Origin of the sequence: Stagnihabitans tardus, assembly GCF_009925085.1 — a bacterium.
GTDB lineage: Bacteria > Pseudomonadota > Alphaproteobacteria > Rhodobacterales > Rhodobacteraceae > Stagnihabitans > Stagnihabitans tardus.
Map to the genome: position 1 here is coordinate 1 of NZ_JAABNR010000024.1, position 46,395 is coordinate 46,395.

Below are 46,395 nucleotides of genomic sequence, written 5' to 3' on the forward strand. Positions count from 1 at the left end.
GGAGGGCGCTGCCCTCCCCCCGGACCCCCCTACCCGCAAGGGAGGGCCGCTGGCCCTCCCTTGACCCACCCGGGAATATTTGGGCCAAGGTGAAAGGGGGGGGGGCTGGCAAGTTGCGTTGTCTTGTGGGCGCTGAGGTCGTGCGGGTGGGCTCCAGCACGCGGCGGCGCGGGAGAGTGATGCCTTGGGGGGGGGGGCTGCTTCCGGTCCAGGGGATTGCGGTCTTGGCGCGTCATGTGCTCCGCAGGCTTGGGGCGTCTGAGCTCTTCATGGGCAGGCCTCGTGCAGGAAGCCTGCAGCGCTGGCCACTTGCAGGACGCCCGCAGCGCGTGCCGCGTCAAGGGATATGCCGCTTGCGGGCGCCGTGCCGCGCCAATGTCAGCCCTCGGCCGGACAGTTCAGGACCTCTGCGCTTTTCAGGGCTTCTCCGCATGCAGGCCCAGTGACGCCCGCGCTGGCCTCGGGGTCGGCGGGGCAGGGGGGAGGCATTGAATGCGACGGCGCAGTCGGCAGATCCCCCGCTGGCAGCGGGCCCCTAGCGGAGGCCGAATTCGGCCATGGCCTCGGCCAGGCCCGGGGGCAGGGCCTCCTCCCTTGGCCTCGCGCGGGCCAGGTCGCGGGGGGCTTCGTCGGGCGAGAGATAGCGCCAGCCCTGGAAGGGGCGGCGGGCGGCGGGCTCTGTCCGGTGTATCTTGGTCTCCAGCACCAGGGCGCAGCGTTCGATCCCATCCGCCCCCATCCGCCGGTCGAGGTCCAGGATCTTCTGCCGCGCCAGGATCACGCCCTTGATGACCCAGTAAAGCGAGCCCTCCAGCACCTCGGCCTCGCGCTTGGGCCACATGCGGGTGATGTGCTCGGCCGTCCCGGGCCGCCACTGGGGCGCCATCTGGGTCTGCCACTGGGCCAGGTCTTCGACGCTTTCCGCGCCGACGCAGAGTTTCAGGATGTGAATCATGGGGCTGAGCATAGGGCGGGGGGCGACGGCGGCAAGGGGGGCAGTTCCGCCAGCAAGGGAGATTTGCCTTGAAAAGCGCCCCGCGCCGGGCAAAGGTTTTTTATTATCTCTCGAGACCGCGCCGGGCTGGACCGCGGCGCCCTCGGGCCCTATGTAGCGTCTCTCCGACAGATACCCACAAGACCTGCGACAGGAACCCCGCGATGTCCCGTTTCCATGCTCCCATTGCCGAACAGATCTGGGATATGAAATACCGCCTGAAAGAGGCCGATGGCACCCCCGTCGATGGCACGGTCGAGGACACCTGGCGGCGGATCGCGCGGGCCTTGGCCTCGGTCGAACAGGACCAGGCCCTGTGGGAAGACCGCTTCTATGCCGCGCTGGAGGATTTCAAGTTCCTCCCCGCAGGTCGCATCACCGCAGGCGCGGGCACCGGCCGCGCCGTCACTCTGTTCAACTGCTTCGTCATGGGGACCATCCCCGACACGATGGGCGGCATTTTCGACGCGCTGAAAGAGGCGGCGCTGACCATGCAGCAGGGGGGCGGCATCGGCTATGACTTCTCGACCATCCGGCCGCGGGGCGCGGAAGTGAAGGGCGTCGCCGCCGACGCCTCTGGCCCGCTGTCCTTCATGGATGTCTGGGACGCCATGTGCCGCACGATCATGTCGGCGGGCTCGCGCCGGGGCGCCATGATGGCGACCATGCGCTGCGACCACCCCGATATCGAGGCCTTCATCGAGGCCAAGAAGGACCCCGCAAGGCTGCGGATGTTCAACCTCTCGGTCCTGGTCACCGATCCCTTCATGGCCGCCGTCAAGGCCGATGGGCCTTGGGAGCTGGCCTTCGGCGGCCGCGTCTACAAGACCGTCCAGGCGCGCGACCTCTGGAACCGGATCATGCGCAACACCTATGACTTCGCCGAGCCCGGGGTCATCTTCATCGACCGGATCAACACGGCCAACAACCTTGGCTATGTCGAGACCATCGCCGCCACCAATCCCTGTGGCGAGCAGCCCCTGCCGCCCTATGGCGCCTGCCTTCTGGGCTCGGTCAACCTCGCGGCCCTGGTGACCGATCCCTTCACCCCCCACGCCCGGATCGACGAGGCCAAACTGGCCGACCTGGTCGCCATGGCCGTCCGCATGATGGACAATACCGTCGACGCCAGCCGCTTCCCCTTGCCCGCGCAAGAGGCCGAGGCCCGGGCCAAGCGCCGCATCGGCCTTGGCGTCACGGGGCTCGCCGATGCGCTCTTGATGGTCGGCCTGCGCTATGGCTCGGATGAGGCCGTGGCCCAGACCAGCGCCTGGATGAAGGCGATTGCGCGGGCCTCTTACCTCGCCTCGGTGGGGCTGGCGAAAGAGAAGGGCGCCTTCCCGCTCTTCGACGCCAAGGCCTTCCTGGCCTCGGGCAACATGATGGGCATGGACGAGGATGTCCGCGCCGAGATCGCCACCCATGGCATCCGCAACGCGCTTCTGACCTCGGTCGCGCCCACCGGCACGATCAGCCTCTTTGCGGGCAATGTGTCGTCAGGGATCGAGCCGGTCTTCGCCTATGCCTATACGCGGAAAGTCCTGCAAAAGGACGGGTCCCGCACCGAGGAAGAGGTGGTCGACTACGCCGTCCGCCTCTGGCGCGAGCTGAAGGGCGACGCGCCCCTGCCGGATTACTTCGTCAATGCCCAGACCCTGGCCCCCCTGGACCATGTCAAGATGCAGGCCGCCGCCCAGCGTTGGGTGGACAGCTCGATCTCCAAGACCATCAACTGCCCCGAGGACATCTCCTTCGAGGACTTCCAGGAGGTCTATCTCTCCGCCTGGGACCAGGGCTGCAAGGGCTGCACGACCTATCGCCCCAATGCGGTGACGGGCTCGGTCCTGACCGTCTCGGAAAAGGAGCCCAAGCCCGAGGCCCAGCCCCAGACCGGCGGCGAGGTCGTCTACCTGTCCGAACCGCTCGATCGCCCCGCGGCGCTGGAGGGCCAGACTTACAAGCTGAAATGGCCGGGCAGCGAGCACGCGCTTTACATCACGATCAACGACATCCTGATCGCGGGCCACCGCCGCCCCTTCGAGGTCTTCATCAACTCCAAGAACATGGAGCACTACGCCTGGACCGTGGCCCTGACGCGGATGATCTCGGCGGTCTTCCGGCGCGGCGGGGATATCTCTTTCGTCGTCGAAGAGCTGAAGGCGGTCTTCGATCCGCGCGGCGGGGCCTGGATGGAGGGGCGCTATGTGCCCTCGATCCTGGCGGCCATCGGCGGGGTGATCGAGCGCCACCTGATCGCCATCGGCTTCATCGCGGGCGAGGGCTTGGGGCTGAAGTCCGACCCCAAGGCCGAGATCGTCACCAGCCTGGCGAAGGCCGAAGGAGCGCCGAAAAGCGTTTGCCCCTCTTGCGGGTCGCATGCGGTGCAGATGAAAGAGGGCTGCATGAGCTGCAACGACTGCGGCCATTCGAAATGTGGCTGATGCGGGGGGATTGCGGTTTTCTGTCGGACCCACGATAAAATGTCCATTTCCCGGATGATTTGACCATTCCGGCACAGGATTAGTGACCTCCGGCTGCGACGCAGTCGGTGGTTTCCTACTTAATTCAATGGCTTGCGGGTCTTGAGGGTTTGCGGATTTTTCGTCATGCTGTCCGGGGGGCTTCTCGTGGTCCGGATTGTGAGCCGCTGCGGCAAGTGATCTGCGGTGTGATGCCAGCAACACGAATGTCGGTCATTGCTTCGGCGCCTCTGAACGCTGCCAACCGGTTCTGTTCTCGGCAATACTGTGGGGCGCCTTGAGCTTTGACGTTGAGGCGTCGCAAAGGGCGGAGACCGGACTTTCGCCGCGGTCGCGCAGACGCCGCCGATTTTCGGCGGAAGCGGACACTGGACTTCACATAGCCCTGCCCAACGTTTAGTCTCGGGGCAGAATTCCGACGAAAGGCAGTGCGGCGTGGCAGCCATATGTCTGGCGATTGTGATCTCTCGATCGCCTCGCAGCACGGACGAATTGAAATCGACGCGAACGACGGGAAGTGTCGTTTTTTTGCGGGCGTACTAACGGTATTCTCGAGCGCAAACACGTGGGAGACATGCGCGTGGAAGACAAAGCAGAGACGGCAGATACGCCGGAAATATTTCTTATTGCACTAGGAGAAAGTCTTAAGGGAAAGGAGGGCGTCGATGTCGGTATGGCGGACATCCTTAGCACTCACATCCTGAAAGCGGCGCCCGCGCAGAACGCCGTAAGTCAGGCCAAGGATGCGATGCTAAAACTTGCAAGCGAACGTGCTACTCCTCCCAAACCTGAGGTGACGAATGACTGATCCTTACCTCCTTCAGTCTTTGAGCCTTTCCGGATTTCGCGCCTATCTCGAACCGAAAACGTTTGATTTCAGCAGGAAGCGTTGCCTAGCGATCTTTGCGCCGAACGGGCGCGGCAAATCCAGCGCCATCGATGCGCTGGAATTCATGTTCTCCAAGGACGGAACGCTCGAAAGGCTTGGGCAGCGCGCAATCAACAACCAGGCTGGACCCATGGCATTGGCCCACAATCTGGCTGAGGAGAGGAAGATTCTGGCGGCGGTTACGATCGGCGTGGTCTCGGGCAAGAATTCCACCAACGGCAGCCGAGCGGCGACGGGGGCGAAGCGACCGATACCGGCGGTGGCCGCGACTTTGAACGACTGTTTTGCGGTGTCGCCGATCATCCGCGGGCATGCGCTGCGCACGTTCGTTGAAATCCATACGCCTGAACAGCGATACACGGATGTCGCCAAGTGGCTGCAGCTCGGCCCGCTGGTTGAAGTACAGAAGAACATTCGCGCGCTGCGCACGCAGGTGAAGGCCGCCGCCGAGGACGAGACGGCGCTGCAGCGCGTGGACACCCAGCTTGCCAGGGAGACGGCCCAGGCGGTGAAAACCTGGGATGCGTCGGCAGTGCTCTCCCACGCCAACACGCTGGTCCTGGCGCCACTCGATCCGTCGCTAGTGCTGGCGGCGCTGGCGGCCGACGATATGATCTATCTCGAACTGGAATCGCGCGCCAAGGCTGAGGAAAACAAGATCGGGCTTGCAGGACTGCGCCAGATCCGCAGCGCGGCTGCCGCTTTGTGGGCGGAGACGACGGACACGGAGGGCGGCGAGGCTGTCGTCAGAGGTGCGATTCCGACCTTTGATGCGGCTGTCGCGGTGCTGTCGGCGGCTGAGAGTAAAGAAACGGAAGAGCGCGGCAAGGCGGCGAGTAGCGTGTTTCAGGCTTTGTGGAAAGCCGCGGCACCGCTTTTTGCCGAAGGGATAGCGGCACCTGACATTTGCCCTGTCTGCGCGACACCTGTCGCGGACACGGCGGCTGGCAGCGCTGAGACGATCCGGGAACACATCTCCAAGCACCTGGAGGAGTTGGCGGACTACGCTGACGCCAAGAAGGCGCTCGACGAGGCCAAGACTGCGGCAACCAAGGCCCATACCCAGTTGGTAGCGGTTCTGCCGGGGTTGATTGGACATCTTGGCGACAGCGAGGCGGAACTGAAAGCTGATCTTACCGCTTATCAAGGAGCCATTGCCGGCTGGCCTCAGACCGCCATTCCGGGCTCGACCGATATTGTCGCGGCAATTGCCAAGCTACTTTTCACGCTCGATCAGGCCATAGCGGACATCGAATCGAAGCAAGGCGACCTTACCTACATCAAGGCCAAGGCGAAGATCGATCGTTTTCTAGAGCTGCAGACCGAGCGGGACCTTGCGCTGCGGACGCGAGATGAACTGGGGAAACTCTCAGACGCTTTGACGGCGCAGGCGACGATTGTCTCGGCCGAGATCCGCAAGAAGGTGCAGGCCTTGCTCGACAAGCTTCAGACGCCGATGAACGATATTTACAAGCTGATCCAGGGCGCTGGCGCCACACCAATCCGGCTGGAGCTGCCGGCGGAAGACGACACGAACCAACAGCGGCTCAACCTCCTGATCGACTTCGCCAAGAACCGCACGGGCGTGCAGCCGGGCGGCTACTTGAGCGACTCACAGATCCATTCGGTTGCGCTCGCGCTGCGCATGGCGGCGATCAAGCAATTTAATACAGGCGCACCCATCATTGCGCTCGACGACATCGTGACCTCCTATGATGCGGATCATAGGCGCACTATCGCAGGGCTCATCGCCACCATGTTCGGCGACTGCCAGATCCTGATCACGACTCACGACGAGCGATTCTTCAATTATCTGAAGGATCAGCTTGAAGCGAAGACGTGGCACTTCACCCGGATCATTGGTCTCGACCCGGCCTACGGGCCGCGTTTCGCTGATCATAAGGTCAGCGATGAGATGATTGCGGCACGTTGGGCGGCGGGCCAGTCGGCAGCCAATGAGATGCGGCAGGCCGAGAAGGAATGGCTTCTCGGCATCTGCCGAGATTTCGGGGTCAGCGTCCGCATCCGGCCGCTAGATAGGGCCTACTCCTACGAACGCAGCGAGTTGGCTTCGGCGCTTGCCGGCCTGCTCAAGGATGCCAAGCTGGTGCCGGCGCTGGTGCCGGGCGTCAACAACCGGTTCCTGGACAGTTTGGTGAAGGGCGAGGTCGAGAACTTTGGCAGTCACTTCCAAGACGGGCCCTATGGCGACGGTTCTATGGGTGACGAGAAAGCGCGCTGGGAGGAATTCAAGAATTTCCGCAGTCAGTTTGCATGCAAGAAGTGTAGCCGAATGAAATTCCAGCGGCCCTTCACTCTGAAAAAGCCGGTCTGCGCTCATGAAGGCTGTGAGGCTCAGTTCGAGTTCGCGGTGGCACCGGCGCAGTGAGATTGCTCTTCCGATATTGGCATGCCGGATCATGCTGCAAGATGTCACCGATGGCCGGTTTTAGGAAGCTGGACAGCAGAGAGAACCGACCCGACGAGAGGCAGGTCAGGGCCGGGTGTGTCGATGATACCAGGATCGTCGCAGGGGGCGGAAAGCGGTCGTTCTAGCCTGCAAGTCTTGCTTCGCCGTTCAACCCATCCTGCGCAAAGCCAGGGACATCGCGATTTGGCCAACGGCCAGGGCCAGAATGCTTCCGACCAAGACGGGTGCAGTTGATGAGACAACTGGTGCAGCGGCTGCAATCAAAGCGACAAGAACGTAGGGCCAACCCGAGGACAGCGGAAGGCCGTGGGTGGCCAGGGACACAAGGGTGACCCCGGTCATGGCGCAGGCCGCCCCCAGGGCAAACACCCATGGCGCGGGCCCGGCCAGGTCGATGTGATGGGCAAGATAGACCGTCCCGGCCCCCAGGCTTGCGATCCCCAGGTAGAGCGGAATGTGGCCATAGGCCCAGAGCCGCAGGCTCCGCCCGGCCGCGGCATCTGCGATGTGCCGTTCGGCATTGCCGCGGGCGCGGCGGAAGTAGCCTATCCAGTAAAGAAAGCCTAAGCCCGCCCCCATCAGCGCCACGGCAAGCGTATCGCCGTGCAACTCGGGCCCATGGTCCAGCGCATGGACCGCGGCGGCGGCCGTCTCGCCCAGAAGGATGATGGTAAAGAGACCAAACCTTTCGGGCAAATGCTCCGGGTGTGGCGGTGCGTGATGGGTCTCACGCGCCACAAGGAAGGGCGTCGCGACGTCGAGCAAAAGGGCCAGCGCCCAAAGCGTCTGGCGCAGCGTCGGCTCGACCCCGATCGACCCGGCCCAGAGCGCGGCCTGCACGGCGTAAATCGCCCCATAGATCGTGCAAAGACGGGAAAGCCCGGGCCTGCGGATCTCACGCAGGTAACCCAGCATCAGCAGGGCCTTGAACCCGGCCACGCCCCCGGCAAAGGCCCAGGCGCGGGCACCCGAGGCATCGCTGGCGCCGTAGGCGATGAAGACGACGGCAAGGATCTGGGCAAAGCCGATCGCCCATTGGTCCGGGCGGTCCTCGTCAAAGCGGCTGGCGTGGAACGTGTGCCCCAGCCAGAGCCACCAGAGGACAAGGAACAGAAACCCGAACTCTGCCAGGCCCGCCCAGTCGTAGTGATGCGACAGCGCACCGCCAAGTGCTGCCACCGCGACCACGAAGACCAGGTCGAAGAACAGTTCGAACCAGCTGGCCTTTCGGCCTTCGGCATGGGTCAGGACAGCAGTCTGAGGGGGATGGTTCATGATGGCTCCCAAGGATGTGGAGAGGCCGGGCCGGGCGCCCTTGACCCGGCCCGGTGCGTTCAACGGCCCAGCGTCTGGACGACCAGTTCAGCCGCCGCCCCGCCCGAGAACTGCTGCTGGCCGGTGATCAAGTTGCCATCGCGCAGCGCAAAGGCCTTGAACATCGAATTCACCACGAAGTTGGTGCCTTCGAGCTTCTTCGCCTCTTCCTCGATCCAGAAGGGCTGGATCTTCTGGCCCACCCAGGCGTCGGCGAAGGCCTCTTCGCTGTTGGCGAAACCGGTCCAGGTCTTGCCCTTGACCAGCAGGTCGCCGTTCGACAGGCGGGTCTTCAGCAGGATGCAGGTGCCGTGGCAGACGATCGAGACGATCTTGCCCGCCTCGTAGGCGCGGGCCACGAAGGCATGCAGCGCGGTGTCGTCGATCATCGTGACCATGGGCGACTGACCCCCGGCCAAGAAGACCACGTCGTAGGCCGTCGGGTCCACCTCGGCGATGGATTTCGTACCTTTCAGGAGGGCCGCATGGGTGGCGGATTTTTTGAAACCGAGGGAGATCAGGTCATGGGCGGAATAGCCCGACGCATCCTCGGGGTCCGAAAACCCGTCGGCCACCAGATCGCCGCCCTTGGGGCTGACGATCTCGATCTCGTAGCCGGCTTCCGAGAAGGTCCAGTAGGGATGGGTCAACTCTGCCCACCAGAAGCCCACGGGCCAGCCGGTGGTGGAAGAGGTGCCGGGGTTGGCGGCGATCATCAGGACTTTCTTTTTGGTATGCACGTCGATGGAGGCAGACATTGTCTCGTCCTTTCAGAGGGTTTTCGATTTCGGATAGATGAAGCGGGCGATCAGCGGCGTCAGGCGGGGCATGATGACGTAAGTCATCAGCCCGACCTGGATGCAGACCGTCACAAGCACCCGAAGCGGCAGCGGCCAGGCGATCATCAGCGGCCCCAGGATCAGGTTCAGTGCCAGCACCAGCGTGAAGACCACCGCGATCAGAACCAGCGCCATTCGGTGCAGGCTCGGTTGCGGGACCTTCGTGCCGGGGGGAGGGTCGAACCAGAACTCGAGGCCGGTCAGCCGCTCCCATGCCGCATCGGCGGCAAAGAGCGGCGCGGCCTCGGCCAGCATCGCGGCCCGGAAGTCCGACCGCTCGAAAGCGTCAAGATGGTCCATGCTATCAAAGCGAAAGACGCTGCGATAGGCGCCACCGGGGCTGGCGGGGCGGTGGAATTCGGCCCCCAGATAGCCAGGGAACTGTGAGGTCGCGCCCCGCGACAGGCGTTCAAGCCAGGCCTCATAGTCGGTCTCGCGCCCGGACCTGACCCTGCGGCGAACGACGATGGTGACCGGACCCGTCATGACGCCACCTTGGGCAGGTCGTACCAGTCAGGCTTCGACGGCTCCCACAGGTTCTTGATGATCCGTCGGCCCGTCGGCCCATCGATCAGCCCGGCCGAGACCAGCCAGCGCCCGGCGGCGGTGATCTCTTTGACCACCCGCGCGCCGCAGGTCCCGCAAAAGGCCCGGCGCGAGGCTGCACTGGACTGATACCAGACCAACGCCTCCTCTTCTTTCACAGTCATGTCGGCACGGGAGGCGGCGACGAAGGCGTTAAAATTGCCGTGCATCTTCTGGCAGTCGCCGCAATGGCAGGCCAGAACCCCGGCCGCGCCGGCGGGCATCGTGATGTGAACCTTGCCGCAATGGCAGGAGGCGGTCAGGATGTCGGTCATTGCTCAGCCCTCCACGGCCGAAAAGGCCCAGTTGCGGCCCTTGGCCCGGAACAGGGCCTGGTTGATCCAGACCATCGCGAAGGGTTCCAGCAGGCGCGCCTTGGTCAGATCGCCCGCGTCCTGCGCGGCAAAGCCGAGGTCGGTCAGAAGCTCTGCCACCTGCGCCTTTGCGCCCGCATCGTTTCAGGCCATGAACATGACCGGGCGCAGCGGAAAGTGGTCATTCCGGGCCATGATCTCGGCCCCCACCTGGTTCAGGGTCTTGACCACATGCGCCTGGGGAAGCCAGCCCTGCACGATCTCGCCGCCCGAGGTCTTGTGCCCGACCGTCAGGCCCAAGGCGCCGTCGATCATCCCCAGCGGATTCATGCAGTCGATGACGGTCTTTCCGGTCAGCGACCCCAAGGCCCGGACGGCGCCTTCGGCCGCATCCCAGGGCAGGGCCAGGATGATGACATCGGCAGCCTCGGCGGCGTCAGCCGGCAGCATCGGCATGGCATCGGTCTCGGAGGCCAGCGCGACGACCTCGGCCGCCTGCGGATCGCGCGCACCAAGGCCTATGGCATGGCCACGGCCCCTCAGTCCCCTGGCGATGGCAGAGCCGACCTTACCGGTGCCGATGATCGCGACGCGCATCCCACTTTCCCCTTGCTTCATTCGCTGCATCAGAGATATGCGGTGAACGAAAGAATTGGTAATGAATAATCATCATGTCTGAGTTAAGCACATCAGAACTCCGCCGCCTGGACCTGACCTTGCTCCTGGTCTTTCTGGGGCTGGTGCGGCACCGCAAGGCGCTGGATGTGGCGGCCGAGCTTGGCCTCACCCAGTCGGCCATCAGCCAGTCGCTGAAGCGGCTCCGAGACATATTCGGGGATGAACTTTTCCTGCGTCGTCCGCATGGGATGGAGCCCACGGCCACCGCACTTGCCCTTGAGGCGCCAGTTGCCGCAGCCGTCGATGCCCTGCGGGGCGCGCTGGGGGCCGCGCGAGACTTCGACGCCGCCACCGCGACGGGCCTGGTCCGCATTGCCGCGCTCGATGCCGAACAGGCCGTCCTGATCCCGCCCCTTGCAGCGCGGCTGCGCCAGCTTGCCCCCGGACTGACCCTGTCGGTCCTGCCGCTGGGGCGTGGAGCCGCCATGGACGCCTTGTCAGAAGGCCGGGCCGACCTGGTGCTGGGCTTCGTCTGGGATCTGCCTGAAATGGTTTCCGGCAAGACGATCTACGAGGAATCCTTCCTGGTCGCGGGACGACCTGAAGCCCTGCCACAGGCGCCGGACATCAGCATCGATGCCTACTGCGCCGCCGACCATGTGCTGATTTCACCCGGAGGCGACCTGCGAGGGGTGGTGGACGACCAGCTGGAGGCCATGGGCCGCAGCCGTCGCGTGATCCTGGGCCTGCCGGCCTTTTTGCCCGCGCTGGCCGCCGCAGCCGAGTCTGCCGCCCTCGTCACCCTGCCAGCCCGCGTCGCGCGCGCCTTTGCCGCGGGCTTCGGCCTCGTCACAGCTGAGCCGCCCATTCCCGTGCGGAGGTTCCCAGTATCGGTCTTCTGGCACCGGCGGAACGAGACCGACCCGAGAACGACCTGGATCCGACAACAGATCCTCGGGGTTTCGATCACTCATTGAGAGCCGTTCGGATATGATCCCTCTGGAACCCCCATTGAATGGTAATGAGCGAATGTCGATGTGACTTTGGTTCGTCGCAAGGGGCCGACCTCGTTGATGACGGTCTGGATCGTCACAAGGGGCGGAAAGCCGTCACTCGACAGTCGCGCGGTTTGCCGCAGCTTGTGCCACAACGGCCGTTCAGCGGACATCGGCAGGGTCATCTGGGAAAGGCAAGACCTCGTCGCTAACCAGAGGGAGGGTCGTGCGATCACCGAAAGGCGGAGGTTTGCCATGTCAGAGACCTGACGTCCTCGGCATCGGGAGCGTCTCTGGACGCTCTGTCGCAAAGACGGTCAGGTTTCCTGTCTTGAAGGGCCGGCACATCGCATTGCGCAAATCGCACGATCCAGCATTCGGTTCAAGCGATGTACCAAACCACTCCAAGCCCGACAAGCGAACCATTGTCGGAGGCCTCCCATGGAAGCCACGGACCCTGCGCATCTGTCGTCATGGCCCCGCAAGGGCATTGCCCTTCACGAACCGGGTTGCACTGTTGACCGAAAATGCGCGGCCCGGATCCTGATTTTGGCGCAACGCAATTCTGATTGGCGGTTTCGCCCGCGCAGGCGGTAGTTAAGAGACCCAATCCCTGCGGCCCTCGCATGATGTGCCCGATTGGCCACCGACCCAAAGCCCTTCGCTTGGGCACTTCGGGATGCCGCCCCGGTTGTCTTTGCCCGGGCTTTGCGGCAGGATACTGGCGAGATGAAAGCACTGGTCGATCTTCTGTCGCGCCTTGCCCTGGTGGGTCTGCTTGCCCTGTCCCTGGGGACGGGCGATTTGTCTCATGCCGCGCCCAGCCTGCAAGAGGCGCAGATCGACAGCTATCTCGCAGCCGGGGGCTCCTTGGCGGACCTTTGCGCCGAAAAGGGCCCGTCCCGGGCGCACCAAGCGGATTGCCCGGCCTGCCATCTGCCGGGGGCCATCCTGCCCCCCGAGACCAGTCGGGATCTGCGCGCGGCTGATCTTGCCTTCGTGGCCCGCATCGTGGCGCCCCGTGAAAGCCGGGCTGCGCGGGCCGTGCTGGACATAGCCCACGGATTGCGCGCTCCGCCCCTGGCCTGAACCCAAACCTGGGCTTTCTGCCCCAGGCTGCGACCTGACCCTTTCCGGGCCAAGGTCTACCCCATTCGCGCCCCCCAAGGTCGCGAGTCCGATCCTGTCCCTGCGACCGGATCCCGTCTGAACCCCCAAACCATCCACTTCAATGGAGGAAACCCCATGAAACGTTCTTTGCTTGCCGCCGTCCTGGCCATGACCGCCACCGGTGCCTTTGCCCATGCCACGCTGGAACAGGGCGAAACCCCGCAGGGCGCCGCCTACAAGGGCGTGATGCGCATCGGCCATGGCTGCAGTGGCGAGGCCACGCTGAAGGTCCGCATCCAGATCCCCGAGGGTGTCATTTCGGTCAAGCCGATGCCCAAGGCCGGCTGGACGCTGGAAACCGTGACCGGCCCCTATGAGAAAGAATACGACTACTACGGCACCAAGCTGACCGAAGGCGTCAAGGAGATCATCTGGACCGGCGAGCTTCCCGATGCCTATTACGACGAATTCACCTTCCGCGGCACCGTCAGCGAGGCGATCGCCGTGGGCAGCATGGTCTATTTCCCGACGATCCAGGAATGTGCCAATGGCGCCGAGCGCTGGATCGAGATCCCGGCCGAAGGTCAGGACCCGGACGCGCTGGAAGGCCCGGCCCCGGGCGTGAAGGTCACCGAAAAGGGCCATTCGCACTAAATGCCTCCGCCCGGGCCCTTTGTCGAAGGGGCCCGGGCACATCTTCAAGGCCGAAAACCCGCCATGTCCAAGTCCGTGCAGTCCCTGCTGGCCGACTTTGCCGCCCTGATGCTATGGGCCTCGATGGCGCTGGCCCATGCCGAGTTCCGCGGCAGCACCCCGGCGCAAAATGCGCTGCTGCAAGAGCTTCCGCCCGAGGTCGTGCTGACATTCTCCGAACAGGTGGGGGTGCTGGCGCTGGACTGGGTCCTGCCCGACGGCAGCCGGAAGGCGACCGAGGGCGCGGCAGGGGCCGAGGCGCTGACTGTCGCCGCCCCTCGCGATGGTGGCCCCGGGACCTATGTGCTGCGCTGGCGCGTGGCCTCGACCGACGGCCATCCGGTGGCGGGGGCGCTGGTCTTCTCGGTGAAAGAGGTCACCGGCACGGCGCCGCAGCTGGCCGACAAGCCCCTGACCCCCGTGCTGGCGCGGGGCGGCTTCGTCCTGGCCCTGGTGCTTGCGGTGGGGGCTGCGGTCTTTCACCACCTGATCGCGCCCTTGACGCCCCTCGGTCAGCGCATCGCGCGGGCTTCTGCGGGCCTGCTGCTGCCCATGGGCCTTCTCTGGCTTTGGACCGAGGGGGCGGACCGGTTGGGTCAGGCCTCTTTTGCCGCCCTGGCCGAGGGGCTGCAAAGCCCTGCTGCCCGCAGCATCGCGCTGGGGATGGCTGCGGGGCTCTTGGCGCTGATCGCCTTGCGCAAAGGGCTTTGGGCGGTCCTGGCGGCCTGGGGTTTCGCGGCGCTGTCTTTTGCCGTCTCGGGCCATGCGCTCTCGGCGCCGGGAGGTCTTGCGCCCTATTTCACCGCGCTGCATGGCGCGGCGCTGATCCTTTGGGTGGGGGGGCTCTTGCCTCTGACGCTTGGCGTGGCGGCGGGTCCCGCCCTGCCGCTCTTGGCGCGGTTTTCGCGCCTCGCGCTGCCTTCGGTCCTGGTCCTGATCGGCTCGGGCATTGGCCTGGCGCTGGCGCATCGTGGAGTGCCAGAAATCATGGGATCAAACTGGGCGCGGCTTCTGGTCGCGAAGCTCGGCCTTGTGGCTCTGATGCTGATGCTGGCGCTTTGGCATCGGTTCGACGCCATGCCCGCGCTGGAACGCGGCCGGACGCCCCCCCTACGCCGCAGCCTTGGCACTGAGACCGCGCTTGGCCTTGCGGTCCTGTGCCTCGCCATGGGTTTTCGCCTCGCCCCGCCGCCCGTCCTGCCCGAGCCCCTCTCGCTGCATATCCATACGCCCAAGGCCATGGTCACCCTGGAAACCACCGGCGCCCTGCCGGGATCGACGGGGTTTGTGCTCTACCTCTCGGATGGCAACCTGACCCTGATCGAGCCCAGGGAGGTCACGCTGACCCTGACCGACCCCCTCGCCGGGATCGGCCCCTTGAAGGCCAAGGCCACGCGCGGGGCCGAGGGCGAATGGCTCGTGGCCCCCCAGGTCCTGCCCTCGCCCGGGCCTTGGGAGGTCGCGGTGGGCATCCTGATCAGCGATTTCGACAAGGTGACGCTGACGGGCGCCCTGCCAACCCCGGGGGCGCCATGAGCCTATTCCGGGGGGATATCGACCGAGGCCAGCCAGGGCTTGATGTCCAGTAAAGGCGTGCCATCAAACGCATCCAGCGCGTCGATGGTCAGACGCCCGGCCTCGGGCTCCAGGGTCAGGATGCGGACCACGGCGAGCGCCACTGGATTGGGCCGGACCGGAGAGCGCAGCGCAAAGGTCCCGGTGGGCGCGGGCTTGTGACCCGGGCTCTGCACGATCAGATCGCGCCGCGCCCGGTCCATCCAGTAAAGAAGGATGATCGTCTGCCCCACCTCCAGCCCCAAAAGGCCGGGGCGGAAGGGCGCATCGACCTCGACGGCAAAGGTGCCGCCCCGTTCGCGCGCCTCGCGCAAGTTCTTGGGCGCATCCCCCGGAGCCCAGGGAGAGCGCAACCGACCGATGGGCAAAAGCGCCGCGCCCTGAGGCAAGTCCACATCAAGGCGCATCTCGCCCGGGCGGGTTTCGTCGGTCATCTGGGCCTCCCTTTGCCCCAGAATGACAGCCCCCCATCCGATTGCAAAGGCCCCAGACCATGACCGAAGACCGCCACCTCCTGATCGTCGAGGATGATCCGACCCTGCTGATGGCCCTGTCGGAAAGCTTCATGTCGCGCGGCTACCAGGTGACCTGGGCCATGACCGAGGAAGAGGCGATCCGCCGCGCCCGCAAGGCCCGTCCCACCCATGCCGTGATCGACTTGAAACTGGCCGAGGGCAGCGGGCTGGAAGTCGTCTCTTGGCTGGGCGCGCAGGAGCCCCGGCCGAAGATCGTGGTGATGACGGGCTTTGCCTCGATCTCGACCACGGTGAATGCGATCAAGCTGGGTGCGGTGCATTACCTGGCCAAGCCCGCCACCGCGCGCGAGATCGAGGCGGCCTTCGACCATGTGGCGGGCCGCGACATGCCCGAGATCGTCGAGGGGCCGAGGGTCTCGTCGCTCAAGACCCAGGAATGGGAGACGATCCAGCGCACCATGGCCGAGACCGATTTCAACGTCTCCGAGACCGCGCGGCGGCTGGGGATGCACCGCCGCACCCTGGCGCGCAAGCTGGCGAAACAACCGATCCGCTAGGTCAGATTGTCCCAGGCGGGCAATGCGCCCAGTGGTTCACGCCCGTGTCAGGTCCTATGCGCTTGGGCGGTTTACCCCAAGGACGGCGCGAGATGATCCCCCAATTCCTGGCATGGCTGGAAGGCCATGTGTTTCGTTGGCATGGGCTGAATGCCCTGATGTTCACCCTTGTCTTATGGCTTTCCGGTCCCGCGCGCAGCGCGCTGGGGCTGGCGGCCCTGGGGCTGATGGCGCTGTGGTCGCTGCGCTCCATGGGCCGGGCCCCCCGGCTGCACCCTTTCGACCTGGCGCTTGGCCTCGTGCCCCAGGCCATGGCCCTGTCGCTGGCGGCGCTGGCGCTGCACCTCTCGGGGGAGTGGCCCTGGCTCTTGGCGCTTTACGGCCTGCAACTGGGGCTTGTGGCCATCTGGAACGAGACCCTGTCCCAGGGCCGCGCGCATGAGGTCCGGCTTCCGGCCTGGGTGGAGGCGCAGTAGATGGATTTCCCGATCTATCACCTCGACCTGATGGGCAACCGCCTGCTGGTCGCCGTCATCGCCATCCTGCATGTGCTGATCAACCATGGCCTGGCCGTCGGCCTTATCCCCCTGGTCGCCGCGATGGAGTGGTATGGCGCGCGCAAGGGCGATCCGCGCTGGGACCGGCTGGCGCGGCGCATCCTGTTCTTTGCCTTCCTGATCACCACGACCGTCGGCGCCCTGACCGGGGTGGGCATCTGGCTCTCGACTTCCCTCGTCAACCCGGCCTCGATCGGCAGCCTGATCCGGGTCTTCTTCTGGGGCTGGTTCATCGAATGGCTGGTCTTCATCACCGAGGTCGTGCTGATCCTGTGGTATCACCTGACCTGGGAGAGCTGGCAGGGCGCGCGCAAGGCGGCCCATATCCGGCTGGGCTTTGCGCTGGCGGTGTTTTCCTGGGTGACCATGGCGATCATCGTCTCGATCCTTGGGTTCATGATGGATCCGGGCAATTGGCTGACCGACCACAGCCTGTGGAGCGGTTTCACCAATCCGATCTACCTGCCGCAACTGGCCTTCCGCACCGCCTTGGCCTTGTGCTTTGCGGCCATGGTGGCGCTGATGCTGATCCTGTTCTTTACGCGGCGGGATGATCCCTTCCGCTACCAAGCGGTGCGAGCGGTCTCGGTCTTTGCGCTGGCGACCGGGCCTTTCGTCGTGCTGGCGGGCTGGTGGTATGCCTCGGTCGTGCCCGAGACCATGCTGGCCAACCTCGCCACGGGTCTGGCCACGATGCAGTTCGAGGAGTGGCAGGACCGGCTGTTCCTCGGCATGATCGGGGCGGCGGCCTTGGTGATGGGCGTGGCGCAGCTGGGCGTCTGGCGGCCGCATTGGGTGCCGCGCCTGGGGCTTTTGGTGCCGCTGGTCGCCGTCATGTGGCTGACCGGCCATTTCGAGCGGGTGCGGGAGTTCATCCGCAAGCCCTATGTCATCGGCCAATACATGTATGCCAATGGCCTGCGGGTCGAGGATTACCCGCTGTATCAGTCCAAGGGGCTTCTGCCCTATGCGACCTGGACCTATCCGCTGTCGCAGGCCGAGACGGCGGCGATTCCGGCGGGCGCCTCCGTCACCGATGTGCAGGCGGGCAAGGATGTCTTCATGATCGCCTGCACGCGCTGCCATACCGCCAATGGCGTCAACGCGGTCCGGGGCCACTTCCAGCGCATGCTGGGCGATGATCCCTGGACGCCTGACAAGACCATGGACACGCTGGCCTATATGCACGAGGCGCGGCCCTTCATGCCTCCCTTCCCCGGCAGCCCGGCCGAGCTGGCCCAAGTGGCGCTTTACATCCAGACCCTGCAATCCGTGACCGAGCCCTTGGCAGGCGCCCAAAGCGCCGGTGTCAAGCTGCGCGAGGAGGCCCGATGACCCCCGTTCCCCATGATCTGCCCCTTGGGCTTCCCGCGCCTGTGGGCGTGCTGACCGCCGTGCTGGTGGGCTTCTTCCTCATGCATATCCTCTTCGTCACCATGATGGTGGGCGGCATGATGATGGTGCTGGTGGCCCAGATCCGCGGGTTGAAGGACAAGGCCTGGGACCACATCGCCCATGATCTGGCCGCCACGATCACGGTCAACAAATCCATCGCCGTGGTGCTGGGCGTTGGTCCGCTTCTGGCGATCAACACGCTGTATACGGTCTATTTCTATACGGCCAATGCCCTGACCGGCAGTTTCTGGATTCTGATCGTGCCGCTGGTCGCCGGGGCTTTCCTTCTGACCTATGCCCATAAATACCTCTGGGGCCGGCTGCCGGTCTGGCTGCACTTGGGGCTGATCCTGGTGGTCATGGCGATCTTCGCCTTCGTGCCGCTGATCTTCCTCGTCAATGTCACGCTGATGCTGACGCCCGACCGCTGGGGAGAGGTCCAGGGTTTTTGGGACGCCGCCATGCTGCCCAATGTCTGGACGCGCTATGCGCATTTCATGCTCTCTTGCCCCGCCATGGCCGGGCTGATGGTGGTCTGGCTTTACCGCCGCAAGGCGGATCAGGACCGGGCACAGGTCATCCGCATGGGCTATCGCTGGCTTTTGGGACCCACGCTGGCGCAATTCGTCGTGGGGCCGCTGGCCCTGATCACCCTGCCGCCGACGCCGGGGTCCCAGGGGCTGGCCGTGGCGATCTTCCTGGGCTCGATCCTGGTTGCGGCCTTCCTCTGCCTCGTGGCCTGGGGAGAGCTGAAGCGTCCCGATGCGCTCATCGGCCAGGGCTTTCCGCTGGTCGCAGGCGCCATGGTGGTGATCCTGGTCCTGATGGGCGGGGCGCGGCATCTCTACCGCGAGGCGGCGCTTTCCGACCACCGCGCCGCTGTCGCCGCCAAGACCGAGGCTTTCCGCGCCGAAAGCGAGGCGGCCCGGACCAACCCATGAGGCAAATCGCCCTCTGGACGCGGAAGGCCCTCTTTGACACCAAGGAGGCGCCTTTCGTGCAGGAGCTCGCCATGACCGACACCCAGGCCCAGACCATCCGCCAAAGGGCCGAGGTGATGAACCTGCGGCTTCTGGTCTGGATGCGCTGGTTCGCCATCGCGGGCATGACAATCGCGGTGACCTTCGTCCATGCCGCCTTGCAGATCACCCTGCCGATCTGGCCCATCGCCGGGCTTCTGGTCTTTCTGGTCGCCGTGAACCTCGTGGCGGCCTGGCGGTTGAGGCGCCCGGGCGGTGCCCTGTCGCGGGCCGTCGTGGCCGATCTGATGGTCGATGTCGGGGCGCTGACGCTGATCCTTTACTGGACAGGCGGCGGAACCAACCCGTTCAACGGGCTTTTCATCCTGCAAGCCATCGTCGCGGCCTTTCTTCTGCCGCCGATCCAGGCCGGGGTGATATTCATCGCCACCGTGGTGGCGCAGCTTTGGCTCTTGAACAACGGCCTGCCCATCGACCTGCCGATGCATCACAGCCATGCCGGCCCCTCGGCCTTCGACCTGCATTTGCAGGGCATGTTCCTGTCCTTCTTCTTCAGCGCGGCGCTTGCGGTGCTCTTCATCCTCGGCATCAAAGACAACCTCGCCAGCCGAGATGCGAGGCTCGAGCGTCTGGCCCGCCAGATCGAGGAGGAGAAGGTCGTCCTGCGCCTGGGCCTCATGGCGGGGACGGCAGCGCATGACCTCGGCACGCCGCTGTCCTCTCTGGCGGTGATCCTCGATGACTGGGTCGACCTCGGCCTGCCGCCGCCCGACCGCCAGATGCGCCAGATCGCCGCCATGCAGACCGCCGTTGCCACCTGCCGCGAGCGGATCAGCCATATGCTGACCGTGGGCGGGCGGCCAAGGCTGGACGAGGCCCATGGCGCCGATCCCGTGGCCCTGGTGCGCGAAGTGGCAGAGGATTGGGCGGGCGGCACGCCGGTGACGATCCGCGACGACCGCCCCGGCCCCGGAGGCGTGGTCCTGGCCGATGTGCTTCTGACCCGGGCGCTGGCCAACCTCTTCGACAATGCGCGCGAGGCGGGGGCCAAGGCGATCACCGTGGCCGTGCGCGATGCAGGCGCCCAGACTCTGATCGTCGTGCAGGACGACGGCTGCGGCTTTCCCCAAGCCATCCTGCAAGGCGCCGAGCCAGAGCCGGGGCCGCATGGGCTGGGGCTCTTCCTCGTTCGTTCGGCCCTGCGGCGGATGGGCGGGGGGCTGTCCCTTGCCAACCGGCCCGAGGGCGGGGCCGAGGTAACGCTGCATCTGCCAAGGATCGCCCATGGCTGACATCTTGACCCAGGCGCTGCAGGCCCAGGGGCGCCTGTCGCGGCGGGCCTCCGTGCTGTCGCTTCTGGGGCCCCTGCTCTGGCTGGTGCAGGCCTGGGTCCTGGCCTCGGCCGTGGTCGCGCTGATGGACGGGGGGCAGGCCTGGCCCCAGGCGCTGGCCTTCCTGGCCCTGGCCGCCCTCCGCGCCGGGGTCGAGGCGCTGGCCCTGCGCCAGACCCAAGCCCTCTCTGCTGCACTGCGCCGGGATCTGCGGGAGCGGCTTCTGTCGCACGCCCTGCGCCTCTCGCCCCGCGGCCCCGAGGATCCCGGCGGCCTCGCCTCCCTGATGGGCGAGGGCATCGGCCAGATCTCCCCTTGGGTCGAGCGTCTGCGCCCGGCGCTTTTGCGCGTGCGGGTCCTGCCGCTGGTGATCCTGGGGCTGGTGCTCTGGCACTCCTGGGCGGCGGCCCTGGCCTTGGTGGTGACCGGGCCGCTGATCCCGGTCTTCATGGCGCTGGTGGGGGCGGCGGCCGAGACGGTGGCCAAGGCGCAGCTGGTGGAACAGGGCGCCTTGAACCGCATGCTGATCGACCGCATGGCCGCGCTGACCGACCTGCGGCTGATGAATGCGCTGCCCCGCGCCGAGGCCGACCTGGCCACCCGCGCCGATAGCCTGCGCGCGCGGATCATGGCGGTCTTGCGGCTGGCCTTTCTCTCTTCGGCGGTCTTGGAGTTCTTTGCGGCCCTGGGTGTGGCCATGGTGGCGGTGCAGGTCGGGCTGTCCCTCCTCGGCCTGATCTCCTGGGGCGGTTGGGGCGGGGGGATCACCCCCTTTGGCGGCATCTTCACCCTGCTGATCGCGCCCGAGTTCTTTCAGCCCCTGCGCGACATGGCCGCCGCCTGGCACGACCGCGCCGCCGCCACCAGCGCCGGGGAGGCCATCGCCGCAAGGCTGGCGGAGGGGCCCACGATCCTTGGGGCCGGTGGCATGGCAAAGGCGCAGGGAGGTCTGCGCTGGCGCGGCCTGACCCTGCCCGATGGCGCTGTGGCGCCTGGGGAATGCGTGGCGCTGATGGGGCCAAGCGGGTCCGGCAAGACCACCGCCCTTTGGGCCTTGGCGGGGCTCATCCCGGGTGGAGAGGTCTGGCGCGGCGAGACGCCCCTGACCGAGGCGACGGCCGATGCCCACCGCGCGGGCCTCGCGCTGATCCCGCAGGTGCCGCGCTTTCCAGCCATGGCTTTGGGCGAGTGGCTGGGCGGCCCGCCCGATCCGCGCCTGGACCTTGGCCCGGTGATCGCGGCCCTGCCGCAGGGGCTGGCGACAGTTCTGGGCGAGGGCGGCGGCGGCGTCTCGGGCGGCGAGGCGCGGCGGCTGATGGTGGCCCGCGCGCTCAACCGCCGCCCCGCCGTGCTTTTGGCCGACGAGCCCACGGCAGACCTCGACCCCGAACGCGCCCGGGCGGTGGGTCAGGCGCTCTGTGACCTGGCGCGCGGCGGGGCGGCGGTGCTGGTCGCCACGCATGACGCGGAGCTTGCGGCCCGCGTGGACAGGGTGATCCGGCTATGAGGCTTGTCTCACTGGCCCTTTGGCTTTTCCGCGCCGGGCGGCGGCGCTTTGCCCTGGCGGCACTGCTGGCCACGCTGGTGGCCTTGGCGGGGCTTTTGCTCATGGGCACCTCGGGCTGGTTTGTCGCGGCCTGCGCGGTCGCGGGGCTGGCGGGGGCGGGCCAGGTCTTCGACATCTTCCGCCCCTCGGCCGTGATCCGCGTCACCACCTTTGGCCGCGCCGCCGCCCGTTATGGCGAGCGTCTGACCAGCCATGACGCCACCCTGCGCGCCTTGAACCTTCTGCGCCTTGGCCTCTTTCGCGCCGAGGCCGGGCGGGGTCTGGCCGCCCATCAACGCCTGCGCTCGGCCGAGGCGCTGAACCGGCTGACCGCCGATCTGGACGCGGTCGAGGGGCTCTTGATCCGCATGGTCTTTCCGGGCCTCGCCTCGGGGGCGGCCCTGCTGGCCGGGGGCGCGGCGATCTGGGCGCTGATCGGGCCTTGGGCGGCCATGGGGGTGGTGGCGGTGATGCTGGCCGCGCTTTGCCTTCTGGTCCTCTCCGCCGGGGGCCTTTCGCAGGCCGCCGCCGCGCAGGAAACCGCGCTGCAATCCCTGCGCGCGGGCACGGCCGAGGCCTTTCGCCTGCGCAGCCTGTCGGCCATCGAGGGTGCCTTGCCGGGGGTCTTGGCCCAGGTCCTGTCCCAATCCGAGGCGCTGGAGAAAGCCCGCGCCCGGATCGACCGGGCCGAGCGGCGGGCGCAGGCGGTGCTGACGCTGGCGGGCCCCCTGGCGGCAGGGCCGGTGCTGCTGGCGGGCGCGGGGCCAGCCGAGACCCTGGGTGGGGTGCTGATCGCACTGGCCCTGACCGAGGCGCCCCGGCTGATGTGGCGCGGTCTGTCCGAGGCCGGACGGATGCGGCTCGCCGCCTCGCGCATGAGCCCGGCGCCCGCCCTGACCATTCCCGCGCCCATGCCCCCCCAGGGCCCGCCGCTCATCGCCCGCGACCTGGTGGCCCTTGCGCTGGACGGGCGGCCGCTGAACGCGCCCATCGCCCTGACCCTCGCCCCCGGTGACTGGGTCGGGCTCTCGGCGCCGTCGGGGCGGGGCAAGTCGAGCCTCCTTTGGGGTCTCGTGGGGCTTGGGCCGATCCAGGGCGCCGCCAAGGTCTTTGGCCTGACACCGGACCAGGCCCTGACCTCGGGCCTTGTGGCCCTGGTCCCCCAGCGCCCCGGGCTGATCGGCGGCACCCTGGCCGAGAACCTCTCCCTTGCCGCCCCCAAGGCCACCGAGGCTCAAATGCAGGAGGCCCTGACCGCCGCCCTGCTGTGGCCCGTCGTCGCCCCGCGCGGCGGGCTGGGGATGGTTCTGGAATCCCAAGGCGCGGGCCTGTCGGGCGGCGAGGCGCGCCGTCTGGCGGTCGCCCGTGCCATCCTGGCCGCGCCCGGCCTTCTGCTGCTGGACGAGCCCACCGAAGGTCTGGACGCCGACACGGCCAAGGCCCTCCTTGCAGGCATCAAAAATGCCCTGCCGCAGGCCGCCGTGATCCTCGTCTCGCACCGGGCCGAGGACCTTGGGGCAGTAGGACAGATTGTCCACCTGGGGCAATCGGCACCCGGTCCGGCGCCCCTTGCGTGATCTAGATCAAGTCCCGCGCGGACCTGCCAAAGCATGACCTTATCCAGCGCCGCCCTCCCCGGCTGCGCAGGATAAGGAGTTCCACAATGGAATTAGACATCGCAGACCTCTCACGCCTGCAATTCGCGGCGACGGCGATGTATCACTTCCTCTTCGTCCCGCTGACCCTTGGCCTGTCCATCCTGGTCGCGACGATGGAGACGGTCTACGTGATGACGCGCCGCCCCGTCTGGCGGCAAATGACCAAATTCTGGGGCACGCTTTTCGGGATCAACTTCGTCCTGGGCGTGTCCACCGGCCTGACCATGGAATTCCAGTTCGGCATGAACTGGTCCTATTACAGCCATTACGTCGGCGACATCTTTGGCGCGCCCCTCGCGATCGAGGGCCTGATGGCCTTCTTCCTGGAAGCCAGCTTCGTCGGCCTCTGGTTCTTCGGCTGGGAGAAGCTGAGCCCCCGCGCCCATATGATCGTGGGCTGGTGCGTGGCCATCGGCTCGAACTTCTCGGCGCTGTGGATTCTGATCGCCAATGGCTGGATGCAAAACCCGGTCGGCGCGGTCTTCAACCCCGACACGATGCGGATGGAGCTGTCCAGCTTCTATGACGTGCTCTTCAACCCCGTGGCCCAGGCGAAATTCGTCCATACCGTCAGCGCGGGCTATGTGACGGCCTCGCTCTTTGTGATCGGCGTTTCGGCCTGGTATCTCTTGCGCGGCCATCACATCGAACTGGCGCGGCGGTCGATTGCCGTGGCCTCGGCCTTTGGCCTGGCCTCGTGTCTGTCGGTCATCCTCCTGGGCGACGAGTCGGGCTATGAGGCCACGCTGAACCAGCGGATGAAACTGGCCACGATGGAGGCCATGTGGGAGACCGAGAAGGCCCCCGCCGCCTTCACGCTTTTCGGCATCCCCGACACCGAGGCGCGCGAGACTCATTACGCGGTGCAGATCCCCGGGCTGATGGGGCTGATCGGTACGCGGTCGCTGACCCGGGAAATCCCCGGCATTTTCGACCTGGTGGGCCAGGCCGAGGCGCGCATCCGCTCTGGCCTGATCGCCTGGGAGGCCCTGCAGGTCATCCGCGCCGAGCGCGCCAATGCCCCGGCCGAAGTTCGCGCGACTTTCGAGGCGCACGGCGCCGACCTCGGCTATGCCATGCTGCTGCTGCGCTATGTCGAGGACCCCACCAAGGCCACCGATGACCAGATCCAGAAGGCCGCCTGGGACACGGTGCCCAATGTCGGGCCGATGTTCTGGACCTTCCGCTTCATGGTGGGCGCCGCCTTCGTCATGCTGGGGATGCTGGTCTTCGCCTTCTGGCGCACCTCCTTCCGGGGCGGGTCCTATCCGCGCTGGTTCCTGCGCCTGGCGGTCGTGGCGATCCCCTTGCCCTGGCTTGCCGCCGAGACCGGCTGGTTCGTCGCGGAATATGGCCGCCAGCCCTGGACGGTGGACGGGCTTTTGCCCACCGCCATGTCGGTCAGCCGTCTTTCGGCGCTGGACCTTGCCCTGACGCTGGCCGGTTTCGTGACGCTTTACACCGTGCTTCTGGTCATCGAGATGCGCCTGATGCTGGCCGCGATCCGCAAGGGGCCGGTGCTGGACGTCGCCCTGACCGAGGACTGGCGTGTCGCGCATGAGGCGCGGCTTGCCTCTCCCAACGCTCAACCGGCGGAGTAAGATCATGATCCTGCACGAACTTCTAAGCTATGACACGCTGCGCGTGATCTGGTGGGTGCTTTTGGGCGTCCTCTTGATCGGGGTGGCCCTGGCCGATGGTTTCGACATGGGGGTGGCGGCTCTGTTGCCCTTTGTCGGCAAGACCGACGAAGAGCGCCGCATCGCCATCAACACGATCGGCCCGGTCTGGGAGGGCAACCAGGTCTGGCTGATCCTCGGTGGCGGGGCGATCTTTGCCGCCTGGCCGCCGCTTTATGCGGTCAGCTTCTCGGGCTTTTACCTCGCCATGTTCTTGGTGCTGGCCGCGTTGATCCTGCGCCCCGTGGGGTTCAAATACCGCAACAAGCGGCCTGATGCCGCCTGGCGGAGCCGCTGGGACTGGGCCTTGTTCATCGGCGGCGGCGTGCCCGCGCTGATCTTCGGCGTGGCGGTGGGCAATGCGCTGCAAGGCGTGCCCTTTGGCCTGACCGATACGCTGGTCCCGGTCTATGAGGGCAATGCGATCCTCAAGCTTCTGGGCCTGCTCAATCCCTTCGCGCTTCTGGCCGGGGTGGTTTCGGCGGCGATGCTGGTGACCCATGGCGCGGCCTGGCTGTCCTTCAAGGCCGAGGGAAAGGTGGCGGGGCGGGCGCGGTCCATCGGCTCGGTCAGCGGGTTGGTCGCCGTGGCGGCCTTCGTCTTGGCCGGGCTTTGGCTCGCCTATGGCATCCCGGCCTATCACTATGCCGCCGAGGTTCCGGCGAACGGCCCCTCGAACCCGCTGTGGCTGCCGATGGAGCGAGGCGGGTCCTGGCTGGAGGCCTATGCGGTCCGGCCCTGGATCGTCGTGGCGCCGGTCATGGGGATCCTGGGCATCGCGCTGGCCAGCCTGATCCTGCGCAAGGGCGGCGGAGGCTGGGCGCTGCTGGCCTCGAAACTCGGCATCTTCGGCGTGATCTCGACGGTGGGGCTGACGATGTTCCCCTTCATCCTGCCCTCATCCGTCCAGCCCGGAGCCTCTTTGACGGTCTGGAATGCCTCGTCCTCGCATCAGACGCTGTTCATCATGCTGGTCTGCACGGTGATCTTCCTGCCCATCGTGCTGGCTTATACCGCCTGGGTCTACCGTGTCCTCTGGGGCAAGGTCGGGGCGGAAGAGCTGCGCAGCAATCCCAACGCCTATTGAGGAGACCGCCATGTGGTATTTCGCCTGGGCCCTGGGCCTGCCCGTCGCCGTGATGTTCGCCGTTCTCAACGCCATGTGGCTGGAGATGAAGGCCGACGCGGCGCTCACACGCGACTGACTTTCCGGGCCGGACCCACATCCGGCCCGGGACGCCCCCGGGACAATCCCTTCGTCCACGGGTTTACCTGCCGCCCGCGCTTCGGGCCCGTCCCGGGCCGGGCGGCCTTTTTCCCTCGAGCACAGCCCATGTATTCCCCCAGCCTCTCCGCCGAGCACCTCCCCCCCGACCTTCCTGCCGCCGAGATCCTCGCCCTATGGCAAGAGGCCCCGGCCGAGACCCAGTTCCTGCACCCGGCGATCCTGCGCGCCGCCATGGCCGATTACGCCCGGCGCCATGACGATTTCTTTGCCGAGGCCTATCGGCTGGAGCTGAAGGCCCAGGCCCTCGATGATCGCCTGGCGCGGCTGACGGGCCCGGGGCGGCTTCTGCGGCCCTTTCTGCTCTGGCACAGGGCCTGCCTGCGCGCGCAGGCCTATTAGTGCTTCTCTTTCGCCATGGCGCGGCGCAAGGGGTTCCTGACCGATGGCACCTATGACCCCGACTGCTTTGCCATCGAAGAGGCCCTGGCCCAGGCCGCCAATCTCATGCTCTTCAAGCTGGTGAACCTGGCCCATGGCCATGGCGCGATCTATGCCTGACCGAAGCCCCCGATCGTCCCGGGTGGACCTCTGCCCAAAAACTTGTCATCTTGAAAAAAGGGCCCCCGTCCGGGGAACTTTTGGGAAAGAGCGGACGGGGGCAGTCAAGCCGAGGTGTTCACGGGAATGAAACCCCCGGCTACCTTTGTTCGAGGTCAAGACCCCGGACAAAGGCCGGAAACGGGTCGCTCCCTGCGGCAGGGCAGGACGGGAAGGGAACCGGTGCAGGTCCTTCCGCAAGGAGCGCCTGCCCTGGCCCGAAGGCCGCGGCAGGACAGGCGGTGTGGGACCACCTGATGGAAATTCATGGCGCCTCTCCCCGTGCCGGATGGCCCTCGGGCCAGGGGTTGGCATAGGCGGGATTGGTCAAGAGGCTTTCGTCCGTCAGGCTGTCCAGAAAGGCGATCAGGTCGGCCTTTTCCGCAGGCGTCAGGGCAAAACCCCGCACGAAGGAGGAGCGCGTGGGCATCAGGCGGCCATCGCCGGCCTTGGGGCCCTCGGTCGTCACCGTGCCGCCCTGGGCATAGTGGGTGATGACCTGGTCCAGCGTCGCAAGGCTGCCGTCGTGCATGTAAGGCGCGGTCAGGGCGACGTTGCGCAGCGAGGGCGGGCGGAAGAGGCCCATGTGGCGCGGTTTCAAGGTCAGGTCGTAAAGCCCGCGATCCTCTTCCGGATAGGTCCCGGCATTGCCCACATTGTAAAGCCCGTTCGAGAAGAAGACGAAGGGATGCTTGCCCGGGGGGTCGTTCGCATCGACATAGGCGGTCGTCATGGTGGGGCCGGAATGGCAGTGGAAACACTCCAGCCGTTCGGAGTTGAACAGCGCCAACCCCCGACGTTCCTGGTCGGTCAGGGCAGAGGTCTGCCCCGCAAGGTAGCGGTCAAAGCGGCTGTCAAAGCTGTTGATCGTGCGCAGGAAAGAGGCAAGCGCCCCCACGATCCGGTTCCAGCTGGGTTGACCATCGGGATAGGCGGCGGCGAACATCGCCTGATACTCCGGGTCCTCGGCAAAGCGCGCCAGGACCTCGGCGGCATTGGCGTCGTTGATGCCAAGCTCGACCGGGCGCTCGTTGCGCAGGGGGACGTGGATCTGGTCTTCCAGAGAGACCAAGGCATTCGAGGCCCAGGTGTAATTCGGCAGATAGCCCAGGTTCACCAGGCCCTGGGAATTTCGCAGCAGCATATGCCCGGTCGAGCCGGTCGAGCGCGCCAGCCCGTCGGTGAAGGCCAGCTCTTGGTGATGGCACGAGGCGCAGGCCTGGGTGCCATTGGCCGAGAGCCGGAGGTCATAGAACAGCGCCCGCCCCAAGGCGACCTTCTCGGCGGTCGGCACATTCTCCTCCTGCAGGCGCGGCAGGGCCACGGCCTCGGGCAAGTGCAGAATAGAGCGCAGGTCCTGCGCCTGCCCTGGGGTCACCAGGGCCAGGCACAGGACAAGGGCAGTGCGGATCATGGCAGGGCGTGGAAAGGCATGGCCAGGCCTTCGGCATCGCCCGTCACGCGGGAAATGCCGAAGGTCTTGAAGAGCACGTCGCAATGGGCCTGCATCGGGCCGGAGTGGCAGGCGAGCCCCGGGCCCTCGCCGATCTTGGTCATGGTCGCCATGTCCATGACCGGCGCGACATAGTCATAGCCTGACAGGACCTCGCGCAGGTCCAAGGCCACGTCCAGCGAGCCATCCGCCGCCATGGGCAGGCGAACGAGGGGCGTGTTGACGAAATCGCAGCGCGGACGGTCGGCCAGGGCCTTGCCCTCCATCGGCCCGCAGCCCATCGAGCCGATGTGAAGATAGGCCTCGCCGAAGGTGCCGTCGGTCACGTCGACCTTGGCGTTCAGCACGAAATGCCGATAGCCCATGGCCCAGTTCCAGTACATCTGATCGAGCGGCTTGGGCGCATCCTTGTCGGAATGGGCAGCGATGACGGCGGACATGACCTCTTGCGGCACGCCTATGCGGAAGCTGACCGAGGTCGCATCGGGCAAGGGGTTCATGCCGGTGACCTGGGCATTGACCGCCGCCGTCCCCTCGCCGAACTGGATCGACCCCGGGGCGCAGCTGCCCTCGGTATCGCCGGTCAGGTCGATCAGGGCGACAGTGCCCTCGGGGAGGGTCAGCTGGAAGTCGTTGGCATCCAGCTTGGCGGGCAGGCTGGTGCCATCGGCCTTCTGGAAGACCACATCGCTGATGTAGAAGCGCAGGTCGTTGATGCCGACCTTGTAACGGCCCTCGGGCCCCAGGCCCTCGATGACCGAGGTACAGGTGACGGGGCTGGCCCCATCGGTCGCCTGGAAGTTTAGGGTGAAGGGCACGGGTTCGGCCATGGGGGCGGCCTTCATGGCCATTTCGGCAGCAGCGGGCGTGGCCACGAGGGCCGTGAGGACAGCAAGCGATTTCATTTGGATGATCCTGTTGTGACAAAGGGTCCGGCGGGAACCCCACCGGCAGGCCGGATGTCAAGCGACAGGAGGACCGCGCAGCCCGTGCGAAGGGTCGAAGGGCGTCCGCACACCCTGCTGCTCCATCGGCAGGGTGATGGTTGCCACGAAGCGCACCTCTTGATCCAAGGTCAGGGCCGAGGGTTCGGACAGGATCACCGCGCCCGCCAGGTGGCAAGCAGGGCACTCTGCGCCACTGCCCTTTTCAACCTCGCCACACAGCGCCGCAGCGCCATAGGTCAGGGCCGCCGCCTGGGCCAGGTCGTCCGCCTTGGAAAAGCGATGCGCCCCGCCCAAGGCCACCAAAGCCAGCGCCGCCACAAGGGCGAGCGTCAGAGCAAGGCCGGAAACAAGGGCGCGCAAGCGGATCATGGCAGAGCTATCCCAAATTCGCCGAGTCTATGCAAGCCTCGCCTGTGCAGATCGTGAACTACCCTTTTGCCGCGATGAAACCAGCCTTCCCGCCCGAAGATCTGATCCTGCGCAACGGCGTCTCAGGCGACCCGGGTCCGAGATCCTTGGTATCCGTGTTCAGTCGCGCCAGGGCTCTTGCCTTCCATGGTCGACCAAAGGATCCAGGATTCCAAAGATCGATGCCTAGGGCGCTCGGGTCCTTGGCACAGAACCCGGACGCATCTCCTTTGGACGCCGCTGATACGAGGCTCCTCCAAGCCGTTGCTCGTCTGAGGCTTTAGGGGCCTATGAAAGGACGGGCCGCAGGGTTGGACGGAGTTTCTTGGGCCGAAACCTTGGGGGCGAAGCCCACCGCAGCCTCTATCTGGGCTCTGTCTTGCCAGGCCACCAGTCCTCTCGCTTGCGCGCCGTGCCACCATGGGCGGGACTAAGCGCAGCCTCATCACCTGACCACTCCAGAACCCCTCCGCTTCGAGCGCATGCGATAGCAGTTGTCTATGCCTCAAGGATGGCGCGCTCGAATGACCGCTTAAGACAGGACAACTCACAAGAGACCAGACGGCCTGATCGGCAGCAATGGTCCGGACCTGTCTGGTTTTGGCCAGTTGCGCTGCTCTTGGGCAACCTGCCTTGCTTTCCTGTGCCTGGAGATGCGACCAGGCCCAAAGGAGCACCCACTAAGGTTGCCGTGGGAACTGGCCAGAGGTGGGCCGGCATACGCGCGGAGAAGAGCCCTGTCTGGTGGTAACCCGATCACATCCGAAGCAAGGTCTTGATCGCGCGGCGCTCATCCATGGCGCGGTAGCCTTCGGCCACATCGGCCAAGGGCAGGCTCTGGTCGAAGACGCGTCCGGGGTCGATCTGGCGGGACAGGACCAGGTCCATCAGATGTGGCAGAAACCGACGCACGGGGGCAGGACCACCCATGAGTCCGACCTGCGCAAAGAACAGCGCCTGGCCGTCGAGTTCAACCCCATGGGGGACGCCGACAAAGCCCACCGTGGCGCCGGGCCGGGCGACACGCAACGCCTGTTGCATCGCCTCTTGCGTGCCCACGCATTCCAGCACGGCATCGGCGCCGATGCCCCCGGTCAGGGCGCGAAGCTCTGCGATCCCCGCCTCTGCGCGGGCCTGCACGATATCGGTGGCGCCATAATGCAGCGCAAGGTCCTGGCGGGCCTTGTGGCGGCTCATGGCGATGATCCGCCCCGCGCCCATCTGCTTGGCCGCCAGCACCCCCATCAGACCCACGGCGCCATCGCCCACCACGGCGACCGTGGACCCTGGCAGGACTCGCGCCGCGTCCGCCGCATACCACCCGGTGCCCAGGACATCCGAAGCCGCCAGAAGCGAAGGGATCAGGTCCTCGCTCGGCATCTCGGGTGTGGCGACCAGGGTGCCATCAGCCAACGGCACCCGGGCATAGGGGGCCTGAGCGCCTGACATGAACTCGCGCTGATTGCAGGAGGACTGGAACCCGTTGCGACAATGCGGACAGGTGTTGTCCGAAAGGCAGAAGGATCCCACAACGAACTGGCCGGGTGTCACGGTCTTGACCTCCGATCCGATCTCGACCACCACACCGCAGTATTCGTGGCCCATCGGCATCGGCGCGCCGACGGGCTGCAAACCGCGCCAGGGCCAGAGGTCAGACCCGCAGATGCAGCTGGCCGCCAGCCGGATCACCGCATCGGTGGGTTTCAGGATCTTCGGCTCGGGGACCTCTTCGAAGCGGATATCGCCGGGGGCGTGCAGGACGGTGGCGCGCATGGGGGCTCCTATTGGCCGAGGTAATCGGCGTCGGTGACGGCTTCGGCCCAGGTGACGGTCTCGCCGCCCTGGACCTCGTGGATGGCGATATGGCTCATGGCCTGGTCTGGCGCGGCGCCATGCCAGTGCCGTTCATCGGGGGCAAAGGTCACGACATCGCCGGGGTGGATTTCCTCGATCGGGCCGCCGTCGCGCTGGACGCGGCCGAGGCCCGCCGTGACGATCAGGGTCTGGCCAAGCGGATGGGTGTGCCAAGCGGTCCGGGCGCCGGGCTCGAAAGTGACAAGTGCGCCTTGCACCCGGTCAGGGGCGGCGGGGTTGAAGAGCGAGTCGATCCGGACCTCGCCGGTGAACCAGGCGGCTGGTCCCTTGCGGGTGGCGAGGGCGCCTGCGCGGGTGATCTGCATCAGTCTCTCCTTGTTCGGTGGGTCAGGGCTGCCAAAAGGCTTGCGGCCAAAAGGGCAACGACGGCCAGCATGAAGGTGGCACGGACGCCCGCCGCGTCAAAGACCAGTCCTCCCACCGCCGCACCGCCCATGATCGCAGCCTGAATGACGGCGACCTGCAGGCCTCCACCCGCCTCGGCCTGCGCCCCAAGCGCCCGCGTCATCCAGGCACCCCAGCCGACCGGGGCGCCCGTGGCGGCAAAGGACCACAGGATCAACAGGGGCAGCGTGGGCAAGCCCGCCAAAAGGCCAAGCGCCAGCACAGCCATCACTGCGGGAATACCGATCAACAGCGCATAGGGCAGGCGCGGCAAGGCACGAGCCACGACCCAGGTCCCCGCAAGACCTGCCAGCCCCATGGACAGGTAGGTCAGCGACAGATCAGACCCTCGCGCCTCCAGATGGGGACGCAAGTAGGTGAAGAGCGCGAATTGGCCAAGGAAGAACAGGCAGGTCGACCCCATGCCCAGGGCGATATGCGGCTGCGCCAGAAGGCCCAGGGGGGCTTTTTGCGCGGGGCGTACTGGCAAGGCCGGCAAGTGTCGCGCCAGGCCCCAAAGCGCGAGACCTGCCAGCGGCACCAGCACGAAAAAGGCCACCCGCCAGCCCCAAAGATGCTCGACCGAGGCGCCAAGCGGCGCGGCCAGGATGGAGGACAGGGCAACCCCGGCATTCAAGGCGGCCAGGCCGCGCGGCACATTGCCCGCCACCCGCATCACCACCGAGGCCGACAGGGACCAGAAGCCTCCCACTGCGACGCCCAAAAGTGCTCGGCCCGCCATCAGCACCGGATAGTTCGGCGCCAGCGTCACGACGATGCCGGACACGACCATGGCCAGCGCAAACAGCCCCAGCGCCCGCTTGCGGTCAAGTGCCCCCACAAGACCGGTGATCATCAGGCTGGTGACCACCGCAAACAGCCCCGAGACAGAGATCGCCTGGCCCGCCTGCCCCTCGGTGATCCCAAGGTCGCGGGCGATGGGGGTCAAAAGCGCCACGGGCAGGAACTCGGAAGCGACCAGGGTGCCGGCACAAAGCGCCATCGCGGGAATTGCAAGGTTGCGTGTCATGCACATTGCATATCGCAGGACGATCGCGATGATTAGCCCAAGTAATCCGCTTGCATTGATCGAAAAGGGACATGAATGACTCCGCCGCTGAATGACCTTCTGTGGTTCCAGACCCTGGCGCAGGTGCTGAACTTCACGCGGGCAGCGGCCAAGCTTGGCGTCTCGCAATCCACCCTGTCGCACCGGATCAAGGGGTTGGAGGCGGCCATGGGGCTGCGGCTCTTCAACCGCACCACCCGCGCCGTGGCCCTGACCGAGGCGGGCGAGCGGCTCTACCATGCGCTTGCCCCAAGGATGGAAGAGATCGAGGCCGAGATCACCAGCCTCATGGCCCTGGGCGAGCGCCCGGCGGGGCGGGTGCGGCTGACCTTGTCAGACCATGCGCTGAACCTCCTCTGGCCGCGGTTACAGGCCTTCCTGGCCGCCCATCCCGAGATCGCGCTGGAATGCAACCTGGACAACGGCTTCCGCGACATCGTGGCAGAGGGATTCGATGCCGGGATCCGTCTGGGCGAGAGCCTTGAGGCAGACATGGTCGCGGTCCGCGTCTCGGCCGATTGGCGGCTGGTGACTGTGGCGGCCCCGGCCTACCTCGCACGACGGGGGGTGCCCGGCCATCCCCAAGAGCTGATCGGGCATGATTGCATCAACCACCGGCAGGCGACCTCGGGCGGGCTTTATGGCTGGGAGTTCACCAAGGCCGAGAAAAATTTGCGGGTGCGGGTCGAGGGGCGGCTGACCTTCAACTCGACCTTCCCGATGCTGCGCGCGGCCGAGGCGGGACTGGGTCTCGCCTATCTGCCCGAGGACCTGGTCGCGGGCGCTCTCTCCGCGGGATCCCTCGTTCCGGTGCTGGACGACTGGTGCCCGCATTTCCCGGGATATCATCTCTATTTCCCAAGCCGCCGCCGCAACCTCCCCGCCTTCCGCACCCTTGTCGAGGCGCTGCGCTGGCGGGAATGATGCGCAATGCGCCGGCGGAAATCTCGCAGAAGACGCCAGAATGGGGCTGGCGGCCGAACGACTGGTTTGCGCCAGGAGCCAGGTCAGCATGACAGGCAGCTTTGGGCCGAAAAGGTCGATGATAACCACGCTTTTTGCAACCGGCCCACAACGCCCTTCGCGATGTGGACCGAGGTGCCAAGGCCCGATTAGCAGTAAACCCCGAACTCGATGCGGACGAGATGATCCCGCACCGCTTGAGTGCCAGCCCGTGTCGAGAGCAGAGCCAAAGGCACATGGCCATCAAGGCTCGACACTGGTGTTGATAGCCAATCCAGGGCCGCATCGGCGGAGCCGAAGATCGCGACTACATTTGTAAAGACCGCGAGGAGGGATAAGGCGACGTCGCTGGCGGTTGGGCCGAGGCGCCGCTTCGAAGACGGCACCTCGATAAAACCAGCCACAAGGCTCGGGTCGACACCAAGGCTTCTCAAATGCCTGCGAATGTCCTTAGCACGGATCCCCTTTTGGATGACCTTGTGGGCGGCCAGCAGGTCGGCCGGTGTCGAGCCAAGCGGCAATTCCGGTCTGCTCTTGGATTTCATCCCTCAGTCCTCCAACCGGATCAGCATCGCATCTTCACGAATACCTCCCCGCGAGATCCACTTATCTCGCAGCCCGTGGTCATAATGACTAAGGCGGTAGAAGCGCGACCAGGTCCTTGCCCAGCCTTGCCCGCGCGACACTTGGAAAAGAGGAGAACTGCGCATCCTGCCAGCAAGGCGAAGAAACGGATGGCCCTCGACAACCCCGATTAATACAGGACAGCCTTGGTCGATCACGGCGCACCAGGGATCAAGCAAAGGGGCCTTTCGCAGAGCAGGCGGCGCAGGGGTCGCTTTGCTCAGCGCCTCGATCTGGCTCAGGAAATCGTTGATGTCCAAGTGCCTGTTCTTTGGCACGGTCTGTTCCGCAAACACGATCAGATCCAGGAGCATCGGGTTGTCGTGCAAGACATCCTGCAGGCTCGAGGTCTTCAACGCCGCCCTGACCTTTTCGATGAGAGATGCGAAGGGCCTGTGGGGCATGACCGGATCGGCGGGTTCCATTCCATTGCCCCCCGTCAATTCAGCCGCGGTTTGTTCTCGAGGGCGAGAGCGCGGTCGATCATGCGCAGCACCATCCGAAGGGACAGGGATCCTGCCCCACCACGTCTTTCGATGAGCTCTTGCACGATCCCGATGCCCATCTCCGACAGGCCGCGTCTATGCCCCACGCGCTCCGAGAAGGCTATCAGGTGTTGCTTAGTTGGCAGGTCAACATGGATAGGCGGGCATCGGCTTCTCAAGGGGGCTGAAACCGGTGCGATGTCGTTGGCGGTCAGGATATAGCTCACCAGGGACATGTCGAACGGGACTTCGAAATAAGGACAGCTCCATTTGCTCGCCGTCGAGGGTTCGAGGAGGGGCAACAGGCCGTTGCAGAGGTCGAAATTCCGCCCTTGGTTGCTGGTCACGCTGCCGGCCTTCTCGACTTCGTCGATGATGGTGATCGGATTGCCGACCTTTGTACGCAAGATCGTGTTGACCAGGCGGCCGGGGGCGCTGTTGCCCCACCCTTTTTGGCTGCCCAGGATCCCGAAGCTCGCGCTTTCGACCGTCGCTTCCACCTCGACCGATGGCGTGCCGATAGCTGATGCCAAATGCCGCGCCCAGGTGGATTTGCCTGCGCCCGGGGGACCCACCAGAAGGATTGGTGAAAAATGGAGCGCGATCCATCCCTCGCGGACTGAACGGCGCGCATCGTGCCACACTTTCTCGGTGGCCATGTTCATCCACGGGAATTCCGCATGCAGTTCTGCCGCAATCTCATCCGCGCGGTGTTCACTGGCAAGCCGGACAAGATTGATCCCGTCCCGGAGTGGAAGCAGCCGCTCGCGATCTTCTTTCTTCAGATGAGCCAACCCCGAAGCGGCCTGTCGGCGGTCCGTCAGCTTCCTAGCGCGGCGCGAAATCTTGTCACAGTCGTCTGGGACCAAGTGGACCACGGGGCTTTGGCCAAATCCTGACAGTTCGTCAAAGAGGGTGCCTTTCCCTTCTTCGACCTCTTTCGATGAGTCAGGCGGATTGATGGCGCGGGCGCGCCGGAGTTTGCGAAGAACCTCTGTCAGATGGCTCTCGAGGTCCCAGCTGGTTTGACTCGGAGGAAAAGGACATTTTACGAAGCGAAACGTTGGCATGACGGCACTCTCTTGACAAAGCGGGGCTGCTGACTGGCCTCAGGACAATCAGGCGGGCTTTCTGGATGATGGTGATTGGCTAGGCTTTGTGGCTCTTCAACAAAGCCCCGGCCGGTCGCGCAAGCGCGGTAAGGTCGTTCTGGACATGGTGTTCATCCAATCAGGCGGGCAAAGCTTCCCTCGCGCCCGCAGTTGCGTTCGTTGTCGGCCGCAAACGAGGTCCCTTGACGGAAAAACTGGAGTGCGGCGGTGGTTAAAGTGATTCTGTGGCCTCACGCTAAGGCGGGGCGGCAGCAGCCGTCAACCCGGAAACCGAAGCGGGATATAAACTAAGTACATGTTTCTGAACAATATATTTGCGAATAATGGAGGTCTGACAAAAGGCTCAACGTTCTCGCCGTAACGGAAAAAGTTGGTCTACCCCGGCGATGACTTGCCAGAAAACAGCGTGGCTCAGCGTAAGAGCCACGGTCTGAGGGTGCCGATGATTTCCTCGGTCCTTGTGTTGCACCACGATGAAGGAGCCTTACTCACTTCCGTGGAACAGGCACTGACCGATGGCGTGCCCACCAAGGCAAACCTGCTGAATCTGTCGCAACGCAAGATTGACGGCAAGATGGTTTCCGGTCCACCGCTGGACAAGCCACAAACAATGGCCCTGCATCGCGAACCCAAAGCTAATGTCGAATGCAACGATGGTCTGCGTTCCTAGATCGCAGGACTCCGCTTTGCGACATGACCCCGCCGTCGACGCCATCGTCATCTTGGCTCCCGAAGCTTGACCACCGCCTTTCTCGACCGCCTCACCCGCCGCTGCCAAATCCTAGAGACTGCGAGCGACAGCTTCCGCTTCAAGGTCAACTCAGCCGCAGCAGCGCGAAAAAAGAAGGGGCGTAACTGGACCTCGAGCCCAGCATTCGCCGAAATCCAAAATCAGACGTGGCTCACTTCTCGGTGGAAAAACGGGCTCAGTTCTGGCTGTAAGTCAACGGCAGGCTCTCCGGCTGCGGATCCAGCGGGGCAGCCCTGCGGTGACGATGCGTGTTTGCGAAAAATGCCAAGCGCCATCCCTTCTGAACTTCCCCTGGGTTCTGTCGGCAAGCAAGGGCGAGGGCTTGCCTGAACGGTGATAGGGGCGCGGCACTCCAATCCCCTGCTGCACCCGACAACGCATCGGACAATCCGGCGCCAGTTCGTCGCGCCCGACTATCCGTATCAAGCTCTCGACCAACCCGGCGATTTGATGAAAAACAGGGCCGCAGAGCATTTTCAGCGAGATACCGGCTCGGACTGCCGCATGAAAGACCGTCTCGGGGTGCCCTCGCCTGCAGAACTTGCCGGCATGCCAGACCGTGTCGGGATCAAACCAGACAGGGAGCGAGCCCCGCTGGCGGAGCGCGGCGTTGTCGTTGGGCCAGATCGTCGTGCGATAGCGGGCGGCATGAAGGTTCGGCAGAGTTCCGATCTAAAGTTTTGTATTTAAACAATTAATTTCCATAGCCGCCTTGGGCGGCGACGTCTGTGCAAATCAAGAATGCGGGGCGCCGGGAGGAACCTCAAGCTGCGGATGGCTGCCACATGAAGAATTTACGGAAAAAGTTTTACCGTAAACTTGACACGTAATCTATTGGGTGGCATAACGCTCCCAAGGTCACTTCAAGAGGATAGCTTCCATGGCGACAAAAGGGGAAATGGTGCGGGCGCTTGCCCTGTTGTTCGACCTGAACCCCAATAAGGTCGACGCCATGACGCGTGCCATGGCGCGTGTCGGGCTCCGCACCCCTGGCGGGCGTGGCCGGGCCGCAGCGGATATGACGGGGGAAGATATCTTCCATCTCACCTTGGCCCTGGTCATGGGGCTTGAGACCAAGGACGCGCCTGAGGCGGTGCGTAAGCTTTCTCAAATGCGGTTGGTGCGTGGGTTCATGATTCTTGACGACTATATCCAGTGGGAAGCCGATGGCCATGAGGGAAGTATGAGTAAGCTGTTTGATGCCCTGAACCGGCCGCCTGTGGCTGGCCTCGAGCTGCATCGCGCCTTTGGTGCTTTCTGCGGCCACTGGCTAGAGGCAGGGTTCCGCAATTCTGATGATGGCTTCGGCCCTGCTGTGGTGTCTGTCGTGATCAGTTCAACCGGGCCGCATGCAGTCTTCTCGCACGAATCCGACAAAGGCAGTTTGACGATTAGCTTCGGCGCTGCGGCCAATGATCTGAAAACACCGGAATGGGAGCGGCGGACGATCCTATCCGACCAGCTCTTCCGGCGGCTGTCAGATATCGTTCATAACGGCGGATCCTGACCTCATCCGGACGCCTTCTTAGCACGAGAGCCGGATGATTGGCCGAATTCGATTCGCGAAATCGGCGTGATTTCATGACTTGCGCCGCCTAATCGGCGTGTTCTCACAACTATCCACAGAGTTATCCAGATGAAAATGACCAATAAAGAGTTTTCTGCAGCCTATAGCGCCCGCGTTTCGCGCGCTGCTGAGGCCATCACGGTCATCTTTTCGCACAATCTGCTGGATGCTCTGAAAATCGGAGGTGCGCCCCTTTCCGATCTTGAGGCCGGAATTTGCGAAAATTCGGCCTCCCAACCCCTCCAATCCAGGCGGGCTGGATATCGTGAATGGGCATCTTCTATGGGTAATTCCCGAATACGCGGCTGATTTCCTGACAGGGTTCTGATCTCTCAGTTCCAATCAGGATGCAGGCGCCCATCGGAAGAAACTGTCCATAGAGGCTCACACACCTAAAACCAGCTATAGGCGCTTCGCGCCCGAATGAACCGTGCGAAAGCCCGATCCGTGGCTTGCACCCGTCGCTGAGCATGATGCTGGCACTGGGACAAGCAAGGCTCTGCACAAACTTCGAAGATTGCCAAAGATCACCACGGCTCGGGAATTTCAATTTCTCGGGGAGGGAGAAATCATGTCTGAACTTTCTATCGGTGGCGGCATCCGCCTGCCGGAACACAGCCGAGGCGACCGTGCCACCCAAGTCGGTGCGACCCAACATTTCACCGGGTGTATCGTCTTGGGCTCCGGCCCTGGCATTCGCACCGGACTCGAAAGCCATCTCGAGTTGCAAGCTGCCCTGATCCTGGCGGCGCGGCCCGAAGTGCGTGACCTCGTTGAACAGGTCCGCTTCGACTGGTTCGACGAAGACGGGGAATTCCACAAGCACTACATCGACCTTGTCGCCACCGGGCAAGACGGGATCGTCATCGGCTATGCAGTGCGTCCCCTGGGGCGGGTGAAAGACGCCTATCTGGCGCAGCTGGCCCGCGTCAAGGAACAGGCCATCGCGCAAGGGGTTTTGGATGACTTTCGTTTGTTCACGGAACAGGATGTCTGTCCGGTTGAACTCTTCAATGCGAAGCTTTTCCATTCGGTGCGGCGGCCGGACCAGTTTGGCGACCCCGTCGCCCAGGATGTCGTCGGCCGGATGACCGGCGTAGCCACGATCGAAAGCCTGGTCGAGCAGACCGGCCTTGACGGGATGGGTTTCCGTGCGCTCGTTCGGCTGATCCGGTCCGGACAGCTTCAAATGGTAAGTTATGAGCGTATCGGCCGCGGCTGCCTGGTGTTCAAGACGCAGGAGGTCTGCGCATGACTTTCGATCGTTCCCAGAGCAAGGATCCGGTTTCGCCCCGCCGCAAGAGCTCCAAACGGGGCCACTCCGCACCTGCTGATCGTCTTGAGCAAGATGACGTTGGGGCCGCATGGTTGGTGGCACCTTTTTTACCGGCCCTGTTGATCTTTGACGGTGGCACGACTTTCCGGAGCCGGAAGAGTCTGCAGGTCGGCTCTGATCTGGCCGCATCGGCCGACGACTGAACTCAGGGCGGCAGGCGACGCCGTCCACCCAGCAACCCGCTCTCTCTTGAGCCATGCCTCTTCCAAGCGGTGCCTTTCGGGGACCGCCCTCCCTCCTGCTGCCTTGTGCGACGTCAAACATCTGAAAAGGACCTTGAAATGGATCTCTCCTTCTCCAACGAAAACACCCGCTATGCCTTTGGCCGTTTCGACCGTGTCACCGTGGACGGCATGGCTTTCCGTCTCCACATGGAAATGGAGGTTGGGGTGGTCATGACCCAGGATGACGACACGGGCTTCTCCAAGCAGTTCTCGCATCAAGACCTTTCCCGTTTGGGAAGCCTGGGCCGGATCCGCGTCGAGCGGAACTATTTCAATCCGGCCGCTGCGCGCAAACGGCAACTGGCGCATGGCGTATCGCTTTCGGCGCTCTCCGAGCGGCCGCTGCGCCGGTTCGTTTGCAAGGATGCTTATTGCCAGGCGGCAATCGACATGCACCGCGAGAAGCTGATGAACTTCACCGACGCATCCATTAAGGCATCCACGGATATGTTGGTGGGGCGTGCGGCACAGCTGGCATCCAAGCATGCTCCTTCTGGTGCCATGCATATTCTGCCCTCGGAGAACATGGGGGAAGCGCCGAGCCCTCGGACGCTTCGCAGGTGGCTTGCAGAACGCAACGATTTGAACCTGGTCGGCCATCTGGACAATATGGATCGGCGCGGATGGCGGGGAACCCGTCTCGATCCCGAAGTTGCCTGCATCATGCACAGGGAAGTTCAGGGGTATCTCTCCCGCGACAAGCCGACGATCCAGCACATCTACGAAAATGTTCAATTGGCCATTCGCGAACGCAACGAACAACACCCCGAAGAAGATCAACTCAGCGTACCGAGCCGTGAAACCGTTCGTCGGGCGATCCGTGCTTTGGACCCTTTCCGCGTCGAAGTCGCCCGTAATGGCGAGGCGGCAGCCCGCAAAAGGTTCAGGCCTGTTCTGAATGGTCTTGGCGTGACCCGCCCTCTGGAACGCGTCGAGATCGACGAATGGACGGTGGACGCCTCGACCTTGCTCGAGAGCACCAACATCTATGGCATGCTTACCGATGACGAGAAGCGGCAACTCGGCCTCTATATCAAAGGTGACGAGAAGGACCCGAATTACAAGGCGAAAGTCAAGCGCCGGGATCGCTGGACCCTGACCGCCGCGATCTGCTGTGCCACGCGCTGCATTGTCGGCATGGTCCTGAGCCGGTCCGCGAACTCCGAGGCGGCCGTCCAACTCTTGCAAATGATCACGACCAACAAGGGGGCATGGGCGGATGCGGTCGGGGCCCTGACGCCCTGGGACATGCACGGCACGCCTGAGCTGATCGTCTTCGATGGTGGTTCTGCCTTCATTCGATGCGCTTCCGCATGACGGCTGAAGATCTCGGCGTGATGTGGGAAATGGCGATGAACGATGTGCCGGAAAACCGCGGCACGCTCGAGCGTTCCTTGGGCAGCTACGCGAGCGATTTCGCGCCGCGTCTGTCAGGACACACGTTTTCCAGCATCATGGAAAAGGGTGATGCGGATCCCGAGAAGCGCGCCGCACTCACCCTTGACGATTTCACCTTCGCGCTCCTGCGTTGGGTGATCGACATCTACCACAACACGCCCCATCACGGGCTGGGCGGGGAAACCCCTGTGAAGGCATGGCGTCGCCTGTCGAAGCTTCACGGCGTGACGCCGCCGCCGGATGCGGAGATGATGCGCCTGTGCTTCGGTCACCAGCGCGAATATCGCCTCGATAAGACCGGAATCACCATTCTGGGTGTGCGGTACCAGTCCGAAGCTTCCCAGGAGCATTTCCGTCGCGAAAATCCGGAAAACGTTTCGGTGCGCTGGCACCCCAAGGACATCGGCGCCATCTCGGTCAAACGGGGCAAGACCTGGTACGAGGTGCCTTCGCTTGACCCGTCGCTGCGGGGCGTAGCAGCCCAGACCTGGCTGACGGCTGTGCGTCATGTCCGTGACGCGAACCCGAAGTCGAACCGCCTCGACAACGTCGCCGTCCGTGACGCCATCAGGGCGATCCAAGCGCGCAACGAAGCGGCGATGGCTGCAGCCGGTCTCAACCTCGAGGACTGGTCCGAGGAACACTGTGCGAAGGAAGAAAAGAAGCTTCTGGCTGGTATCGAGTTCGTTGAGCGCAAGGAATTGCGCCAGGCAAAAGACGGGCTCGGCATGGAGATCCCCGCATCCTCCGAGCTGAGCGTGGCGGCTGAGAAACCCAGCGCGCGGGTAACGCCCAGCAAACCCACGAAGCGGGCGACCCAAGGGCGCCGCGCGACGCCCGCAACTTCCCAATCCAACATGACCATCGAGGAAAACTGATTATGGCACCGGCTGATACCGCAAAATTCGCCCTGGAACGTGTCCGCAGCCTTCACATCGGCTCCGCGCGTGATGCCGAGGCCGCCATGCACACGACGCGCCTTCTTGCCACGGACGAACAGGGGCAGCTGACCCCTGTCGCCAAGCGCTTCACCCGCACCGGAGAGACACGTGGGGTCATGCTGATCGGGGGGCCCGGAAGCGGCAAGTCCCACCTGTTGGAGCGTACTCTGTCTAGGATCCAGGTGTTGCAGGAGGGCGAATACGGGCGGCCGCGCTATCTCGGATGTCCGGTGCCGAGCCCCGCGACATTCAAGAGCATGACGCTCGCCCTGCTGGAGGAGAGCGGCTATCCCGATGCGAACCCACGCAAGGAAGCCTGGTCGCTCTGGCAGGACTTGCGTCATCGCTTGCAGCTTCTGGGGATCTCGGTGCTCTGGATCGACGAGGCGCAGGACCTCTTCTGCGCGGACCGCAAGTTGATCCTTCGGGCGCTGAAATCCCTGATGCAGGGCGACGATGCCGTCATCGTGGTCTTGTCTGGCACGGAAGACCTTGCCAAGGTTATTCGCACGGATCCGCAGGTGCAGCGGAGGTTCACCGCGATGGTGCTCCCCGATCTCGTCGAGCAGGTAGACGGCGACAGCTTCCGCGATGTCATCACGCAATACTGCCAGCGTGTCGGGCTTGGGGCGCCGATCGAAGCGGACCTTATCGGGCACATCTTCCATGGGGCACGCTATCGGTTCGGACGTGCCCTCGAACTGCTTCTCCATGCCATGGAAATCGCCATCGAGCGCGGCGACGACGACCTGGATATCGGGCATTTCGCGGCTGCCTACGCGATGAACGAGGCCTGCACAGCTGCCGATAATGTCTTCTATGCCGAGTATTACTGGCTCTTGAAACCCGATGAGGTCGAGGAGGATGTGGATCCTCGTCGGAAAAAACAGTGAGGGCGGTTTCATGAGCATGCTTTTCCCTATGCTGCCCTTCGCCGATGATGAGACCCCTCTGTCCTGGGCGGCCCGGCAGGCTGCCCTTCACACCCGTGGCGGCGTTCTATCGTTCCTGACGGATCTCGGCATTCCCCTCATTGAACTCGCACGGGGCGACGAGCAGGCGGTTCTGCGGCTCTGCGACAGGGCAGGGCACGACCCCGCAAAGGTGCTGCGCAACACGATCGGCGCAGTTGGTGGGCGGCGCTACCGGCTGCGGGGGCTGGAGTTCTCGGCTGAGTTCACGACAGGTCCTGTGACAAGGATCTGTCCTGCCTGCTTGGGCGAAGATATGACTGGCACGCGTTTGCCCGCTGTCGCAATGCGTCATCGCCTCTTTTGGCGCCTGGCTCCGGTGCGGACCTGTCCGATCCACGGTTTCGCGCTCCGGGATCTGCGGTCGGGGAAATGGGATGACATCGCGCATGAGCTCCAGGCCATGCGGAGCTTGATCGTTGCCGCGCAGCAGGTGCCGCCTGTTGTCCGTGTGGTCTCGCCGCTGCAGGCCTACGCGGTGGCGCGCCTGGAGGATTGCCCCGGGCCGGCATGGCTGGACGGTCAGGACATCGACCAGGCGGTGCGTGCCACCGAGATGCTGGGCGCCCTCGAGGCCTATGGCCCGAAGCTGAAAGCCTCGGACATGAGTGAGGATATGTGGGATGCGGCCGGGCGCGCGGGCTGGCCAATCGTGTCAGAGGGTGGTGCGGCGATCCGTGGGTATCTCATGGCGCGCGTTACAACATCCGGAGAGAAGAATGCTACACCGCGCGCGGCCTTTGGCATGCTTCATGCCTGGCTCTCCGGTAGCCGGCTTTCCAAGAACCCGGGGCCAATTCGCGATATGCTCCGAGATGTGATCCTGGAGACCACCCCGCTCAGCAAGGGACACATGCTCTTGGGCAAGCCCGTTACGGATCCACACCTCTGCAGTGTGGCGTCAATCGCAAAGTCTGAAGGTCTCGACGGCAGAACGCTGCGCAACGTCCTGCAGGTCGCAGGGCTGCTGAGGCCGGAAGGGGCGGAGCAGCAAAGCAACCCGATCGTGGTCGACTACACCGCAGCGCGCGATCTGATCGACGTTGTGAAGCATGCTGTCCCGGTGACCCGTCTGCCGAGCATGCTCGGAGCCTCCCGCCCGCTGATCGCTCTTCTCATTGAGATTGGACAATTGCAGCGTGTGCAGGATCACCGTGCCCTGGCAAGCAAGATCGGCAAGGCCGTGGATGGCCGTGGCGTGAAGCCGATCCTTCGGTTTCTGGAGACGCGCTTTCAGGCAGTCGACGAGGCGCCCGAGGGCTTTGTCCACCTCTCCAAATCGGCCGAGAAATCCCGCGCTCGAGTGAAGGTCATCCTCGAACCGATGTTCCTCGGCCATCTGAAGCGGGTCTACCGGGTGACCGGCGCACACGGGTTTGCCGCGGTGGTCGTCGATCCGGAGGAGATCAAGGCTCTCCTCGAAACCCTTCCTGTCGGCCTCTCCGAGGACTCGTATTTCCTGATGGACTGAGCCAGAGAACCTGACATTTCCCATGAAACTTTGTCGTGCCGCCTTCGGGTGGCATTTTTTTTACGGGCTTTCGATGGTCATTTTCTCTGGGTGAAATGGCCATCTCGTGGCCCCAAGGCGTGTTTCGGTGATTCCGGTCTATATATTTCAATGGCTTGTGGTGCGAGGAGAGCGGCCAGTGGACAATAACTTGTGGGCCCGACATTTTCGGACCCACGATAAAATGTCCATTTGTCGGATGATTTGACCATTCCGGCACAGGATGAATGACCACCGGCTGCGATGCGGTCGGTGGTCATCTTATATATCAATGGCTTGGGGGCTGGTGGACTTGCGGACTTTCGTCCTGCTGCCCAGGCTCCCGGCTTCGGCAACGGGGCGGTCTCACTCAAACCGGATTTGCGCAGGCCCCGTCGCCCCCGGCTTTGCGCGATCGCCTGACCCACCGCTGCCCCTCGGCATCGGGCTCGAACCGATGGCGCCACGATGGTTCGACATGGAGACCGGCAATGACGTCTTCCGCTTCAAGGCGAGCTCCACCGTCGCGACCCGCAAAAGCAGGGAGGCAACCCAGCCATTGACCCAAGCCTGAACTCCGGACCATAGCCCTCGCCTGGGTCACGTCCCGATGGAAAACCTGGGTCAGTTCTGCGCAAAATTTCACAACCAATCCCGTCACCGCAAAGGGCGAGACCTGGCAGCGGCGTTTCGAGGAGCGCATCTTCCGCTCGCGCCTTGCGGCGACGGCGCGGAGATCACGGGGAGCTTCTCCCTTCACCTTCCGTCTCGGCCCGACGGTCGAGGCAGGTGAGTTGCCCTATCCGGCGGCGTCCGGAAATCAGGGACCACTGCCTTTGCCGGGCTGGCTGGTGCCAGTGCTGGTGCCAGTGTCGATCGCGCGCGCGCAGGTGATCGACGACCTCCTCCGCTTCGGCGTGAGGATCCTGACCCCTGCGACCAGGGGCCTCCTGGTGCATTATCGGGGCTGGCTTGCCGAAGTCGGGTCAGAGAGCAGGGCCGAGGCTGAGATATCCAGCTAACGTGACGCATGGCGCGAGATCGGACTGCGTGCGGCGAGCCGCAAGTCGACTTCAGAAAGCCGCCCTGCGCGGCGATCCGATTTCGGTCGACACTCCCGGCCCAAAGCTGCCGGTCGCGGTTCGCACCGACGCCATTTGATTTTTTCCGATAGCGGTCATTCCGCGGGGAAGACCTGGGACTATGGGCCGGGGCTTGTTCTCCGCTGGCTCCAACCGATGAGCGCCGCGCCGACGAGGGCCATTGCCCCTGCGGCGGCGAAGCCCGGGCCGTAGCTCTGATCGCTGGAGAAGGCCCGGAAAACTCCGGCCGAGATCAGCGAGGCCGTCACCGAGACCACGTCCAGAAGCGAGGTGGACAGGCCGACCTGGCCCTTGATCGTGTCCTGCATGACGCTGATCGTCAGGCTCACCAGCGCCGCCGTCGCCACCGCATTGGGGATCTGCAGCCACAGGACCTGGGCCGGGGTGCGGGCGAAGACCATGGCCACCAGGTAGGCCGCGTAAAGGGCGCCGTTCAGCACCAGGACGCGCTCTT

General features: G+C 64.7%; 49 protein-coding genes. 30 read left to right on the top strand and 19 right to left on the bottom strand.

All coding sequences use genetic code 11. The features are described from left to right. Nucleotides 1–535 precede the first annotated feature (535 nt). On the bottom strand, nucleotides 536–955 hold the full coding sequence (locus tag GV832_RS17995; protein WP_227754517.1) for a DUF1489 family protein: 420 nt from the start codon (nucleotides 953–955) through the stop codon (nucleotides 536–538). A gap of 203 nt (nucleotides 956–1,158) precedes the next feature. On the opposite strand from GV832_RS17995, the gene GV832_RS18000 reads away from it, so the two are divergent. The 3 genes from GV832_RS18000 (at nucleotide 1,159) to GV832_RS18010 (ending at nucleotide 6,752) form a co-directional block, all read left to right on the top strand. Continuing rightward, nucleotides 1,159–3,435, top strand: coding sequence for an adenosylcobalamin-dependent ribonucleoside-diphosphate reductase (locus GV832_RS18000; RefSeq protein WP_168776273.1), 2,277 nt, complete (start codon nucleotides 1,159–1,161; stop codon nucleotides 3,433–3,435). A gap of 613 nt (nucleotides 3,436–4,048) precedes the next feature. Then, nucleotides 4,049–4,282: a hypothetical protein gene (locus GV832_RS18005; protein ID WP_168776274.1), complete on the top strand. Its 234-nt coding sequence runs from the start codon at nucleotides 4,049–4,051 to the stop codon at nucleotides 4,280–4,282. Beyond that, on the top strand, nucleotides 4,275–6,752 hold the full coding sequence (locus tag GV832_RS18010) for an AAA family ATPase (RefSeq protein ID WP_168776275.1): 2,478 nt from the start codon (nucleotides 4,275–4,277) through the stop codon (nucleotides 6,750–6,752). Before GV832_RS18005 ends, GV832_RS18010 begins: the two co-directional genes overlap by 8 nt. Before the next feature lie 189 nt (nucleotides 6,753–6,941). Here the strand turns inward: GV832_RS18010 and GV832_RS18015 are convergent, their stop codons facing one another. From GV832_RS18015 to GV832_RS18040, 6 genes are read right to left on the bottom strand one after another with little or no spacing between them, the layout of a single operon-like run. Beyond that, the gene (locus GV832_RS18015) at nucleotides 6,942–8,069 is read right to left on the bottom strand and encodes a low temperature requirement protein A (protein ID WP_168776276.1); all 1,128 of its coding nucleotides are present in this window, start codon (nucleotides 8,067–8,069) and stop codon (nucleotides 6,942–6,944) included. Nucleotides 8,070–8,128: 59 nt separating this feature from the next. Beyond that, nucleotides 8,129–8,866, bottom strand: coding sequence for a type 1 glutamine amidotransferase domain-containing protein (locus GV832_RS18020; protein ID WP_168776277.1), 738 nt, complete (start codon nucleotides 8,864–8,866; stop codon nucleotides 8,129–8,131). A gap of 12 nt (nucleotides 8,867–8,878) precedes the next feature. Then, complete coding sequence (locus GV832_RS18025; protein ID WP_168776278.1) at nucleotides 8,879–9,433, bottom strand: antibiotic biosynthesis monooxygenase; 555 nt, start codon at nucleotides 9,431–9,433, stop codon at nucleotides 8,879–8,881. Continuing rightward, entirely contained in the window at nucleotides 9,430–9,807 is a 378-nt protein-coding gene (locus GV832_RS18030; protein WP_168776279.1) for a GFA family protein, read from the bottom strand. Before GV832_RS18030 ends, GV832_RS18025 begins: the two co-directional genes overlap by 4 nt. Nucleotides 9,808–9,810: 3 nt before the next feature. Then, nucleotides 9,811–9,966, bottom strand: a complete 156-nt coding sequence (locus tag GV832_RS18035) for an NAD(P)-binding domain-containing protein (RefSeq protein ID WP_168776280.1) — start codon at nucleotides 9,964–9,966, stop codon at nucleotides 9,811–9,813. A 24-nt stretch (nucleotides 9,967–9,990) separates the two neighbouring features. Next, complete coding sequence (locus tag GV832_RS18040; RefSeq protein ID WP_168776281.1) at nucleotides 9,991–10,443, bottom strand: NADPH-dependent F420 reductase; 453 nt, start codon at nucleotides 10,441–10,443, stop codon at nucleotides 9,991–9,993. 74 nt (nucleotides 10,444–10,517) lie between these two features. Here GV832_RS18040 and GV832_RS18045 point away from each other — a divergent pair, with 74 nt between their 5' ends. From GV832_RS18045 to GV832_RS18060, 4 genes are all read left to right on the top strand, one after another. Then, complete coding sequence (locus GV832_RS18045; protein WP_168776282.1) at nucleotides 10,518–11,441, top strand: LysR family transcriptional regulator; 924 nt, start codon at nucleotides 10,518–10,520, stop codon at nucleotides 11,439–11,441. A gap of 747 nt (nucleotides 11,442–12,188) precedes the next feature. Beyond that, nucleotides 12,189–12,548, top strand: a complete 360-nt coding sequence (locus GV832_RS18050) for a hypothetical protein (protein WP_168776283.1) — start codon at nucleotides 12,189–12,191, stop codon at nucleotides 12,546–12,548. Nucleotides 12,549–12,704: 156 nt separating this feature from the next. Next, a complete protein-coding gene (locus GV832_RS18055) occupies nucleotides 12,705–13,223 on the top strand; it encodes a YcnI family copper-binding membrane protein (RefSeq protein WP_168776284.1) in 519 nt (172 codons plus the stop codon). Between the two features lie 63 nt (nucleotides 13,224–13,286). After that, complete coding sequence (locus tag GV832_RS18060; protein WP_168776285.1) at nucleotides 13,287–14,798, top strand: copper resistance CopC/CopD family protein; 1,512 nt, start codon at nucleotides 13,287–13,289, stop codon at nucleotides 14,796–14,798. Nucleotides 14,799–14,800: 2 nt separating this feature from the next. Here the strand turns inward: GV832_RS18060 and GV832_RS18065 are convergent, their stop codons facing one another. Then, nucleotides 14,801–15,271, bottom strand: a complete 471-nt coding sequence (locus GV832_RS18065; RefSeq protein ID WP_168776286.1) for an SAM-dependent methyltransferase — start codon at nucleotides 15,269–15,271, stop codon at nucleotides 14,801–14,803. A gap of 59 nt (nucleotides 15,272–15,330) precedes the next feature. On the opposite strand from GV832_RS18065, the gene GV832_RS18070 reads away from it, so the two are divergent. From GV832_RS18070 to GV832_RS18125, 12 genes are all read left to right on the top strand, one after another. Beyond that, nucleotides 15,331–15,870, top strand: coding sequence for a response regulator transcription factor (locus tag GV832_RS18070; RefSeq protein ID WP_168776287.1), 540 nt, complete (start codon nucleotides 15,331–15,333; stop codon nucleotides 15,868–15,870). 92 nt (nucleotides 15,871–15,962) lie between these two features. Further along, a complete protein-coding gene (locus tag GV832_RS18075; RefSeq protein WP_168776288.1) occupies nucleotides 15,963–16,346 on the top strand; it encodes a hypothetical protein in 384 nt (127 codons plus the stop codon). Continuing rightward, nucleotides 16,347–17,762, top strand: coding sequence for a c-type cytochrome (locus GV832_RS18080; protein WP_168776289.1), 1,416 nt, complete (start codon nucleotides 16,347–16,349; stop codon nucleotides 17,760–17,762). It begins immediately after the preceding gene. Then, complete coding sequence (locus GV832_RS18085; protein ID WP_168776290.1) at nucleotides 17,759–18,763, top strand: cytochrome C; 1,005 nt, start codon at nucleotides 17,759–17,761, stop codon at nucleotides 18,761–18,763. Before GV832_RS18080 ends, GV832_RS18085 begins: the two co-directional genes overlap by 4 nt. Then, a complete protein-coding gene (locus GV832_RS18090; RefSeq protein WP_168776291.1) occupies nucleotides 18,760–20,094 on the top strand; it encodes an ATP-binding protein in 1,335 nt (444 codons plus the stop codon). Before GV832_RS18085 ends, GV832_RS18090 begins: the two co-directional genes overlap by 4 nt. Continuing rightward, nucleotides 20,087–21,640: an ATP-binding cassette domain-containing protein gene (locus tag GV832_RS18095; RefSeq protein ID WP_168776292.1), complete on the top strand. Its 1,554-nt coding sequence runs from the start codon at nucleotides 20,087–20,089 to the stop codon at nucleotides 21,638–21,640. The genes GV832_RS18090 and GV832_RS18095 overlap by 8 nt, the downstream gene beginning before the upstream one ends. After that, nucleotides 21,637–23,256 (top strand): amino acid ABC transporter ATP-binding/permease protein, encoded by a 1,620-nt coding sequence (locus tag GV832_RS18100; RefSeq protein WP_168776293.1) that lies wholly within the window; start codon nucleotides 21,637–21,639, stop codon nucleotides 23,254–23,256. Before GV832_RS18095 ends, GV832_RS18100 begins: the two co-directional genes overlap by 4 nt. Before the next feature lie 86 nt (nucleotides 23,257–23,342). Beyond that, entirely contained in the window at nucleotides 23,343–24,938 is a 1,596-nt protein-coding gene (locus GV832_RS18105; protein WP_168776294.1) for a cytochrome ubiquinol oxidase subunit I, read from the top strand. A 4-nt stretch (nucleotides 24,939–24,942) separates the two neighbouring features. Beyond that, nucleotides 24,943–26,103: a cytochrome d ubiquinol oxidase subunit II gene (gene cydB, locus GV832_RS18110; RefSeq protein WP_168776295.1), complete on the top strand. Its 1,161-nt coding sequence runs from the start codon at nucleotides 24,943–24,945 to the stop codon at nucleotides 26,101–26,103. Between the two features lie 10 nt (nucleotides 26,104–26,113). Then, the gene (cydX, locus tag GV832_RS18115; protein ID WP_168776296.1) at nucleotides 26,114–26,221 is read left to right on the top strand and encodes a cytochrome bd-I oxidase subunit CydX; all 108 of its coding nucleotides are present in this window, start codon (nucleotides 26,114–26,116) and stop codon (nucleotides 26,219–26,221) included. A 128-nt stretch (nucleotides 26,222–26,349) separates the two neighbouring features. Beyond that, nucleotides 26,350–26,643 carry a hypothetical protein gene (locus tag GV832_RS18120; protein ID WP_168776297.1) on the top strand — a complete coding sequence of 98 codons (294 nt, stop codon included), beginning with the start codon at nucleotides 26,350–26,352 and terminating at the stop codon, nucleotides 26,641–26,643. A gap of 15 nt (nucleotides 26,644–26,658) precedes the next feature. After that, on the top strand, nucleotides 26,659–26,802 hold the full coding sequence (locus GV832_RS18125) for a hypothetical protein (protein ID WP_168776298.1): 144 nt from the start codon (nucleotides 26,659–26,661) through the stop codon (nucleotides 26,800–26,802). Nucleotides 26,803–27,106: 304 nt separating this feature from the next. Here GV832_RS18125 and GV832_RS18130 read toward each other — a convergent pair whose 3' ends face one another. The 6 genes from GV832_RS18130 to GV832_RS18155 form a co-directional block, all read right to left on the bottom strand. Then, nucleotides 27,107–28,255, bottom strand: coding sequence for a methanobactin export MATE transporter MbnM (locus GV832_RS18130; protein ID WP_168776299.1), 1,149 nt, complete (start codon nucleotides 28,253–28,255; stop codon nucleotides 27,107–27,109). Continuing rightward, nucleotides 28,252–29,199 (bottom strand): MbnP family copper-binding protein, encoded by a 948-nt coding sequence (locus GV832_RS18135; RefSeq protein ID WP_168776300.1) that lies wholly within the window; start codon nucleotides 29,197–29,199, stop codon nucleotides 28,252–28,254. Before GV832_RS18135 ends, GV832_RS18130 begins: the two co-directional genes overlap by 4 nt. Nucleotides 29,200–29,256: 57 nt before the next feature. Then, nucleotides 29,257–29,610, bottom strand: coding sequence for a hypothetical protein (locus tag GV832_RS18140; RefSeq protein ID WP_168776301.1), 354 nt, complete (start codon nucleotides 29,608–29,610; stop codon nucleotides 29,257–29,259). Nucleotides 29,611–30,405: 795 nt separating this feature from the next. Next, nucleotides 30,406–31,422, bottom strand: a complete 1,017-nt coding sequence (locus GV832_RS18145) for a zinc-dependent alcohol dehydrogenase family protein (protein ID WP_168776302.1) — start codon at nucleotides 31,420–31,422, stop codon at nucleotides 30,406–30,408. A gap of 8 nt (nucleotides 31,423–31,430) precedes the next feature. Further along, complete coding sequence (locus GV832_RS18150) at nucleotides 31,431–31,829, bottom strand: (R)-mandelonitrile lyase (RefSeq protein WP_168776303.1); 399 nt, start codon at nucleotides 31,827–31,829, stop codon at nucleotides 31,431–31,433. Then, entirely contained in the window at nucleotides 31,829–32,938 is a 1,110-nt protein-coding gene (locus GV832_RS18155; RefSeq protein ID WP_227754519.1) for an MFS transporter, read from the bottom strand. The genes GV832_RS18150 and GV832_RS18155 overlap by 1 nt, the downstream gene beginning before the upstream one ends. Before the next feature lie 75 nt (nucleotides 32,939–33,013). On the opposite strand from GV832_RS18155, the gene GV832_RS18160 reads away from it, so the two are divergent. Further along, the gene (locus tag GV832_RS18160; RefSeq protein WP_168776304.1) at nucleotides 33,014–33,901 is read left to right on the top strand and encodes a LysR family transcriptional regulator; all 888 of its coding nucleotides are present in this window, start codon (nucleotides 33,014–33,016) and stop codon (nucleotides 33,899–33,901) included. Between the two features lie 188 nt (nucleotides 33,902–34,089). Here the strand turns inward: GV832_RS18160 and GV832_RS18165 are convergent, their stop codons facing one another. The 3 genes from GV832_RS18165 to GV832_RS18175 are packed head-to-tail and all read right to left on the bottom strand — an operon-like array spanning nucleotide 34,090 to nucleotide 36,119. Next, nucleotides 34,090–34,485 carry an Xre family toxin-antitoxin system antitoxin gene (locus GV832_RS18165; protein WP_168776305.1) on the bottom strand — a complete coding sequence of 132 codons (396 nt, stop codon included), beginning with the start codon at nucleotides 34,483–34,485 and terminating at the stop codon, nucleotides 34,090–34,092. A 3-nt stretch (nucleotides 34,486–34,488) separates the two neighbouring features. Next, a complete protein-coding gene (locus GV832_RS18170; RefSeq protein ID WP_168776306.1) occupies nucleotides 34,489–34,989 on the bottom strand; it encodes a DUF6634 family protein in 501 nt (166 codons plus the stop codon). A gap of 14 nt (nucleotides 34,990–35,003) precedes the next feature. Further along, nucleotides 35,004–36,119 carry an AAA family ATPase gene (locus GV832_RS18175; RefSeq protein WP_168776307.1) on the bottom strand — a complete coding sequence of 372 codons (1,116 nt, stop codon included), beginning with the start codon at nucleotides 36,117–36,119 and terminating at the stop codon, nucleotides 35,004–35,006. 412 nt (nucleotides 36,120–36,531) lie between these two features. Here GV832_RS18175 and GV832_RS18180 point away from each other — a divergent pair, with 412 nt between their 5' ends. Beyond that, nucleotides 36,532–36,831 carry a hypothetical protein gene (locus tag GV832_RS18180; RefSeq protein ID WP_227754520.1) on the top strand — a complete coding sequence of 100 codons (300 nt, stop codon included), beginning with the start codon at nucleotides 36,532–36,534 and terminating at the stop codon, nucleotides 36,829–36,831. A gap of 273 nt (nucleotides 36,832–37,104) precedes the next feature. Here the strand turns inward: GV832_RS18180 and GV832_RS22575 are convergent, their stop codons facing one another. Continuing rightward, the gene (locus tag GV832_RS22575; protein ID WP_168776318.1) at nucleotides 37,105–37,584 is read right to left on the bottom strand and encodes a transposase; all 480 of its coding nucleotides are present in this window, start codon (nucleotides 37,582–37,584) and stop codon (nucleotides 37,105–37,107) included. A 208-nt stretch (nucleotides 37,585–37,792) separates the two neighbouring features. Here GV832_RS22575 and GV832_RS18195 point away from each other — a divergent pair, with 208 nt between their 5' ends. The 9 genes from GV832_RS18195 (at nucleotide 37,793) to GV832_RS18235 (ending at nucleotide 45,860) form a co-directional block, all read left to right on the top strand. Further along, complete coding sequence (locus tag GV832_RS18195; RefSeq protein ID WP_168776309.1) at nucleotides 37,793–38,419, top strand: hypothetical protein; 627 nt, start codon at nucleotides 37,793–37,795, stop codon at nucleotides 38,417–38,419. Nucleotides 38,420–38,548: 129 nt separating this feature from the next. Then, nucleotides 38,549–38,788: a hypothetical protein gene (locus tag GV832_RS18200; protein WP_168776310.1), complete on the top strand. Its 240-nt coding sequence runs from the start codon at nucleotides 38,549–38,551 to the stop codon at nucleotides 38,786–38,788. Nucleotides 38,789–39,050: 262 nt separating this feature from the next. Beyond that, nucleotides 39,051–39,734: a PDDEXK family nuclease gene (locus tag GV832_RS18205; RefSeq protein WP_168776311.1), complete on the top strand. Its 684-nt coding sequence runs from the start codon at nucleotides 39,051–39,053 to the stop codon at nucleotides 39,732–39,734. Next, nucleotides 39,731–39,958, top strand: a complete 228-nt coding sequence (locus GV832_RS18210; RefSeq protein ID WP_168776312.1) for a hypothetical protein — start codon at nucleotides 39,731–39,733, stop codon at nucleotides 39,956–39,958. The genes GV832_RS18205 and GV832_RS18210 overlap by 4 nt, the downstream gene beginning before the upstream one ends. Nucleotides 39,959–40,096: 138 nt before the next feature. Beyond that, a complete protein-coding gene (locus GV832_RS18215; protein WP_168776313.1) occupies nucleotides 40,097–41,356 on the top strand; it encodes a TnsB C-terminal domain-containing protein in 1,260 nt (419 codons plus the stop codon). Next, complete coding sequence (locus GV832_RS18220; RefSeq protein WP_168776314.1) at nucleotides 41,341–42,315, top strand: Mu transposase C-terminal domain-containing protein; 975 nt, start codon at nucleotides 41,341–41,343, stop codon at nucleotides 42,313–42,315. The genes GV832_RS18215 and GV832_RS18220 overlap by 16 nt, the downstream gene beginning before the upstream one ends. Before the next feature lie 2 nt (nucleotides 42,316–42,317). Continuing rightward, on the top strand, nucleotides 42,318–43,271 hold the full coding sequence (locus GV832_RS18225) for a TniB family NTP-binding protein (RefSeq protein ID WP_168776315.1): 954 nt from the start codon (nucleotides 42,318–42,320) through the stop codon (nucleotides 43,269–43,271). After that, on the top strand, nucleotides 43,243–44,820 hold the full coding sequence (locus GV832_RS18230; RefSeq protein WP_227754521.1) for a TniQ family protein: 1,578 nt from the start codon (nucleotides 43,243–43,245) through the stop codon (nucleotides 44,818–44,820). The genes GV832_RS18225 and GV832_RS18230 overlap by 29 nt, the downstream gene beginning before the upstream one ends. A gap of 602 nt (nucleotides 44,821–45,422) precedes the next feature. Beyond that, on the top strand, nucleotides 45,423–45,860 hold the full coding sequence (locus GV832_RS18235) for a DUF4166 domain-containing protein (protein ID WP_168776320.1): 438 nt from the start codon (nucleotides 45,423–45,425) through the stop codon (nucleotides 45,858–45,860). A 179-nt stretch (nucleotides 45,861–46,039) separates the two neighbouring features. Here GV832_RS18235 and GV832_RS18240 read toward each other — a convergent pair. Continuing rightward, the coding region (locus GV832_RS18240; RefSeq protein WP_227754522.1) for an MFS transporter at nucleotides 46,040–46,395 on the bottom strand (356 nt) is incomplete at its 5' end.

Excerpts from the sequence above, each read along its gene's own strand:
- GV832_RS18045 (WP_168776282.1), top strand. The coding sequence starts at position 10,518 with ATGTCTGAGTTAAGCACATCAGAACTCCGCCGCCTGGACCTGACCTTG.
- GV832_RS18195 (WP_168776309.1), top strand. The coding sequence starts at position 37,793 with ATGGCGACAAAAGGGGAAATGGTGCGGGCGCTTGCCCTGTTGTTCGAC.
- GV832_RS18105 (WP_168776294.1), top strand. The coding sequence starts at position 23,343 with ATGGAATTAGACATCGCAGACCTCTCACGCCTGCAATTCGCGGCGACG.
- GV832_RS18070 (WP_168776287.1), top strand. The coding sequence starts at position 15,331 with ATGACCGAAGACCGCCACCTCCTGATCGTCGAGGATGATCCGACCCTG.
- GV832_RS18020 (WP_168776277.1), bottom strand. The coding sequence starts at position 8,866 with ATGTCTGCCTCCATCGACGTGCATACCAAAAAGAAAGTCCTGATGATC.
- GV832_RS18200 (WP_168776310.1), top strand. The coding sequence starts at position 38,549 with ATGAAAATGACCAATAAAGAGTTTTCTGCAGCCTATAGCGCCCGCGTT.
- GV832_RS18165 (WP_168776305.1), bottom strand. The coding sequence starts at position 34,485 with ATGAAATCCAAGAGCAGACCGGAATTGCCGCTTGGCTCGACACCGGCC.
- GV832_RS18170 (WP_168776306.1), bottom strand. The coding sequence starts at position 34,989 with ATGGAACCCGCCGATCCGGTCATGCCCCACAGGCCCTTCGCATCTCTC.
- GV832_RS18160 (WP_168776304.1), top strand. The coding sequence starts at position 33,014 with ATGACTCCGCCGCTGAATGACCTTCTGTGGTTCCAGACCCTGGCGCAG.
- GV832_RS18055 (WP_168776284.1), top strand. The coding sequence starts at position 12,705 with ATGAAACGTTCTTTGCTTGCCGCCGTCCTGGCCATGACCGCCACCGGT.
- GV832_RS18065 (WP_168776286.1), bottom strand. The coding sequence starts at position 15,271 with ATGACCGACGAAACCCGCCCGGGCGAGATGCGCCTTGATGTGGACTTG.
- GV832_RS18215 (WP_168776313.1), top strand. The coding sequence starts at position 40,097 with ATGGATCTCTCCTTCTCCAACGAAAACACCCGCTATGCCTTTGGCCGT.
- GV832_RS18075 (WP_168776288.1), top strand. The coding sequence starts at position 15,963 with ATGATCCCCCAATTCCTGGCATGGCTGGAAGGCCATGTGTTTCGTTGG.
- GV832_RS18050 (WP_168776283.1), top strand. The coding sequence starts at position 12,189 with ATGAAAGCACTGGTCGATCTTCTGTCGCGCCTTGCCCTGGTGGGTCTG.
- GV832_RS18095 (WP_168776292.1), top strand. The coding sequence starts at position 20,087 with ATGGCTGACATCTTGACCCAGGCGCTGCAGGCCCAGGGGCGCCTGTCG.
- GV832_RS18125 (WP_168776298.1), top strand. The coding sequence starts at position 26,659 with ATGGCGCGGCGCAAGGGGTTCCTGACCGATGGCACCTATGACCCCGAC.
- GV832_RS18030 (WP_168776279.1), bottom strand. The coding sequence starts at position 9,807 with ATGACCGACATCCTGACCGCCTCCTGCCATTGCGGCAAGGTTCACATC.
- GV832_RS18090 (WP_168776291.1), top strand. The coding sequence starts at position 18,760 with ATGAGGCAAATCGCCCTCTGGACGCGGAAGGCCCTCTTTGACACCAAG.
- GV832_RS18000 (WP_168776273.1), top strand. The coding sequence starts at position 1,159 with ATGTCCCGTTTCCATGCTCCCATTGCCGAACAGATCTGGGATATGAAA.
- GV832_RS18220 (WP_168776314.1), top strand. The coding sequence starts at position 41,341 with ATGCGCTTCCGCATGACGGCTGAAGATCTCGGCGTGATGTGGGAAATG.
- GV832_RS18150 (WP_168776303.1), bottom strand. The coding sequence starts at position 31,829 with ATGCAGATCACCCGCGCAGGCGCCCTCGCCACCCGCAAGGGACCAGCC.
- GV832_RS18130 (WP_168776299.1), bottom strand. The coding sequence starts at position 28,255 with ATGATCCGCACTGCCCTTGTCCTGTGCCTGGCCCTGGTGACCCCAGGG.
- GV832_RS18025 (WP_168776278.1), bottom strand. The coding sequence starts at position 9,433 with ATGACGGGTCCGGTCACCATCGTCGTTCGCCGCAGGGTCAGGTCCGGG.
- GV832_RS17995 (WP_227754517.1), bottom strand. The coding sequence starts at position 955 with ATGATTCACATCCTGAAACTCTGCGTCGGCGCGGAAAGCGTCGAAGAC.
- GV832_RS18085 (WP_168776290.1), top strand. The coding sequence starts at position 17,759 with ATGACCCCCGTTCCCCATGATCTGCCCCTTGGGCTTCCCGCGCCTGTG.
- GV832_RS18205 (WP_168776311.1), top strand. The coding sequence starts at position 39,051 with ATGTCTGAACTTTCTATCGGTGGCGGCATCCGCCTGCCGGAACACAGC.
- GV832_RS18015 (WP_168776276.1), bottom strand. The coding sequence starts at position 8,069 with ATGAACCATCCCCCTCAGACTGCTGTCCTGACCCATGCCGAAGGCCGA.
- GV832_RS18010 (WP_168776275.1), top strand. The coding sequence starts at position 4,275 with ATGACTGATCCTTACCTCCTTCAGTCTTTGAGCCTTTCCGGATTTCGC.
- GV832_RS18230 (WP_227754521.1), top strand. The coding sequence starts at position 43,243 with ATGTGGATCCTCGTCGGAAAAAACAGTGAGGGCGGTTTCATGAGCATG.
- GV832_RS18175 (WP_168776307.1), bottom strand. The coding sequence starts at position 36,119 with ATGCCAACGTTTCGCTTCGTAAAATGTCCTTTTCCTCCGAGTCAAACC.
- GV832_RS18040 (WP_168776281.1), bottom strand. The coding sequence starts at position 10,443 with ATGCGCGTCGCGATCATCGGCACCGGTAAGGTCGGCTCTGCCATCGCC.
- cydB (WP_168776295.1), top strand. The coding sequence starts at position 24,943 with ATGATCCTGCACGAACTTCTAAGCTATGACACGCTGCGCGTGATCTGG.
- GV832_RS18080 (WP_168776289.1), top strand. The coding sequence starts at position 16,347 with ATGGATTTCCCGATCTATCACCTCGACCTGATGGGCAACCGCCTGCTG.
- GV832_RS18140 (WP_168776301.1), bottom strand. The coding sequence starts at position 29,610 with ATGATCCGCTTGCGCGCCCTTGTTTCCGGCCTTGCTCTGACGCTCGCC.
- GV832_RS18100 (WP_168776293.1), top strand. The coding sequence starts at position 21,637 with ATGAGGCTTGTCTCACTGGCCCTTTGGCTTTTCCGCGCCGGGCGGCGG.
- GV832_RS18060 (WP_168776285.1), top strand. The coding sequence starts at position 13,287 with ATGTCCAAGTCCGTGCAGTCCCTGCTGGCCGACTTTGCCGCCCTGATG.
- GV832_RS18145 (WP_168776302.1), bottom strand. The coding sequence starts at position 31,422 with ATGCGCGCCACCGTCCTGCACGCCCCCGGCGATATCCGCTTCGAAGAG.
- GV832_RS18155 (WP_227754519.1), bottom strand. The coding sequence starts at position 32,938 with ATGACACGCAACCTTGCAATTCCCGCGATGGCGCTTTGTGCCGGCACC.
- GV832_RS18225 (WP_168776315.1), top strand. The coding sequence starts at position 42,318 with ATGGCACCGGCTGATACCGCAAAATTCGCCCTGGAACGTGTCCGCAGC.
- cydX (WP_168776296.1), top strand. The coding sequence starts at position 26,114 with ATGTGGTATTTCGCCTGGGCCCTGGGCCTGCCCGTCGCCGTGATGTTC.
- GV832_RS18135 (WP_168776300.1), bottom strand. The coding sequence starts at position 29,199 with ATGAAATCGCTTGCTGTCCTCACGGCCCTCGTGGCCACGCCCGCTGCT.
- GV832_RS18005 (WP_168776274.1), top strand. The coding sequence starts at position 4,049 with ATGCGCGTGGAAGACAAAGCAGAGACGGCAGATACGCCGGAAATATTT.
- GV832_RS18120 (WP_168776297.1), top strand. The coding sequence starts at position 26,350 with ATGTATTCCCCCAGCCTCTCCGCCGAGCACCTCCCCCCCGACCTTCCT.
- GV832_RS18210 (WP_168776312.1), top strand. The coding sequence starts at position 39,731 with ATGACTTTCGATCGTTCCCAGAGCAAGGATCCGGTTTCGCCCCGCCGC.